This is a genomic window from Kitasatospora acidiphila, from assembly GCF_006636205.1.
Lineage (GTDB): Bacteria > Actinomycetota > Actinomycetes > Streptomycetales > Streptomycetaceae > Kitasatospora > Kitasatospora acidiphila.
On sequence record NZ_VIGB01000003.1, the window covers coordinates 7,988,106 to 8,043,184 of the forward strand.

Sequence of the window (55,079 nt, forward strand, 5' to 3'; positions counted from 1 at the left end):
CCCAGGTGCGGGTGCACGTCAGCGGCAAGGGCGGCGTGGACGACGCCCAGCCGGAGGGCGGCAGCCTGAAGGCGCCGCTGGTGCCGCCGGTCAACCCCGGTGCCACCGGCGCCCCGACGGCCGCCGCCACCCCGAGCGCGTCGGCCGCCCCGTCGCCGGGCGGTGCCACCGTCGCGGCGCCGGCCGCCGTCAAGTCCCACTGGTACACCGACCTGTTCTCCGGTTGGAACGACCGCTGGTTCTGGACCCTCGGCGGCGCCGCGCTGGCCTCGCTGGCCGGCGTCGGCGGCTACACCCTGACCCGCCACCCGCGCGGCCACCGGCGCACCGTGGAGCGGACGGTCACCCGGGTGTACGAGAGCGAACGGGCCTGACGGACCGTCAGGATTGGGCTCGGCACCGTACGGTGCCGGGCCCATCGTCGTTCCGCTGCTCAAAGGGCGTACTGGGCCAGGCCGTGCCCCAGCGACCAGTCGATGGACTGGTTCTCGGTGAGGGTGATGAAGACGTTGCGCGGCTCGGTGCCCGCGTGCTCCTGGGCGAGCTCGGCGATCCGGCGGTAGAGGGCCTGCTTCTGGGCGGGGGTGCGGCCGGCGCGCAGGGTGATGGCGATGTAGACGATGCCCTCGTCGCGGTGGACGCCCAGGTAGTCGCCGACCCGCAGGGTGCCGCTGCTGCCGTTGTGGCTGGTCAGCACCTGGAAGTGGTCGTCGGCCGGGATGCCGATGGCCTCGATCAGCGCTTGGTGCACCGCGCGGCCCAGCGCGTCGAGACGGGCGGCGTCGGCGTGCAGGGCATCGATTCGGACGAACGGCATGGCAAGGCCCCAGAGGTCAGTCGGCTTCCTCCTCAGCAGTGTACATACCAGTAGGTACAGGGGGCTGCGGGGTGGCCGGCGTCCGGTCGACCGACAGGCCGAGGCAGCTCCAGCTCAGCTGGCGGGGGCCGCCGGGCGGCGGGGCAGGGTGATAAGTCCCGTCGGAGACCGAGAGGTTGACGATCAGATAGGCCTGCCAGCCCGGCCCGACCCCGGTGCCGTCCTGGAAGACCGTGGTGCCGTTGACCGACCAGTCGACGGAGCCCGCGCCCAGCGTGACCTTCAGGTCGAGCTGGGCGCCCGGTGCGACGCCGGCCGAACTGCCGTCCCAGTAGAGGTAGGCGTCGCGGACGTGGTTGGAGAGCTCCAGGATGCCCGGGTGGTCGGGGTGGTACTCGAAGACGTCGACCTCGTTGCCGCCGTTCCGCCAGGTCCAGATCGCCGGCCAGGCCCCGAGGCCGGTGGGGAGGACGACGCGGGCGCTGAGCACGTCGCCGGTCTGCACCTGGAAGCCGTCCGGACTGCCCTCGGTGGTCAGCAGGTTGCAGCTCCACAGGCCGCCGAAGAAGCGGCGGGTCGCGGTGAACCGGCCGCCGGGGCAGTAGGAGCGGTTGAGCCGGTCGAGTTTGTGGTCGCCGAGGTTGGTGGGCCCCATGTTGGGATAGGCGCTGGTCTGACCCGCCGTCCACTGCTCCGGCGAGCCGAAGTCCGCCTCGAAGACCACTGCCATGGGTCGCGCCACCCTCTCCGGAATACCGTTGCACGGTGTGGTTTCCCGGGGGCGGTGCGTGAAAACCGTTCGCCGTCCCGACTGCCTGAGAAGTCGGCGAACGATCCGTCAGGCGCGGTCCTGGAGGGTGTGCGCCCGCAGCGCCGCCAGCAGCGGCAGGATGTCCTCCCCGGTGTCGCTCTGACTGACCGCCACGATCGCCGACATCACCGTGCGGCCGATGTGGCCGGCCGCCGCCGGGCTGCTGTCTGCCGTGTCGCCCCACACCTCCAGGGCGTCGCCGAGCACCTCGCTCAGCCGGTAGATCGCGTTGTCCCGCATCCGCTCGGTCAGCTCCGGCATCTCCTCGGGCGCGGCGGTGCCGCCGCTGAAGGCGATGGTCAGCAGCGCGCGCAGGGTGCGGTGGCCGTAGTCGGCGAGCAGGACGGGCAGCGGCTGCTCGTACTCCTCGGCGGCGCCGAGCGCCTCCAGGGCCTGGTCGTCATGGCGCCAGGAGGCCTCCAGGGCCGCCAGGGCGCGCAGGGTCTCGTCCCGGGTCAGATCCATTCCGTCGTCCGTCATGCCTCGCTCCCCATCTCACTGTCCGTCATGCTCCGCAACGGTACGCACTTGCCGGGTCGATGGGGGTGGAAAGTCGGCCGGGTCACCGTTGAGCGTGACGTCTACGGCCGGGTTGGGGGCAACGCTGTCGAATCGGGCCTATCCTTGGGCCGACTCGTGCTGATGGACGGTCGGCTCCGGTGGTCGGTCGGGTGTGCGAGTTGGGGTGTGTTTCACCGGACGTTCACTCAAGTTTACGAATACTTGGGTTCAACGCGGGTAGATCGCGCGCCAACATCATGTGTCATGACGATTTGGGGAACCAGCCGGCTCCGCCGGAACGGCACCGGGGTGCGCCCGCGGTCGGTCGCGGCGGGCCTGGCCGCCGCGCTGGCGGCGGCCGCAGTGGTCGGCAGCACCGCCGGCCCGGCAGCGGCGAACTCGCACGACTTCCACACACCGAAGATCAAGCACGTGTGGACCATCATGCTGGAGAACAAGTCCTACGAGGCTTCGTTCACCGGTCTCAACCAGAACAGCTACCTGTGGAAGACGCTGCCGCAGTACGGCGAGCTGCTCCGCCAGTACTACGGCACCGGCCACTACAGCCTGGACAACTACATCAGCGCGGTCAGCGGCCAGGCGCCCGCCCCCGCCACCCAGAACGACTGCCCGCAGTACACCAACGTGGCCCCGGGCACCCCCGCGGCCGACGGCCAGGTGCACGCCAACTCGGGCTGCGTCTACCCCGACTCGGTGGGCACGCTCTTCAACCAGCTGGATGCCAAGCACCTCAGCTGGAAGGCCTACATGCAGGACATGGGCAACACCGACGGCCGTGAGGACCCGTACCACTGCGGCATCCCGGGCGACCCGTCCGGCGCCGGCGTGGTGGACCCGGGCGGCGCCACCGCCCAGGACCAGTACGTGCCCAAGCACAACCCGACCGCGTGGTTCCACTCGATCATCGACCACCCCAACGACTGCGCCAACGTCGTCCCGCTGAACGGCCGCGCCGCGCAGCCGGGCCACGACGCGATCAGCAGCCTGGCCGACGACCTGAAGAGCGAGAAGACCACCCCGGCCTTCTCCTGGATCACGCCCGACAACTGCTCGGACGCGCACGACTCCACCTGCAAGGGCGACAACCTCTCCGGGGACCCGAACAACCACCAGGGCGGCCTGTACGCCTCGGACCTGTTCCTGCAGAAGGTGATCCCCGAGATCATGGCCTCGCCGGCCTTCCAGGACGGCGGCCTGATCGACATCACCTTCGACGAGGCCTTCCCGCCCTACAAGATGTACGGCAACTCCACCGCCGACTACCAGGGCAACTCCGACCCGAGCCTCAACACCCCGACCGACACCGCCCAGTCGGTCGTGGCCTGCTGCAACGAGCTGCCCGGCCCCAACGTCACCCAGCCCGGTGACCAGGCCTTCGGCCAGGACACCACCCCCGGTGGCGGCATCACCGGTTCGCTGCTGATCTCGCGCTACATCAAGCCGGGCACCATCAGCGACCAGCCGTACAACCACTACTCCTGGCTGCGCAGCATGGAGGACCTGTTCAAGATCGAGCACGGCGGCACCGACGGCCACGGCCACCTCGGCTACGCCGGCATGCCGGGCCTGCGCCCGTTCGGCCCGGACGTCTACAACAACCCGAGCGGCAAGGCCATGCAGCCCGCCGCGATGGGCAGCAACGGCGTCTACTCGGCCACCGCGACGGCGGCGAACAAGCAGTCGGCCGACGTCCAGCCCGACTTCACCGGGCCGAACGCGGCGACCGACAGCCTGAAGCCGGGAGCCGGCAAGTGAGTCCGAGCACCACCAGCCGGAGCCGCGCCCACCACGGGCGCGGCTTCGGCCGCGGCCGGGCGGCCGCGCTGCTGCTGGTCCTTGCCGGGCTGACGGCGTCCTGCGGCGGCCAGAACACGCCGCAGAACCTCGGCGCGGTGCCCATCCCGAGCGCCCCCGCCTCGGCGGCGCCGGTCACCGCCGCCCCCGGGCACGCCCAGCTGGTCGCCATCGGCGACCCCGTCCACCTCGACCTGGGCAGCCAGCAGGGCCAGATCACCGCCACCGGGCCCGACTTGGCGGTCACCGGCCCCGCGGCGGGCGGCAAGCCGCCGGAGCAGTCCAAGGGCACCGTCACCGTGGTGCTCAAGGTCGCCGACGGCAGCCGCTCGCTGGACCCGGCCGACCTGACCGCCACCGACGAACTCGGCAAGCCGATCGCGCTCACCGCCGACGCCGCCGCGGTCACCGCCACCTCCGGGCACGACGCCACCCTGCACCTGTCCGGCACCTTCGCCGCCGGGCACGCCACGCTCAGCTGGAACACCGCCGGCAAGCCGCTCGCCACCTGGGACTTCGAGGTCGAGCTGGACTGAGCGGGCCGCGGCAGCTGGCGGTGCGTCAGGTGTTCGTGTGCGGCCGGTAGGGTGGAGTCGCCACGATGGCGATGCGACCTTCCGGGAGGGGAATCATGGCGGTCCTGCTGATAGGGCTGGGCTTCTTCATGGCGGTGCTGCTGCTGGCGGCACTGCGCCCGGCCCTGCGGCCGGAACCGGGGCCGGCGGGGCTGGTGCAGGCCGTCGGCGGCGTGCTGCTGGTGGCCGCCGTGGGCGTCTGGGTCTACCTGCGGCTCGGCGACCTCGCCCCGCTCGGCGACGTCGGCCGGCCCACCGAGCTCTACCAGACCGGGCTCGGCTCGGGCCTGGGCCTCGCGGTGGTGGTAGCGGTCTGGTGGCGCCGCGAGCAGCAGGGCGAACCGGAGGAGTAGCAGGGCGGACCGGGGGAGTGGCAGGGCGGACCGGAGGAGAAGCAGCGGCACCCCGAGGGTCAGCCCAGTGCGTTCAGCCCGGCCAGCTCCGCCTCGGTGAGCCGCAGCGCGCCCGCGGCGACGTTCTCGGCCAGGTGCGCCAGGTCGCCGGTGCCCGGGATGGCCAGCACGTGCGGGCCCTGGTGGAGCGTCCAGGCGATCCGCACCTGGGCCGCCGTCACCCCGTGGGCCCGTGCCACCGCCAGCACCTCCGGCAGCTCGGTGCCGCGCGCGCCGGCATCCCGGCCGGGACCGGCGATCGAGTAGAACGGCACGTAGGCGATGCCCTGCTCGCCGCAGCCGCGCAGCAGCGCCTGCCGCTCACCGGTGGCGTCCCCGATGCCGTAGAGGTTCTGCACGCACACCACCGGTGCGACTGCCCGGGCCTCGGCGAGCTGGTCGGCCGTCACATTGGACAGGCCCAGCTGCCGGATCAGCCCGGCCTCGCGCAACTCGGCCAGCACGCCGAAGCGTTCGGCGACCGAGTCGGTGCCCAGCACCCGCAGGTTCACCACGTCCAGGTGGTCGCGGCCGAGTTGGCGCAGGTTCTCCTCCACCTGGCCGCGCAACTGCTCCGGGCGGGCGTGCGGCAGCCAGTCGCCCGCCGGGCCGCGGCCCGGGCCCACCTTGGTGGTGATCACCAGGTCGTCGGGGTAGGGGGCCAGCGCCCGGTTGATCAGCTCATTGGCGCTGCGCAGCGCGGAGAAGTAGAAGGCGGCGGTGTCCAGGTGGTTGACGCCGAGGTCAACGGCCCGGCGCAGCACCCGGATCGCCTGGTCGCGGTCGCGCGGCGGGCTGCCGGGTGCGAAGGCCGCGCCGTGCTGCGGGAGGCGCATGGTGCCGAAGCCGATCCGGCGCACCCGCAGGTCGCCGAGGGTCCAACTGCCGGAGGTGGTAGCCGCTTCCGGGGTCGCCGTTTCTGCGGTAGCGGTTGCTGGGGTAACCGCTTCTGCGGTAGCCGGTTCCGAAGTCATGCCGGAATGATCACCGCGCGCTAGGGTGCGACGGAACCGATTCGGACATCCGTGAATCCAAGGTGGTGGCGTGCCGGCTGAACTGGACTTCTCGGCGGACGACCTGGCCCTGCTGCGGTTCGCCGTCTCGCCGCTCTGGGAGGTGGTGGCCAGCTACCGGCTGCTGCGATCGGCCGCCGCGCATCGGGTGCACCGGCGCTGGGCCGAGCAGGTCGGGGCGCGGGTGACGGCCGCCGGGCTGGACGGCGGCTGGCTGGCCGAGCTGTTCGCGCACCCCGGGTACGCCCCCGACTTCCTCAATCCGGCGCCGAGCGGCCCGGCCCCCACACTGGCCGAGGAGTTGGCCGTGCTCACCGTGACCCCGGCCGACCGGGTGCGCCGCGATCTGGACCACCTGGCGCGCCATCAGGGCCCGTTGGGGCCGCGACTGCGCGCCCTGCACGCGGACCCGCCGGCTCGGCTCGACCGGCTGGCCGCCGAGATCGAGGCGTACTGGCAGCTGGCGCTGGCGCCCTACTGGGCCCGGATCCGCGCCGTGCTGGACGCCGACCTCTTCCACCGGGCCCGGCAGGTCGCCGAGCGCGGTGCCGGGCAGGTCCTCGACGACCTGCACGAGTCGCTGAGTTGGGACGGCGCCCGGCTGCGGCTGCGCGGCCGGAAGCAGTCCCTGGCCCGCCGGCGGACCGGCCCGGGCCTGGTCCTGGTTCCGGTGGCCTTCGGCGGGGACCGGGTGCGCAGCCGGGTGGCGCCGCCCGACCCGCCGCAACTCGCCTACCCCACCCGGGGATCCGGCACCCTGTGGGAGCCCCGGCCGACCGCGGACGGCGCCGCCCTGGCCGCCGTGCTCGGCCGCTCCCGCACCCGTCTGCTGATCGAGCTGGACACCCCCGCCAGCACCACCGAACTCGCCCACCGCACCGGCCTGTCCGCCGCCGCCGTCTCCCAGTACCTCACCGCCCTGCGCGCCGCCGGGTTGGTGAGCGCGCACCGCGCGGGGCGCTGGGTGCTGTACGCCCGCACGGCGGCGGGGGAGACACTGCTGGCGGCGTCGGGGTGAGGTGGCCGCGTTCGGTGGATCGTGGCAGGGGACGCGGGGCTCACAGTCGGCGCCGGGCCGCTTCGACGCTGTCTCCGCCACTGGTGTTGAACGCGATCGCGGCCTTGGGGGCGTGCTGTCGCACCAGGTTGACGACCTGCTCGAAGAGCGGGAGCAGCGGCTCGGGCTTGCGGATGCCGCCCCCGATGACGACGACGTCCCAGGCGCGGGCGGACAGGGCCGCGACCATGGCGGGCTCGGCCGACTCGTCCAGGGCGATCAGCGTCACGGCGGCGTCGATGCCGTGGTCGGCGAAGCGCGCGAGCTCCTGGTCCAGGGCCGCGCGGATGGTGTCCCCGTCCATACCGGGCACGGCATGGGGGTCGATTCCCAGAACGAGTGCGGACGTCATGCAGTGGTGACGAACGGTTGATCGTCTCGGTTCCCGTCCCGCGCAGGGTCCGTTTCAGCCCGCCGGTCAGGCTGCGGGGACGGGTTGCAGCCGGTAGGCATCCCCGTGCGCGGTCACGCGGCCGGCGGTGGGCGGCGCGAAGTGGGTGCCGAGGAGGAGGGTGTCGGTGCCGGCGAGGGAGTCGAGCAGTTCTCGACGTGTGTCCTCGGACTGTCGCGGGTCGATGTCGACGCAGGCGCCGATGGCGGGGTGGGCGAGCTGGACCGGGTGGTGGATGCAGTCGCCGGTGATCAGTGCCGTCTCACCCCGGCTGGTCAGTTCGACGGCGATGTGGCCGGGGGTGTGGCCGGGGGTGGAGAGCAGGCGCAGGCCTCGGGCGATCTCGATGCCCTCGGCCGGAACGTCGATCATGTCCAGCAGCCCCGCCTGCTCGACCGGGATCACGGAGTCGCGGAACATCTGCTTGCGTGCCTCCTCCATGTCGTACGTGGCCCAGAACTCCCGCTCGGTGCGGGAGGTGAGGTAGCGGGCGTCGGGGAAGGTGGGAACCCATTCGCCGTTGACGTCACGGGTGTTCCACCCGACGTGGTCGGCGTGCAGGTGGGTGAGGATCACCAGGTCGACGGAGTCCGGGGGGAACCCGGCGGCCGTGAGACGTTCCAGGAAGTCGGTCCGCAGGTTGTGCCAGGCCGGGTTGGCCCGCTCCTTGCCGTTGCCGATGCCGGTGTCGACGACGACGCGCAGCCCGTCCACGGCGAACGCGAAGCTGTGACTGGCGAGGTGCAGGATGCCTTCGTGGTCGGCGAAGTGGGGGTGCAACCAGTGCTGGCCGGTCACCACCTCGGGGGTGGCGTCGGGCAGCAGCCACGGTCCGGTCGCGGGCGGCAGGAGGATCTCGTCGACGCGGTGGACGGTGACGTCGCCCACGGTCCAGGAGGGGATGGGGGTGGCGGGGGAAGTCTGCATGGTCGGTCGTTTCCTTCGGAGCAGTGTGCGAGTGCGCCGGACAAGGGGAGGGCTCTTGACTCACAAATGCAACGCATTTGCTTTAAGTGATCGTAGAGCCTACAGTCGGACTAAAGCAAACCGTTAGCTTTTGGAGCCGATCCGCGTGCCCGCCGCGCTCAACGGGGTCGTCGGCCTCAAGCCGACCTACCACCAGGACAGCCTGCGCACGGTCCCCGAGCTGTACCAGGCGGACGTCCGCATCCTCCTGGAGGCCGGCGAGCTGATGCCCGCCGGGGACTACCTGCGCGCCCAGCGCTCCCGGACGATGATGCAGCAGGGGTGGGCCCGCATCCTGGAGGAGGTCGACGTGATCGCCGCCCCGACGGTCCCGATGACCGCGGTGAAGGCCGGCCAGGAGACGACCACTTGGCCCGGCGGCACGGTCGAGAGCGTCTCCGACGCCTACGTGCGCCTTTCCGCCCCCGCCAACATCACCGGGGTGCCCGCGCTGTCCGTCCCGGTCGGCCACGACACGGCGGGCCTGCCGATCGGCATGCAGCTGCTCGGCCGACCCCTCGGTGAACGCACCCTGCTGCGGATCGGTCACGCCTACGAGCAGACCCGGCCCGCCCGAGCGCTCGCGCCGGTGGCCTGAAAGTGGTGTGGCCTGAGAGTGGTGCGGCCTGAGAGTGGTGCGTGGGCCGGGCCGGAAGCAACCGGGCCGGCCCACGCGACCCTTAAACGCAAGGATTGTGCTTTAAGCTGGTGTCATGAGTCGCAAGCAGATGGTGCGCCCAGGCGGGCGCAGTGCCCGGGTCCAGGCATCGGTGCACGCCGCCGTGCGCGAACTCCTGTCGGAGGTGGGCCGTGACGCGCTGACGGTGCCGCTGGTCGCCGAACGCGCAGGAGTGACCCCCTCGACGATCTACCGTCGCTGGGGCGACCTGCAGGAGCTGCTGTCGGATGTCGCGGTGGAGCACCTGCGGCCCGACACGTCGCCAGAGGATCACGGTGATCTGCGGTCCGACCTGACGGCCTGGGCCGAGCAGTTCCTCGACGAGATGGCGTCTTCCTCGGGCCGCGCGTACATCCGCGACGCTCTGCTCGGTGACCCGGACGGCGGCAACGCCGGCCAGTGCTCGGCCTACGCGGCCGAACAGATCGACGTCATCCTCGCCCGCGCGGGCGACCGCGGGGAGCACGCTCCTGACGTCGAGACGACCATGGACCGCCTCGTCGCCCCCTTGATGTACCGCATCCTCTTCCGTCCGGCCGGGCTCGGCGCGGCGTACGCCCGTCGGCTCGTGACCGAGTTCCTCGGTGCGGGCGGGGGAGGCCGGCCGGTGACCGGGTGACGGTCGCGTGGGCGCCGCCCCGGTCCGCCCGCTACCGGTGGACGAGTCGCTACCGCACCCACCCCGGTTGAGTCGGCCGCTGTCCGCGCGCTGCCGTGACCAGCGCTTTCACAGCACTCCCTGGTCGGTGCCGAGTGCCTTGCCGTAGACCGCGGAGCTGCGACGGATCGTCATGCCCACCCGCTGGTACAGCGACAGCGCGCCGGTCTCCGAATGCGTCCACAAGGTGCAGGTCCGGTGGCCCTGGCGGTGGAAGGCGCGGAACGACTCCCGCAGCAGCAAGCGGGCGATCCCCTGGTTGCGGTGGTCCTTGCGGACCGCGACCCGCTCGACATAGCCCTCATCGCTGCCCGGGACGCTCAACGACAGCACCGCGCCGACCATCTGATCGCCCGCGAACGCGACCGGTGAGAGGGCCGGTGCGAAGGTGTCGCGCTCGACGGTGCGCCGGGCCCACTCCTGGTACGACTTGCGCCGCTTCTGCCACTCGTCGAAGGCGTCCTCGGTGAGCTGGTAGGCGGCCCGCTCGTCACCGGGGCGGAACCAGCGCACGGTGATTCCGGGCGGCGGCGCGGGCACCGTCGGCTCGGCGGCCAGCGCGATCTCCAGCAGCCACTGGGTGACGAACGGCTCGTACCCACGGGACCGCAGCAGCTCCACCGCCGCCCGATCCTCGTTCGAGATGGTCTGGCTGAGCCGCTCACTGCCCGCCCGCCGGGCCCGCGCCTCGGCCCAGCCGAGCAGTACGCCGCCCAGCCCCTTCCCCCGATGGTCGGGGTGGACGTCGACCGTGCTGCGTCGACCACCGTGCACCCAAACCCAACCAGCAAGCTGCTCAAGCGAGTTGAGTATCAACAAGGTGTCGTCGGCCAAGTCGATGCCGGGCAGGGTGAGATCGGCCACCGTCCGGTCGGGTTCGGTCTCGGGCGCGCCGAGCAGCTCGCGTTCGCAGGCGGCCACCAGGTCGTGGATCGCGCGGGCATCGGCCACGGTCGCCGCCCGACACCGGTAGGACGCCGGGAACGGCGATGAGAACGGATCAACCATGACGTGACTATCCGTCAATCGATCTCCCCTGTCGACCGGGTTGCCGGATCCACGACACCGTCAGGGCCCCGGGGTCACGGCTCCGGAACGGCGTCGCCCCCGAGGGCCGCGGCCCGCAGCGCGGCCGCGAGGCGGACGACGGGCTCGCTCGGCGGCTGCGGAAGCCGGGCCAGCAGCAGGCGCCGCAGCTCCAGCGGCCCGCCGCGCACCGGCAGGGCGCGCACGCCGGGTGGCGCGGCGGCAGCCATCGCCGGGGACGGACGCGGGCTGAACTGCTGCTGTCATCGGCGTGTGCAAGAGTCTGCCCATGCTCGAAATCGTGGTGCAGACGGAGAACTGGGAGCGGCACGTCCGCGTGTCCGCCGAGGAACTGGCCGGGCTGGTCCGGCGGATCGGTGATGCCGGGGACCGGTTCCTGGTGATCCAGCGGGTGCCCGACCTGCCCGACGTCTTCGCTCAGGTCTGGCACGAGGCGGGCGGTGACTACACGCTGGAGTACCGCGACGGCGCTGCCGACCGGCACTTCCAGGCGATGGCCCAGACCCCGGAGACCGTGATCGCGGCGCTCACCGGCTGGGCTCGCCAGGTGGCCGGCTGGGAGGCCGAACTGGCCTGGGCGCGGCTTGATTTGGGGCCGAGCAAGGAGATCCCGCCGCTCGATCTCGACGAGGCCGAGCGGCGAGAGTTGGAGCAGCGGGTCCGCGTGGTGCTCGTCGGCGGCTATGCCTCCCGCGCCGACCTGACCGAGCTCGCCGAGGAGTACCTGGTCACCGCGGACCGCCGACCCGTCTCGCGCGAGCAGGCGACGGCCCTGGTCGACCGGCTGTGGCTGGAACGCGTTGCGGAGCAGGCCGGTTGGCAGGGCGTCACCGACCCCGAGCGGCTCACCCGCGCCTTCACCGCGCTGGACGAGGCCGGCATCACCGCCCGCGAGAACTTCACCTGCTGCCGGAGCTGCGGCCAGTCCGAGATCGGCGCCGAGGGCGGGCCCGATGCCCGCGGCTTCGTCTACTTCCACACCCAGTGCACGGACTCCGCTGCGGCCGGCCACGGACTGACGCTCCTCTACGGCGGGTTCGACGGCGCTGCGGAGACCACCGCGGCCATCGGCCACGAGGTCGTCGCAGCCCTGGAGGCGGTCGGCCTCCCCACTGAGTGGAACCACGACCCGGGCCGCGCCATCACCGTCACACCGCTGGACTGGCACCGGCGCCTGGTCGGCTGAGGGGTGAGGCATTCCTCCGAGTTGATGCATGTCGGCGCGCAAGTGCCGTGAATGTGCGCATGTATCGCCGGGCGTCTCGCCAGGATCCGGCGCCTTCCCGGTGACCTGCGGGAATGCCATCATGGGCCTGCCCAACTCGTCGTGAACGCGCCTTCGTTGGACGAAAACCCCAACCATGCGGTGACGCGGCACAGCCATGTCGTCAACCGGCTCCCCCCGAAGCCGCTTGAAGGAAAGGGGAATCCCGTGCGCGGACTTGTTCGCCGGATCGCACCGGTGCTGGCGGCCGTCACCATGGCCGGCGGCGTCACCCTGGCCTCGGCGACCAACGCCTCGGCCAGCGGATGGGGTTGCTCGGGCAACGAGGTCAGCGGCTCGCCGTACGCGCTCCCGGCGACCGGCACGGCGTTCAGCTACGTGCACCTGTACTGGGATGCCTCGACCGGCGAGAACTGCGCGGTCAACGTGAAGGCCGGAAGCCTCTACGGCGTGTCGACCTACACCGGCATCACCCTCATCGAGTGCTCGCAGACCGTCGGCGGCGGCGCCTGCACCGCCATCGACGAGAACGACGACTGGAAGGACTACAGCTACTACGCCGGTCCGGTCCGCGTGTCGGCCGCCGGCCACTGCATCGGCGTCGTCGCGGAAACCGAGAACACCGCCAACATCTCCGCCCTCTGGCAGAGCCAGGCCTTCCACTGCGGCTGATCGACCGGGCTGTACGACCCCTGACGGCCTGCGAGGGCGGCTCCGGCTGCTCTCGCATGTCCCGTTGACGGCGCCCGCTCGCCCTGTCCTCACCCCGCCGGCTGTCACTCCCGGCCGCGCACCGCTCGGGCTGCCCGTTCTGCCAGTCGGCCCGCGAAGCCGAGGCGTTCCAGGCGGGTGCCGTTGGCGACGGCGGCGCGGTCGAGTTCCTCCATCAGCCGGCGGGAGCGGTGTTCCAGATCGAGTTCGTCCAGGATGCGGTCGGCCTCGGCGAGGAGGGCGCCGTGGAGCTGCCAGGCCAGGGGGTGTTCCTGGATGCGGCGGAGCATCTGCTGGGCGAGGTGGTCGCGGATGGTCCAGGCGGCCGCGAGGTCGGAGGTGAGGCGGTCCTCGGCCTCCTGGGCGCTGCGGCCCACCTGGTCGGTCACCATGACGGCGAAGCTGACCAGCGCGCCGCCCAGGTGGGCGAGCAGTTCCTCCATGCCGAGGGCCAGTTCCGGGGCCAGCAGTTGTTCGTCCTCGCCGCGCCGCTTGGCGAGGTCGGTGAGCGAGCGGGCCAGCACCCGGATCACCACGACGCAGATCTCCAGGGTGTCCAGGCCGGTGCGCAGCACGAGGCGGGAGAGCAGGCCCTCGCGGATCCGGGGGTTGAACCGCAGGCTGTCCTCGGCCTGGCGCAGGGCCGCGTCGACGTCGGCGATCGCCTGGTCGAGTTCGCGGGCCTCGTGCAGCCGGGCGGCGGCGCGCGCCACCGGGGTCGGGCGGCCGAGCTCCTCGGCGATCTCCAGCAGCAGGTGGCGGGCCCGGCGGGCCAGGTCCTCGATGGACTCGCCGGCGGTGTCCACCCAGACCGGCGGCGCGAGCACCAGGTTGAAGAGCAGCCCGACCACCGCGCCGATCAGGGTCTCCAGCACCCGGTCCCAGGCCTGGGTCCCCACTTGGGTGACGCCGAGGATCAGCATCGCGCTGATCGCCACCTCGCTGACGAACTCGTCGACCCGCACCAGGTGGCCGATCATCAGCGAGGCCACGATGATCAGCGCCAGGCTCCACCAGGACAGCCCGACCACCGCACTGAACAGGACCGCGATCAGCACCCCGACGACCACCGAGGCGATCCGGCGGATGCTGGTGGTCAGCGTGGAGTAGACGGTCACCTGCACCACCAGCAGCGCGGTGAGCGGTGCGGTCAGCGGGGCGCGCTGGCTGCTCAGGTGCACTGCCACGATGTAGGCGATGGTGGCCGCGGCGGTTGCCCGGATGGCCTGATCGACCACTGGCTGTCGCAGCCACTGCTTCACCGTTGCCGCCGTGAGCGGCTCACTGGGTGCGAGGGGCATGCTCCGGCTCCTTCCCGCGCGCCGGCTCGCTCAGTGCCGCTGCATGGAATTGGCACCCGGATGCCCGGGCTGAATGATCATCAGATAGCGGGCCGGACGTAGCCGACAATCGGATGGCGACTGATGATCGAGGTCAGGCACAATGCCAGCCATGACTGCTGACCCGACGCCGGGAGCGAAGCCCGCCGAGCGTGCGCTGCGGCATGTCGCCGGGCTCGCCGGCGGGCCCCCGCTGGACCGTCGGCTGCCGCTGACGCTCAACTTCCACCCCGACCGGCTGGTCGACGGCGAGCCGATCCTGGCCCGGATGGCGGCGGACGGCGTCTACCGCTCGCAGTTCAGCACCGGTACCAGCAACGGCGGGCTGAGCGCCTTTCCCGGCGGCGACCGCTGGCGCTGGGAGAGCCGGATCTTCGGCGAGGCCTACGACGCGACCGGGCCGCAGCACCGCCCCGTCTACGGCGCGCTGAACTTCCGCCGCCGGCCGTTCGGCGCCGCCCCGCGATTCGGCTCCGCGCACTTCCGGCTGACGGCCGAGGCCCTGGAGCGCACCACCTTCTGCTACCCGGACAGCTTCACCGAACCCACCGACTTCGGGGTCGCGGACCGGATGGGCTTGATCGAGCTGGCCGCGGCCGACCGGCGGGATGCGCTGGACGACTACATAGAGGCCCAGGTGCACGGCCCGGTCCGGTTCGACCGCGATGTCACCGCGCTGGTGCTGGACCCGAGTTACCGCGGCACCGAGGTCGAGGCGGCCGCCCGCCGGCTGCCCTGCCCGGTGCAGTGGCATTCCGGTTGGCGGATCGCCGCGGCGCAGCTGCGCCGGTACCCGGACTTCCGGGGACCGGAGTACGTGGCGCTGGCGGAGGAGATCGCCCAGGACGGCATGCTGGACCCGCGCATCATCGGTGACGCCGCCCGCACCGGGCGCCACGACCCGCAGGCGCTGAAGAAGGTGTGGCACTACCTGGCCCGGTTCGGCACCCCCGCATCCGCATCCGCATCCACCTGCACGGCAACAGGAGACGCATGACCGACGACGAGTTCCTTGCGCACCTCACCGAGCGGCTGGCCGCCCTGCCCACCGTCCAGGCGGTCGCCCTCGGCGGCTCCCGGGCCCAGGGCACCCACACCCCGGCCAGCGACTGGGACGTGGCCGTCTACTACCGCGGCCCGTTCGACCCCGCCGACCTGCGCGCCCTGGGCTGGCCCGGCGAGGTCTGTGAACTCGGCGGCTGGGGCGGCGGCGTCTTCAACGGCGGCGCCTGGCTCACCGTGGACGGTCGGCGGGTGGACGTGCACTACCGCGATCTCGACGTGGTGGAACGGATCCTGATGGACAGTCAGAGAGGCCGCTTCGAGATCGAGCCGCTGCTGTTCCACCTCGCGGGCATCCCCAGCTATCTGCTGCTCGCCGAACTGGCCGTCAACCAGGTGCTGCACGGCAGCCTGCCGCGCCCCGACTACCCGCAGGCGCTGCGTCGCGCCGCCGCCGAGGAGTGGCACGGCCGGGCCGCGCTGACCCTGGGGTACGCCAAGGCAGCCTATCCGAAGGGCGGCCAGGTCACCGAGCTGGCCGGCGCGTTGGCCGTGGCGGCGGCGCAGACCGCGCACGGGATCCTGGCCGCGCGGGGCGAGTGGACGACCAACGAGAAGCGGCTGCTGCAACGCGCCGGGCTGCGCGGGCTCGACGAGGTGCTGTGCTCGCTGACGCCCGCCCCGGAGGTGCTGGCGCAGGCCGTCGCGGCGGCCGAACGGCTCTTCCAAGAGGCCTCCGGTCGTCAGGACTTCAGCGCCGGGTGACCCGCAGCCGCAGCCCCCGCGGCGTCAGGGTGCTCTTGGCGACCGGCTTCACCGGGGGACCGGCCACCGGGGTGAACTGCCAGCGGGCGGCGAGCATGGCGAGCGCCAAGGTGGCCTGGGTCAGTGCGAACTGGTCGCCGATGCACTTGCGCGGGCCGCTGCCGAACGGGAGGAACGTGGTGCGGTCGGGCTTGCGCTCCGACCAGCGATCCGGGTCGAAGCGTTCGGGCTCGGGGTAGAAGTCCGGGCGGTGGTGGAGCAGGTACGGGCTCCAGGCGACCTGGGTGGCCGTCGGGAAGGCGTGTCCGCCGAGCTCCACCGGCTGGGTGGTCTCCCGGGTGAGCATCCAGGCCGGCGGGTAGAGCCGCAGCGTCTCGGTGATCACGTTCGCGGTGGTCCGCAGCGCCGGGAGATCGGCAGCGGTGGGCGGTGAACCGGCCGGCACGGCATCGGCCTCGGCCTGCAGTGCGGACTGCACCCGCGGGTGGCGGGAGAGCAGGTGGAGCGCCCAGCCCAGCGTCGCGGCAGTGGTCTCCGTCCCGGCGACGAAGAACGTCCGCAGCTGGTCGCTGATCTCATGGTCCGTCAGCACGGGCTGGCCGTCCGGGTCCTCGGGGTCCACGGCGCCCAGCAGGCTGGAGAGCAGATCGGCCGGACCGGTGCGATCGGTGCGGCGGTGGCCGATGATCTCCCGAAGTGTTCTGCCGAACCGCTCGGTTGCCAGCTGGTAGCGCTGATTGGCCCGCGTCGGCAGCTGGTTGAGCAGGGCGGGGCTCACGATCTGCCGGAACGAGCCGCCCAGCAGCGTGGTGAGATCGGTCAGCAGCAACTGCTCGACCTGGGTGGGTAGTTCGGCGGCGAACATGGCCGAGACCGAGCTGCGCATCGTCATCGTCATCAACTCGCGGCTGACGTCGATGAGCTGGCCGTCCTGCCAGGCGCCGATGCGCTGGTCGGCCGCGGCCGTGAAGTGCGGTGCGTACTCCGGGATCCGGTGCGGATGGAAGGACGGCTGGCAGAGCCGCCGTTGGCGCCGGTGGCGGCTGTGCGGGCAGCCGGCCAGCCCGTCGCCCACCACGTCCTGGGAGCGCTGGTAGATCGGGCCCACCTTGTCGAAGGACCGGTCGTCCAGCAGCAGTCGCCGGGTGAGCTCCGGATCGCACACCACGACCACGGGGTGCGTGCCCAGCCGCACCCGGACCAGTTCGCCGTGCTGCGGCAGACCGCGGACGAACCCCAGCGGGTCGCGCAGGAGTTGCAGGGCGTGCCCGAGCACGGGAAGGGCGCCGGGGGCCGTCGGAATCGCGGGCGCGTTCATGGGTGGGAAGGTGGACGTGGTGGCCATGGCTCCGTTCCGTCGGCTCCGGGGGCTGCTGCTCGACTCTCGCCCTACCCAGCTTGGCAGCCGCCGACGCGCCCACGGCTCAGGCAGGCCGTCCCGTCGGCCGGATCGTGGTTGCCGAGCGTGAGCGATCGCCGCTCAGCGTGAGGGAAATGTGATCGGCATATTGACGGCGAACCGTCAGCCATCTACGTCACCGACGCGGGCGCGAGCTGTGGCCAGAACTTCGTCAACGCCGGTACGGAGGGCAACCTGGACGGCGTCACCATCGTCGAGGGCCACGAGTACGCCGAGACCATCACCGACCAGAACCCGGCCGGTGGTTGGACCTCCAGCGACGGCCAGGAGACCGGCGACAAGTGCGCCTGGGTGAACACCGGCACCGGCGCCTCCGCCAACGTCAAGTTCGCCACGGGCAGCTTCGCGATGCAGTCCACCTGGGCCAATGACGCCAACAGCGGCTGCGAGATGAGCCACTCGATCGTCAAGTGCCCTGATCACTGGATGACTTCGACCTGATCGCCGTCCGGTCCGCAGGCCGGGCGGCGATCAGTGCTCCCGTGGGGACGCAAGGCGCCCGGATAGGCTGACGTGCCACGATCCGCCGCCCCCGGGAGTACCACATGACCGATGCACCCCTGCGCCTGGACGTCACCGCTGCCGGCGGCCCCGCCGAGGGGCTCGCGCTGGCCGTGGCCGCCGAGCGGCGCGGGCTGGACCGGATCAGCATGTCGGAGACCTCGTACAACCCGTTCCTCCAACTCGCCCGCGCCGCCGACCGCACCGAGTCGATCGAGCTCGCCACCGGCGTCGCCATCGCCTTCGCCCGCACCCCGATGACCCTCGCCTACGAGGCCTGGGGGCTGCACGAGGCATCCGGCGGGCGCGCGGTGATCGGACTGGGCTCGCAGGTCAAGACACACATCGAGCGACGTTTCGGGATGCCGTGGGACCGGCCGGCCGCGCGGATGCGGGAGTACATCGCCGCCGTCCGGGCGATCTGGCACAGCTGGCAGACCGGCGAGCGGTTGGCGTTCCGCGGCGAGTTCTACCGCCACACCGTGATGACCCCGGTCTTCGCCCCCGACCGGATCCCGCAGGGCACCCCGCCGATCCTGCTGGCCGGGGTGGGACCGCTGATGACCGAGGCGGCCGGTGCGATGGCCGACGGATTCCTCAGCCACCCGTTCACCACGACCGACTACCTGCGCGGCACGGTGCTGCCGCGGCTGCGGGCGGCCCGCGGCAAGGCAGAGGCCGAGCAGGCGCCGTGGACCGCCCGCCCGTTCGAGGTGGTCGGGCATGTGCTGACCGCGACCGGTCGCACCGAGCATGAGTACACCGAGAACCGCCGCCAGGTCCGCGAGCGGATCGCCTTCTACGCCTCCACCCCCGCCTACCGGGCCGTGCTGGAGACCCACGGCTGGGGCGAACTGCACGACCGGCTGCACCCCATGTCGGTGCGCGGCCGCTGGCAGGAGATGGGCGAGCTCATCGACGACGAGGTCTTCGCCGCCTTCGCAGTGGCCGGGGAGCCCGCCGAGGTCGCCCGGGAGATCCGGCGACGGTACGCCGGCCTGGTCGACCGGCTCTGCGTCAGCGGGCCCGACGGCGCCGACCAGGAGCCGCTGCTGGACGTGCTGGCCGAACTGCGTGCGCTCGACCAGGGCTGAGCACAGCCGGGCGGGGTGTGCATTCAGGGGTTTGCACACCCCGCCCGGTCAGTGATCAGCCCGCGACGACCGCCGCGGCGGTCAGGCCGTGACGACCGCTACGGCGGTCAGGCCGTGACCACGGCGAAGTTGAACGGCTTGCCGTCCAGCTTGCCGTACAGCTGGACCCAGAGCGGCAGGACCAGCTCGGTGCCGCCCGCAGTGGACAGCTCACCCAGGTCGATGATCTGGGCCGAGCTCCAGCCGAACTCCTGGAGCAGGTCGGTCACCACGGTCTTGGCGTCGGCGTCATCGCCGCTCACGAAGACGTTGTGGTGGCCGGGGACCAGGCTCGGCTCGACCATCACGATGTTGTTCATGGTGTTGAGGGTCTTCACCACCCGCACGCCCGGGAAGGCCCGCTGGATCTGCTCGGCCACGCTCAGGCCGTCCTTCTGGAGGACCTTGGGCGGGAAGCCCGCCGAGAAGTCCAGCGGGTTGGAGACGTCCACCACCACCTTGCCGTCCAGGTTCTCCGCGCCCGCCGCGGTGAGCACGTCGAGCGAGACGAGACCGGCGGTAGCGTTCACCACCAGCTCCGCGTCGGCCGCGGCCTGCGCGAAGGTGCCGTGCGAGCCGCCCTGCTCGGCAGCCCACTGCGCGGCGTTGGTGTTGTCCGCCGTGCGCGAGCCCAGGGTGACCTGGTGCCCGTTGGCCACGAAGGCGCTCGCCAGGCGACGGCCGACCTCACCGGTGCCAAGAACAGCGATCTTCATGATCATTACCTCCCAGCGTATAACGAAGTTGACTGTCTGTCAGATTAGACGGTCAAAATGAACGGTGAGGTTCAATGCTTCGGAGCCGCTGGAGTGGCGGCCCGCCGGGCGGCTGCCCAGGGGAGGAGGGCAGCCACCCGGAAGGGCCGTCGGTGGGCGCCGGACCGGTGAGCGAAATGCAACCCGGACGCCGCAGCGACGCTAGCCCGGGCCGGCCGTGCGAGGGACTGGTCCTGACGCGTCCTTGACCCTGGAAGAGCCAGTCCTGACGGCGCGTTGACGAAAACGAGGAGCGCTCGGGCGCTCGGATCGACAGGATGTCGGCATGGCGATCGACGAGGCGGGCGGGCGGAGCAGGATCTTCGGCGAGGTGGCGGATCTGTACGACGCCGCCCGGCCCGGATACCCGTCGGAGCTATTCGACACGGTACTGGACTTTGCGAAGTCGGCCGAGCACAGCGCCGCGTTGGAGATCGGTGCGGGGACGGGCAAGGCCACGGTGCCGCTCGCCGCACGGGGAGTCCCGCTGGTCTGCGTGGAGCCCGATCCCCGGATGGCCGAGGTGCTGCGCCGCAACACCGCTCGCCACCCCGGCGTCACCGTCGAGGTGGGCGGCTTCGAGGAGTGGCAGCCGGGCGAGCGCAGGTTCGGGCTGCTGTTCGCGGCCACCTGCTGGCACTGGATCGACCCGGCGCGGCGATGGGAGCTGGCCCACCGGGTGCTCGAACCCGGCGGCAGCGTGGCCCTGTGCTGGAACCCGCAGGGCGTCCTCGACCCCGAGTTGCACGCCCGACTCACCGAGCTCAACCGGCGCCACGGCGTGTCCGGCCCGATGTTCGACCTGGCCGCCGACTACCACGAGGCGCCGGGTACGGACGGTGCGGACCGCGCCTACGAGCACTGGCCCGAGGCCGAGTGCCGCCGCGACGGCCGGTTCACCGACCTGCGCTCGCTCCGCTTCCGCGAACCGGTGCGCTACGACAGCGAAAGCTACGTGCGCCTGCTGGCCTCGATCTCCGCCTACCGCGTCCTTCCCGCCGACGCCCGGGCCCGCGCCCTCGACGCCGTCGCCACCCTGCTCGACGCGCACGGCGGCGGCATCGACCTGATCCAGTTCAGCGATCTGTTCCTGGCCCGCCGCGGCTAGGACGGGTCACTTGCCGTACCGGCGCTCCCGGTTGGCGTAGGAGCGCAGGGCGCGCAGGAAGTCGACGCGGCGGAAGGCCGGCCAGAAGGCGTCCACGAAGTGCATCTCGGCGTAGGCGGACTGCCAGAGCAGGAAGCCGGACAGGCGCAGTTCGCCCGAGGTGCGGATCACCAGGTCGACCTTGTCGTGCCCGGTGCTGGAGTAGAGGTGGCGGCTGATGTGGTCGACCTCGAACTCCGCGACCAGGTCGGCCGGGTCGCCGCCGAGCGCCATGTGGGTCTCGAACGCCGCCCGCACCGCGTCCGCGATCTCGCGCCGGCCGCCGTAGCCGACGGCGACGTCGACCCGCATGCCACCGCGGCCCGAGGTCGCGGCGGCCGCCTCCTTGAGGGTGCGGGCGGTGTCGCCGGGCAGCAGGTCGAGGGCGCCGATCACCTGGACCTCCCAGGGGAGGCCCCCGGCCGAGATCTCCCGCACGGTCTGCTCGATGATCCCGATCAGCGGCACGAGTTGCTCGGCCGGCCGGTCCAGGTTGTCGTCGGAGAGCATGAAGAGCGTGACGTGTTCGATCCCGGCCGCCGTGCACCACTCCAGGAAGCCCGGCACCTTGGCGCCGCCGACCCGGTAGCCCTCCCGCACGTCCTCGTGGCCGGCCTGCCGCGCCCAGCGGCGGTTGCCGTCGAGCATGATCCCGACGTGCTTCGGTGCCGGCAGCCCGACCAGGGTGGCGGCGAGCCGCCGCTCGTACAGGGCCTCCATGGGGCGTCGGACCCAGAACGGCAACAGCTTCATCGGCACGCTCCCTGACGGTTGGTGACTGGAGGTCCCGACGGTAGCACTGCCTGGCGGGGCACGAGGGCGCCGTACTCCCGTGCGCCGCCGGGCCGTTCATCACACCGGCCCGGCGGCGCACCTTAGGTGACGGAGCGTCAGCCGGTGACCTGGACGACCGCGGTCTGGCCGGCCGGGACGGTCACCGTCGCGTAGCTGTAGGTGTTGCCGTCGACCGTGGTGGTCTGCACCGACTGGGCGACACCGTTGACGGTGATCCCGCTGTGGCCGCCGGTGAACTGCGCCGTCCAGGTGAGGGCACCGGTGCCGGAGGTGTTGGTCAGGGTCGACTTGGTGAGGCCGTCATGCCGCAGGGACACCGTGTGCGAGCCGACCGGGATCGAGGTGAGCTGCAGGTAGCCGATGTCGCCCGGGAGCTGGGCGTGGGTGGTGAGCGCGTTCGCGGCGGCGTTCGGCTGGACTCCCATCAGGCCCTGCACGGTCTGGCTCAGCAGGGTGAAGGAGACCTCGGGGTAGTCGCTGTTGAGGAAGCCGCCCGAGTGCTGGTTGTTGATGTTGTTGTAGATGTACTGCATCCACTTCCAGCCGGTGGCGCTCATGTTGTGGGCGAAGAAGACGTCCGGGAGGTAGGTGTCCGCCTCCAGGTTGCTCGGTGCGCCGGTGCCGGAGGCCTGGCCGTCGATGAAGTTGAGGTAGTTGGTCTCCCGGTAGCCGGAGTTCATGATGCCCTTGAGCGGCATGAACCAGGAGTTCTCCTTGCCCCAGTCGGTGTAGGCCGTGCCGCTGGTGTCATAGGCCCGCACCACGGTGTTCCAGTTGCGCGGGTTCCCGCTCCACGCGTTGTTGTAGTAGGTCTTCAACTGCGTGGCCAGGTTGGTGTACTTGGTGGCGTCCGCGGTGTTGCCCTTGGCGGTGGCCAGCGCGGCAGCGGCCAGGTAGGCCTGGTACTGCGAGCCGATCGAGTCGCCCGACTCGGCGAGGGTGGCGCCGTTCTCGTTGTAGCTCGCCACGCCCTGGAAGATGTCCCCGCTGCTCGCCTCGGCGATCGGCACGCCGTTGTTGTTCAGCGGCCCGGTGTGACCGGCGATGAACGGGCCGGTCGTGTTGGCCACGTACGAGGAGAGCGTGGGGTCGTTGAGGTAGTCGCTGTCGCCGGTCCACTGGTAGGCGTCGTTGACCTTCTGGGCCAGCTCGAACGGCGCCGGCAGCTCCCGGACGAAGTCGGTCGGGCTGTGGTAGTCGATCGAACCGGGCGTCTTCGCATCGAAGTTGACCGACCAGTACGGGTCGTAGTTCTGCCCGGCGGTGGCGGAGGCGGCGAACGACTTCAGCATGGTCTTGTTGTCCGCGTCCAGGCCCAACAGGTGGGCCCCGGCCAGCTGGTGGGCGAAGTCGCGCGAGTAGAAGTCGGAGCGGAACGGGTAGCCGGCCCAGTAGGTGTTGCTGTAGACGCCCTGCCCGGCGCCGCCGGAGTTGTTCTCGTCCGCGTTGATCGGACCGGTCGAACCCGGCTGGCTGGCGAAGGAGTTGGCCTTGGTCTTGGCCCAGTCGAAGAGCGCGGCCAAGGTGGCGTTGTCGGAGCTGAGCTGCGGGTTGTTCGGCGCCGACCGGGCGACCGAGATGTCGTCGACGTTCACCCAGCCGGTGGGCGCGGAGCCGATCGCCACGGTCACCGCGTCCCCGGCGTGCACCTGGACGCGCGGCAATGTGTACTTGGCGTAGGTGGACTGGCTGGGCAGCGTCAGGGTGGCCGCGGTGCTGCCGTTGACCTGGACGCTGAAGCTGCCGCCCGCTGCGCCGGTGGCGATCCAGGCGCTGACGTCGTAACTGCCGTCCTGCGGTGCGGTGATGCGCTGGCTGACCTGGTAGCCGGTGCCGGCGTCCAGGTAGGCCGCGGTGCTGCCCAGGTGCGGGTTGTTGCCGGCGGTGCCGGAGTGCGCGGTGAAGGTCCAGCCGCTGCTGCCCTGCTCGAAGCCGGGGTTGGCGAACTGCAGCGGGTCGGCCCGGGTCAGCAGCCACTCCTGGTTGCTGCCGCCATTGCAACTCCACTGCTGGATCTGGGTGTTGGGAGTTGCTGAGCCGTTCGGCAGGTCCAGGCAGAGCGCCGGGCTCTGCGGGTGGATCACGGTGCTGCCGTCGCCGGCCGTTTGAAGCGTGAACTGCTCGCCGGCGCTGCCGTCGCAGGCGTTTTCGACCAGTGCGGCGCCGGATGCCGTGCCCGGAACGCTTAGGCAGGCGTTCGAGGCAGCCCGGTCGGCGATGGTCCAGCCGCCCTGGCCGTTGGCGGTGAGCTGCCAGCGCTGGCTGAGCAGGTCCTGGCAGGGCTGCTGCACCACCGGGGTGCCGGCGGCGGTGGCGGCCCACTGGCCGCCCAGGCACTGGCCGGTGGCGGTGGAGGCCAGGAAGTAGGAGCTTCCGGAGACTACGGCGTCGCTGGTGGCGGCGCCGGCCTGGCCGGCCGGTATCAGACTGACTGCGCCGGCGGCCAGTGAGACCAGGCCCAGATGCGCGTGGATGCGGTGGCGGAAGCGGGAGCGGGTGCGGTGCGGCAAAGGATCCTCCGACAGCGTTGTTGGGGGAGTGCCCCGACGGCCTCAGGTGGGGGGCCGCCGGTCGAGGTGGGGGCCGGTCGTGCCGCGCACGACGACCTCGGGTTGGAACATCAGCTCACCGGGCGGGACTTGACGCCCGGACAGCAGGCCGACCAGGCCGCGCGCGACCTCGGCGGCCAGCCGGTCCACCGGTTGGCGCACGGTGGTCAGCGGTGGGTCGGTGAACTCCATCAGCGGGCCGTCGTCATAGCCGATCACCGAGACGTCCCCGGGGACCGACAGGCCCTGGCGGCGGACGGCGCGGATCGCGCCGAGCGCCATCTGATCGCTGCAGGCGACCACGGCGGTGCAGCCGTCGGCCAGCAGCCGTTCGGTAGCGAACTGGCCACCCTCGACCGAGTAGGTCTGGCGGACCACCAGTCCGGAGTGGTCGCCCAGGCCCAGCGCGGCCATGGCGGCCCGGTAGCCGGCCACCCGGCGATCGGCGGGCCGATTGCCCACCGGCCCTGCGGCCATGCCGATCCGGGTGTGGCCGAGCTGCCGCAGATGACGGACCGACAACTCGGCGGCATAGCCGTCATCGCTGGAGTAGGCGATCGAATGGCCGCCCTGGAAGCAGCCGTTGATGCAGACGTACGGCACCGCGCGGCTCTCCAGCAGGTGCAGCACCTCGGGGTCGAACTGGTCGAGGGTGTTGCTGGCGGAGCAGAAGACGATGCCGGTGGCGCCCAGGTTGAGCAGCGACTTGAGGAAGTCCCGCTCCTGGACCCCGCCAGGCAGCGCCGGGCAGACCACCGCGCGCAGCCCGTGCGGGGCCAGCGCCAGCCCGATCTGCTCGGCCAGCACGCTGAAGATCGGGCTGGACAGACCCGGCGTGATCACACCGATCACTCCGCCGCCGGCGATGCTGCGCTCATAGCCCAGTTCGTCCAGCGCCTGCTCGACCAGCTGCCGGGTCCGCGTCGAGACGCCGCTCTTGCGGTTCAGCACCCGGCTGACGGTCGCCAGACTCACCCCGGCACGCTCGGCGACCTCGGTGATCTTCACCTTCTCCTGCTCCATACCACCCTCGAATACGTTGCTGCCAGTGCTGCCCGAACGGCGGCAACTATGTCATTCCGCGTCCCGTGCGACCCGGCAGAGCCCACCGGGCGGGACCGCCACGGCGTGCAGGCCGGGGGTGAGCTTCAGGGTGAGCGGCGGCTGCGGACGGCCGGCGGCGTCGAAGACGTCGAACTGGACCGTCCGGGGTGCCCCGGTGACGTCCAGCAGCAGACGGCGGGCGGGAGTGGCGTTGATCAGGGTGAGCTCGCGCCAGCCCTCGGTGGGCAGTTCGGCGGGGCGGTCGACGTAGCTGGTGACCACCCACTGCTCGCCATGACGGGCCGTCACCTGCGGGTAGAGCTCGTCGGGGCGGCCCGGCTCGTAGTGGCCGCCGGTGAGCGCCGGTTGCAGCTCGCGCCACACGCCCAGCCAGAACGCCAGGGTCTCCCGGTGCGGTTCGGAGAGCTCGGAGAGCCGGGCCGACAGCTGCGGCACGGCGTGCAGTGCGCCCTGCAGCTGGCGGGCCATGGTCTGCGGGGTGGCCTGCGGGTCCCACATCAGCATGTCGGAGTGGACGGCGCCGCCGGGTGCCAGCAGGCCGATGTCCAGGGTGCGGATCCGGTTGGCGACCGCGTCGGCCGGGCAGTCGACCGCGCGCAGGGCGTTGCCGAAGGCGGTCATCGCGGGGCCTGCATACGGCTGGCGCAGCTCGATCACGAAGTCGTCGCCGCGCAGTGCCTGCAGCTCCTCGCGCAGCCGGGTGAGCAGCTGGGCCATCGCCTGGTCGACGTCGTGCAGATAGCCGGCGCCGAGCTCGTCGGGGATCGGCGCACCGGCGTAGACGGTGGCCTCGTCCAGGAAGTCGACCTTCAGCCCGTCCAGTCCGTGGGCCTCGACCACCTCGCGGCAGCTGCGCACGATGTGCTCGCGCACCTCCGCGTGGCGCGGATCCAGGATCCGGCAGTCCAGGCTGTGCACGTACTCCGGGGCGTAGCGGGCCCAGTCCAGATAGGCCTGGGACCGCTCGCCGAGCAGCAGTGGGGCGATCCAGGCCACATAGCGCAGGCCCAGGCCGCGCACGGTCTCGACATGGGCACGCAGATCGGGGAACTTCGCGGGATCGGGCCGCCAGTCGCCGCAGCCCGCGTAGCCGCGCCCGTTGGCGTGCAGCTGCCAGCCGTCGTCCAAGAAGAGCTGGCCGCAGCCGAGTTCGGCCGCCACCGCCGCCTCCCGCTCGACGGCGGCGGCACAGACGTCCTGGGTGAAGGCGTACCAGGTGGAGTAGACCGGGGTGCGGCCGAACTCCGGGACGGGCAGCGGCGCGCCGCCGGGCAGCGTGGCGAACCAGTCGCGCAGCTCGCGCAGCGCGCTCGCCACGCTCTGGCCGGGCGCGGCGAGCCGCACCCGCAGGGTGGCGCCCGCGGCGAGCCGGCAGCGGAGCCAGATGCCGAAGCGCTTCTGCTCCTCCGAGACGCCGAACCGGATCGCGGTCTGCTGGGCGGTGCGGTCGGCGCCGAAGGCCAGCATCGTGGCGCCGGTGCTGTCGTAGAGGCAGCCGACCGGCGCCGAGTCGGTCAGCGACACCGCCCGCCAGGGCGACCAGTCGGCGGGCACGGTGCGCACCCAGCCGGCGTTCGGGTGCCAGTAGCCGGCCGCGTCGCCCAGCGGTACGTCCAACCGCAGCGTCAGTTCCACGGGTTCGGCGGCGGTGACCAGCACCAGGTCCTGAGTGTGCGTCAACTCGACGGACCCGGCGGGTGCGTGGGCGCTGATCCGGGCGTCGTGCAGCTGCAGCTGCTGGGTGCCGGGGTGCCACTGGTCCGGGGTGAAGGTGGGCAGCGCGGTGAGGTCGATGGAGCCGGTCTCCACTGGGAGCCTTCCTGGAATGGGGGTCGGTGGTCGGTCGGTGCTGGCAGCCCGAGTCACTGCTTGACGGCTCCGGCGAGCATCCCGGAGACGAAGTGCTTCTGGAGGAAGAGGAACAGCACGGCCATCGGCACGGCCGCCACGGCGGTGCCGGTCAGCAGTTGGCCGTAGTCGACGTCGGAGCTGCCGGTCAGCGCGGCCAGCGCGACCGGGATGGTGTACGAGGACGGGTCGCGCAGCGCGACCAGTGGCCAGAGGAAGTCGTTCCACTGGAATAGGAAGAGGAACATCGCCAGGGCGGCCAGGGCCGGCTTCATGGTGGGCAGCGCGACCCGGAAGAACAACCTCAACTCGCCGCAGCCGTCGATCCGTCCGGCCTGCAGCAGCTCGTCCGGCAGCGCGCGCATGGACTGGCGCATCAGGAAGATGCCGAACGGCAGCGCCAGGTTGGGCAGCAGCACCGCCTGGTAGGAGTTCAGCCAGCCCAGGTTCACCATCAGCTTGAACAGCGGCACGATGGTCAGCTGGGTCGGCACCACCAGGGCGAGCAGCAGCACCGAGAAGAGGAAACCGCGGCCGCGGAACCGGTACTTGGCGAAGCCGTAGCCGGCCAGCGTGCAGACGATGCCGCCCAGCACCGTGTAACTGGTGGCCATCAGCACGGAGTTGAGCACCACCTGGCCGAAGTCGACCGAGGTCTGCAGGTGGGCCAGGTTGGCGCCGAGTTCACCGCCGGGCAGCAGGTGGGGCGGTCGGCCGAAGATGTCGTGCTGGTTGTGGGTGGCGGCGATCAGCAGCCAGTACAGCGGCGCGACCGTGAAGGCGAGCAGCACCAGCAGCAGGCCGGTCAGCAGCACCTGGCCGCGCTTGCCGGCGCGGAAGGCCGGTCCGGTGCGGGCCATCAGTCCTCCTCCTTGGCCAACTTGACCTGGATCAGGCCGAAGACCGAGATGATCAGCACCAGCGCGTAGCCGATCGCCGAGGCATAGCCGAAGTCGAAGTACCGGAACCCGGTCTGGTACAGGTAGACGCCGATCGTGGTGGTCGCGTTGTCCGGGCCGCCGCCGGTCATGATGAACGGCTCGTCGAACAACTGCAGGGTGCCGATGGTGGAGAGCACCACGGTGAGCAGCAGGGCCGGGCGCAGACCGGGCAGGGTGATGTGCCAGAACCGGCGCCAGGCGCCCGCGCCGTCCACCGCGGCGGCCTCGTAGTGCTCGTCCGGGATGCCCTGCAGCCGGGCCAGGTAGATCACCGCGTTGTAGCCGGTGTAGTGCCAGGTGAGCGCCAGCATCACCGAGACCTTGGCCCAGAACGGATCGGTCAGCCAGTGCACTTCGGGCAGTCCGACCAGGCTCAGCAGCCAGTTCACCGCCCCGGAGTCCTGGTTGAGCAGCGCGCCCATCATCAGGCCGTAGGTGACCAGGCCGGTCACCACCGGCAGGAAGAAGCCCAGGCGGAACAGCGGCTTCCAGCGCAGCAGCGCGGAGTTGAGCGCCACCGAGAGGCCGAGCGCCAGGCAGAGCATCACCGGCACCTGCACCACCAGGATCAGCCCGGTGTTGCCCAGGGCCTTCCAGAACAGCGGATCGTGGATCAGCCGTTGGTAGTTGCCCAGTCCGGTCCAGGTCTGTGTCATCCCCTCGGTGTGGTAAAGACTGAGGACGAAGGACCAGCCGATCGGGTAGAGCCGGAACGCGGCGAACAGGGCCAGTGCGGGCAGGATGAAGAGGTAGGGAGCCAGCCGGGCGGTGCCCCCGCCGGTGCGGCGTGCGGTGCCGGCCGGCCGGGCGGGTCTCTTGCCGCGCTCCTTGGCCCGCTCCCTGACGGCCAGGCTCATGCCTGCGACCTGCGGGTCTGCTGGGCCAGCTGGGAGGCGGCGGCCTTGAGGACGGCGGCCGGGGCGGCGCCCTGCAGCAGCACCTTGGTCTGCGCATCGTCCACGGCCTTGAGCGCCCGGGCGTAGTCGGAGGTGTAGTTGGTGGGCGTCGAGGGCTTGGAGAGCTCCTCGACGAAGACCTCGGCGTACTTCTGGCCGCCGAAGTACGGGTCGCTCTGGTGGAAGACCGGGTCGTCGTAGGCCTTGAGCAGGGCCGGGAAGATGCCCTTGGCCTTGAAGATCGACACCTGCGAGTCCGGCCGGGTGAGCGCGAACTCGGCGAAGGCGAAGGCGGCGCGCTGGTTCTTGCTGGTGCCGGAGACCGCCAGATGCGTCGAGTTGACGATGGCGGACCGGGACCCGCCCGGGGTGACGGCCGGCGGCAGGATCAGCTGCCAGTCGCCCTTGAGGTCGGGAGCCAGGGCCTCCAGGTAGCCGCCGTACCAGGCGGGGTCGGGGCAGACGGCCACCTTGCCGGACTTCACAGCGGTGTCGTAGCCGGTGGTTCCGGGGGAGCCCTGCACATCGGCCAGCAGCCCGGCGTCGTCCATCTCCTTGATCAGCGTCAACGCCCGCACGGCTTCCGGGGAGTTGAGGGTGATCTTGCCGTCCAGGTTGAAGTAGAAGGCACCCTGGAGCTGCATCAGCAGCTGGAACAGGTTGGCGGAGTCGGCCTGGGAGGCGGACTTGTCGACCGCGAACAGCGCGGTGCCGGTGGCGGCCTTGACCTTCTTGCCGGCGACGATGACATCGTCCCAGGTCAGCAGCGAACTCGGGTCCACGCCGGCCTTCTTGAACAGGTCGGCCCGGACGAAGAAGCCGGCGGCGTTCGCCTCCCAGGGCAGCGCGTAGACCTTGCTGCCCCGGGAGACGGTCTGCCACAGGCCCGGGGCGAAGGCGGAGGAGTACTGGTTCGCGCCCAGTTGGCTCAGATCGGCCAGGCCGCCCGGGAACTTCTCGATGTAGCTCGGCAGATAGTCCACGCCGATGTGCAGCAGATCGGCCAGCCCCTGGCCGCCGGCCTCCATGGCAATGGTGATCTTGTCCCAGATCGCCGGGTTGCCGATGTCCTGGACGTTGACCTGGACCTTGGGGTGAACGGCGTTGAACGCCGGTATCAGCGCCCTGAGTTCGGCGGCCGGGTTCTTCCAGCTCCAGACCGTGATCGACCCCGACGGCTCGCCCGAGCCGCCCGTCACCGCGCCGCCGCCGCTCGAGCCGCCGCACGCGGCCAGCGTCCCGGCGCCACCGGCGGCCAGTGCCGCGGCGCCCAGCCCCCTCAGAAATCCGCGCCGACTCGGTCCGCCCACGACTCTGCCACCCATGCCTGGGTCTTCCTCCCTCGAAGCGTGCCACCACACCGCACAGCGGTGGCGGCACGCGTGCCTCGGCCGTCTGTGTCGCTGACGGCCGAGCAGGAATGTAGTCAACCGAACGGATGTGAACAATAGTTTTCGCACTGTTTTCGTCGTGTGGTGCGAAAACGAGATGCAAGGATCCTGGCTGGTGGGTCCAGTGGGGCGGTGTTCTCACTGGCTGCAACGGGTGCTGACGGCATGTAGGGCTTGGCGGACGCGGGCGGATGCGACTGCTGCCGGACTGTTGACTTGTAGTGGATTCTGTTTGATCCTGTTTGGCGGGCGAGGGCCCATGCCCGCTGCGGCCACATCCGGCGAGGGGTGGCCGCAGCGGGTCCACCGGCGCAGGCTGGCCGGGCTGACGGCACGTCATGGCCACTGTGCCGCCCGATAACCGGTGGACAGCGCACGCGGGGTCGGCAGACTTGATTGATGATCGAATCAGCTGTGAAGGCCGACCTTCGGCTCTACCTCCAAGACGCCCGCGACGCACTGCTGCTGAAGCTGGAGGGCCTGTCGGAGTACGACATCCGGCGGCCGCTGACGCCCACCGGCACCAACCTGCTGGGCCTGGTCAAGCATGTGACCAGCGCCGAGGCGGTCTACCTCGGTGACAGCTTCGGGCGGCCGTTCGCCGCGCCGGGGCTGTGGGTGGCGGGCGCGGCCGAGGCCAACGCGGACTTCTGGGCGCGCCCCGACGAGTCCCGGGAGGAGCTCGTCGGCCGCTACCGCGCGGTGTGGGCCCACGCCGACGCCACCATCGCAGAGCTGCCACTGGACGCGCTCGGCACCGTGCCCTGGGGGGCCAGGCTGCAACTGCCGCTCCATCGCATCCTGATCCATGTGATCGTCGAGACCCAGCGCCATGCCGGCCAGGCCGACATCGTGCGCGAACTTGTCGACGGCGCCGTCGGCTTGCGCGCCGTCGACGACAACATGCCGGAACGGGACGGGACTTGGTGGCAGGAGTACCGGGGCCGCGTGGAGCGGGCGGCGCGCGAGGCGGCATTGCAGTGGTAATACCCGTACGATAGACGGGACTTGGAGGCGATGAGCGGCGCGCTCCAGGCCCGGTGCTCAGCGGTTTCGATGGTGGCCCCCGCGGCAGCAGCGGGGGTCCTTTCCTTGCGCCACCGCTCGCGGCCGACGTCATCAGAGCCCGGCTAAATCCCGTTGGCAGCTTGGAGTCCCACGGAGGCGCTTTCCGCCAATCACCGAACTCCCTGAGCCCAGAGCTGCGTTCACCGTCGACCAGGGCCTGAAGCCGCGGGCTCGCCTCCAGTAGTCGATGCCGTATAGTCGGATCCGACTATTAGGGGGCGGCGAACAGATGGCGAAGCGGAAGGTATCCAACCCACTCGCGTTGGCCGTGCTGGGGCTGCTGCAAGAACAGCCGATGCACCCGTATGAGATGGCGTCCACCCTGCGGGAGCGGCACAAGGACAGCAGCTTCAAGGTCAACTCCGGGTCGCTGTACGACACGGTCGAGGCATTGGTCCGGCACGGCTGGATCGAGCCGGTCGAGACCGCGCGCGATGGCCGGCGGCCGGAGCGAACGGTGTACGCGACAACCGAGCTGGGCCACAGCGAGTTCATCCAGTGGATCGATGAACTCCTCCGCGTGCCCGTCGCTGAGTACCCGAAGTTCATGGCCGCAGTGTCCTACCTCGGCGCACTCGGTCCGGCCCGGGCGGCGGAGGCACTGGCCGAACGGGCGGGACATCTGGCCCAGCGGATCGAGGAGACGAACACAGTCCTGGCCGACACGGTCGGCTCCGGCGCGGTTCCCCGGTTGTTCATGATCGAAGTCGAGTGCGCGTTGCACGCCTGGGAGGCCGAGCTGGCCTGGACGCGGCAGACCATCGCCGAGATCCGCGACGGCAGCCTTTCCTGGCCCCAGGTCGAGCGAACCGAGCAGGGATGGACCTGGTCCGCCCCCACAGACGGGAAGGGAAACACCTGATGACCGAGGCGCTGATCGTCGGAGCCGGCCCGGCCGGGCTGTTACTCGCCTGCGAGCTCCGAACTGCCGGCGTCGACACGGTCGTTGTCGAACGCCACGCGCAGCGGCCGGACTTCTGCCGGGGCTTCAACCTCAATGCCCGCGCCCTGGACCTGCTGGCGCGGCGCGGTCTCGCCGAGAGGCTCATCGGAGAGGGCTGGCAGGTGCCACACGCCGCGTTCTCCGGTCTACCGGTCACACTTACCCTCGCGGGCGCGCACACCGACCACCCGTACTCGCTGGGCATCCCGCAAACCAAGGTCGAGGACATACTCGAGGCGCACGCCGTCGACCTGGGAGCCGACATCCGGCGCGGACACGAACTACGCGCCCTGGAACAGGATTCCGAGTCTGTCACCGCCACTGTCACCACCGGCGCCGGTGAGTATCGCGTCCGGGCCGCGTACCTGATCGGTTGCGACGGCGGCCGCAGCACCGTCCGCAAGCAGGCCGGCATCGACTTCCCCGGCACCGAGGCGACCCGCTTCTCCCTGCTCGGTGACGTCGAGCTCGCCGACCCCGAGGCGTTGCCGTTCGGCGCGACCACCGGCCCCGGCGGGACCGTGTTCGTCATCCCGCGCCCCGGCTACGTGAGGCTCATCACCACCGATCGGAATCCCCCCGAGGACAAGGACACCCCGGTCACCCTGGGCCTTCTCCAGACCGCGGTGGACGACGCGCTCGGCCGCCATGTCGAGCTGCGCGCCGCGCGCTGGCTGACCCGGTTCGGCAACGCGGCCCGGCAGGCGTCCGAGTACGTCCGGGGCAGGGTCATCCTGGCCGGGGATGCCGCGCACATCCACCCGCCGGCCGGGGCGATCGGCGTCAACGTCGCCCTGGACGACGCGTTCAACCTCGGCTGGAAGCTCGCCGCCACCGTGCGCGGCACCGCGCCGGCACACCTGCTCGACAGCTACCACACCGAACGGCACACCGCCGGCGCGCACGTGCTGGCCAACACCCGGGCGCAGGTGCTGCTCGGCGAAGCCGACGATCGGCTCGGGCCGCTCACCGACCTGCTCACCCGCGTCGCCAGCCACCCTGCGGGCAACCGGGCACTCGTGGAGACCATCACCGGGCTGGACACCCGTTACGAGATGCCCCCCGATTCCGACCACCCCTGGCTGGGCCGGCTGGCGCCCGACCTCGCCCTGACCACGGGCGACGGGCGTACGAGCCTGGCCGGGTTGCTCGCCTCGGGACGCGCCGTGCTGCTCGACCTGACCGGAGGAACCACCGTCCGCGAGTCGGCCGCAGGATGGGCGGACCGAGTGGACATCGTCACCGCGACCTGCCCCGACCACCCCGAACTCCGCGCCATCCTCCTACGCCCGGACGGTCACACCGCCTGGCTGCGCACCGCCGGTCCCGACCATGCCGACGGTCTCCACCAGGCGCTGCAACACTGGCACGGCCCGGCAGCACCATCCGACGCCGCGTCTGTGGGAACGTCCCACTAGCGAGCCAGGTGCCGCTGGCGCCGTCGCATACGGTCGGCGGGTCAGGAGGGGTATGGCCGGAGCGCCCTGATTCGGCTCAACCACCAATGCGAGGACGCCCCGTCCGAACCCGGCCAGCGCGGCCGCCGCTGGCGCGTCCCGCGTACCGGTTGAGCCTTGCGTACAAGGCGGTCCGGGTTGGAATCAGAGGATGACTCCAACCCGGACCGCCTCGACTGCGGGGGCCTGTGGCTGGTTGTCCTCGCCGTCGGTGGTCTCGTAGGCACGGTGCGGCTCGCGCAGTTGCCGGTTGCGTGGCACCGGCGGCCGGTGAAGGCATAGCACCCAAGGAAGTTGAGGTGGTCACACTGGAGCGGGAGGCGGGTGAGCAGCCCGTCGGAATCCTGTTACGAGCTCAGGACGCCATCGGGAGCGCCCTCAGTCGGTCACGGAACTCCCTCACTGCTGGGACCGCGCTGTACTTGTCGAGCTGGCGCGAGAACTCGTTCAGCCGAGTCACGGCCCGGTCCGACGAAACCGGCCCCTCCAGTAGCGCAGCACCCGCGTTCGCCGCGTCGAGAGCACCGTCCAGGTCACCCCCAGCCAGCCGCGCCTCCGCGAGCCGGGGTGCGCGGGTGGCCTTGTCGCGCGGTACTGCCATGGCGATCGATGCTTCGAGGGCTGCGGTTGCCCGGTCCGTGCTCCCGGAGCGCAGCATGATCTTGCCTTCGGTGGATTCGAGCTGGGCTTGCCCGTACCACTGAAGCCATTCCGGTAGGGCTTCGCCAGTGCTTCGGTGCCGGTCCCACAGGGCCATGGAGGCGTTCAGTGCGGTTGCCGACTGCTGCGTCTGTCCATCCCGGGACATTGCCTCGGCATGGTGAAGCTGGAGGAAGGACTGAGTTGCAGCGGGCATGTCCTTCGGGGCGCTGTCGATCGCGGTCTCGATCAAGCGGACGCGGCTCTGGGTATCGCCGGCATCCCCTGCGTGAACGCCCATTTCGGCGAGAACGAAGGCGCCGAACGCTCCGTCACCAGCGGTCCTCGACGCGCGGAGGGCTCCCACGTAGTACTGCTGGCCAGCCGATCGGAGGCCGGAGTCGTAGGCGATCCAGCCTGTCAAGTAGCAGATCCGGGCCGCCAAGGCGTACATCCGCGCGCCGACCGCCTCCGTGTAGGTCCCGCTCTTCAGCAGGTCGGTGATCAGGGACAGGTCGCCCTGAGCGTGCTCCAGGAGTCGCCCTCCGCCCAGTTGCTCATCCATTGTGCGGAGTGCCGCGACGCGTTGTTCGAGGGTGCTCACCATGGTGTCGGTTACCCGGTCGCCCGTGAGAGCTGAGGCGAATGCTTCCGGGGCATCGGCCCACATGGCTGCCAGGCCGGTGAGAGTGCCCCCGTGATAGTGAGAAAGCCGCGACGATCCATGCGTCCACTCCTGAGCAGATCCGTCAGTGCCTTCACGGTACCGTCTGTGGTCCATGGCGGGGTAAGGGCGCTGACCTCCCAAACCGGCAGCCACAGAGGCCAGTCCTCGGGCCGAGCCTGATCCTGGGGCACTCCGAGCAGGTCAGCGAGGACATACTGAGCACCCACATCCGGCACTTGCCCCTTGTGCGTCCACTTCCACACCAACGTGCGATTGGTGGCGAGGTTGATCCCGAGCGTCTGGCCTCGTCCGACCATGCGGGACGCCAACTCGCTGGGCCCCCAGTCGCGCAGCTTGCATACGTAGGCGAGCGGATGTGTGGATGGCTCATTCATCACTATCCCCGATCCCCAGATGGCGGTACTGCGAGCCTACTTGTTCCCGCGACATCCTGTGACCTTCCGATCACTGAGAAACACCATAGAAACGTTCCCACGGTTCTTCCAGCCCAGTTGAATGTGTGTCAGTAAACCGGCGGCGGCCCACCTATGCGGGCTTGCGCCGTTGGCTGGCAGGCCGGCGCAGGCGCGCATCTGCCCGCACCTGCGGCCCGGCTTGGGCCGATCACTTATGAAGGCTCAATCAGTGGTCGTGCAGCCGAGTTTCGATCAAGCACGAGGAGTTCGCGTGTCTCATGACCCGCTTCCCGCCCCCGTCGAGTTCCACGTCACGGACCAGAACAGCGATGCCCTGCGGCAGGCTCGGGCCAAGGTTGCGCTCGTCGTAGCGCAGTGGAGGCTGCCCCTGTCGCAGCAGGCCCTCTCTGACCTCAAGCTCTGCACCAGCGAGGTGATTGCCAACGCCTTGGAGCACGCCAGTGGGGAGTGCTGGGTCAGGGTCTTCTGGACAGGGGAACACGTGGAAGTCCAGGTCCGAGACTGCTCCGCCCGTCTCCCCAATCCGTGCGATGTCGATGAGGACGCAGAATCGGGGCGCGGACTGTCCCTTGTAGCGGCGCTCGCGCGTTCCTGGGGGTGGGAGCCAAGGGGACGCGGCAAGGTCGTCTTCTTCAGCATCGGACCGGACGAAACGCCGGATCGCCGGCTTGGAGTGCTCCTTGGTCTGGCTGCCCTGCCGACGGAGACGTCTTCGGTGGTGATGCCGGGAGCTCAGGTCCCGACCGGCCTGAAGGGCGTACTGGCGTGAGCAAGATGAAGGAACCAGCGGGCTGCCGGACCTGCGACGGACTGCGCGAGCTCGCCCTGACAGACGGTCAGGAGAGTCCTTCGTTGGCCACGCTGATCGAGCGCTGTTGGGTGCTCCACACCCCTCGCTGCCCGAGCCGCCGACGTAAGGCCCGGCGGTAGCCGGACCCACACGAAGCCTGCGCCGGGCTGGGAGGAGTCGTTCGGCCGGCGCGGAGGCTTTCACCAACGGACCGCATCGGAAGGAGCCCAAGATGCAGATCAGCCAGCTGGATCCGCGTTATGAGGATCGAATCGCGCGCGTGCCCAGCAACCTGGTGGTGCAGCCGACGGGGTTCTGCAATCTCGCCTGCACGTACTGCTATCTTCCGGACAAGGATGACAGGACGCCGATGTCGTTGTCGGTCGCGCGGGCCGTAGCGAGGTCCGCTGAAGACCTGGTCCAGCCCGACCAACGCAAGCCGCTTGGAGTCATCTGGCATGCCGGTGAGCCCTTGGCTTTGGGGGTGGGGCGCTTTACCGAGCTATTGCAACCCTTCGAGGAACTACGCCGTGCCGGTGCCCTGGAGCACGCCGTCCAGACGAACGCCACCCTTGTCGATGCCGCCTGGTGCGACCTGTTCACCGAGTACGGGTTCAGGGTCGGCGTCAGCATCGACGGCCCGTCTGAGCTGGCGGCTCATCGGGTTGATCGCGCAGGTCACTCGGCACATCGACTGATCATGAAGGGGATCAAGAGTCTTCAGGACCACGGCGTTCCGTTCTCGGTGCTTGCCGTCGTCGGCCAGGAGACCATCGGTCACGCTGAAGCGCTCCTCGACTTTCTGGCATCTCTGCATGGGGTCAACATTGGTATCAACATCGAGGAGTACGAGGGCGCCAACACCGAGCGGACCCCGCCGACCAGGGATCAAGCAGTGGCCTTCTGGCGAAGCGCGATCAGCTGGACCAAGCACAACCCCGGTGCGCCGCCCATCCGCGAACTGGATCGGCTCGGCAGGTACCTCCGCATGTCCCGGCGGCAGCATGCCGACCGTAGAGGGCGGAGCCGAATCGACCCGCTTCCGACCGTTGCCGCGAACGGCGACGTCGTGCTGCTCTCCCCAGAGCTGTCCGGCATTACGGCGCCGATCTACGACGACTTCCGGGCGGGGAACGTGCTGAGCAAGTCCATTGCGTCCATGTTGGCGGAGGCTTCGCAGCTTCGCTACGTGCGCGAGTTCCTGACCGGCCTGGACAGGTGCGAGTCCACCTGCGAGTTCTTCGACTACTGCCGAGGCTCCCAGGCCGGGAATCGCTACTTCGAACAGGGCACCTTCGCCGAGTCCGAGACGAACTACTGCCGGGTGACCGACCAGGCACCCGTCATCGCTCTGGCTGGCATCACCCGAGAGGAGCAAATCCCGTGACCCTTCTGGAAGAACTCAGCTCCAGTCAGGCCCCCGCCGTGGCGGAGCTGATTGCGGCTGCTGACCTGATCGACGATCGTCCCACCAGCGAGTGGGACAACCAGCCGACCTGGGACAACAGCGGTGGCGGCCCCTGGAACAACCAGCCCAGCTGGGATAACTGGCCGAGCGCTCCGTGGGACAACTGGAACAACAACCCCTCGTGGTCGGACTGGCCCAACCGGTAGCCCCCGGACCGACTGCGAGAATCGGCTCGCCTGGCTGACCGGCTCCCTCGGGGGCCGGTCAGCCCACCGCAACCCTGGAGCACATCACGATGGCGACTCGCACCTTCGGCCGTACCAACGTCTCCCTCCCGGAGATCGATGACGACATGTACCTCGGAACAGCCTCGAATCTGAACCGGCCCGGTCACGCAGTCTCAGAGTTCCGATACGTGGACCAGGAGCTTCGAGACCTCGAAATCATCGAGACCGACCTTCGCAACGGCCGGGTCCGAAGGCTCAACGCTGACCGGGTCAGCTTCGAGGGTGTCCGCTTGAGCTCGGTCGAGTTCGCGGATTGCGACATGCGGACGTGGCAATGGGTTGGCAGCAAGGTCTCACGGGTCGTATTCCGGGATTGCAAGCTTATGGGGCTGTCGGTCTCGGATGTTGGCTTCGACCATGTGCTGTTCGAGAAGTGCCGACTGGACTTGGCGTCGTTCAGGCAGCTCAGGAGCACAGGCCCTCTGGTGTTCAGTCAATGCACACTCACTGAGGCGACCTTCGAGGCCTGCGACCTCACCGATACGGTCTTCGCCGACTGCCGCCTCCACAGCGTTGAGTTCCACCGGGGCAAGTACCAAGGATGCGATCTGAGTACCAGCGACCTCTCGACCGTTCGAGGCGTGGGCAACCTCCGAGGCGTGGTTGTCGAGCGTATGCAGGAGTCGCAACTGGCCACGGCTCTTCTCAAAGAACTCGAACTCACCTTCACCGAGGACCTGCCCGCGCCGCGATAGGCGGCCCACAAGACGGAAGCGTGATGATTTACTTCGGGAGCACTGCAGGCCTTCGTGGCCGTTGCGAGGTTGCAGACGTTGAGATCGCCAGTCGGCGCCCGTCTCACGAGGAACGAGCGATCGTGCCGCAGCGCAACTGGGCACCGATCGGCGACGACGAACCGGCGCTCCTTCGGCTGAGCCACAGCGTCAGGGCCGCTGAGACGGTGGAGATCGTGACCCTGCCTGAGAGTTTCCTACACGACGTACAAGGCGCCCGCGGGACGGGTGATATCGCCCGCCTTCCGTTCGCCGGTGACAGTTCGATCGAGTTCCGTGGCTTTGCCCTGAGCGGTGCCAACACTCTGACGACGACCCTCAATCCGGCCAGCGGCCGACACATCGGGATCCACCTCGACAACTGGGACCGCCTCCCGTACCGGAACCGTCTCCAGTCGCGACGGCGGCTTTGTATCAACGCCGGCCCTGGGGCCCGCTATCTGCTGCTCGGCAGTGTTGACGCACTGGCGATCTGCCGTGCGCTGCACCCCGACTACCAAGAGCACCATCCACACACCGAGGACATTCGCGCCTACGTCTCAGCTGGCCACTGCTTGAAGTGCTTGCGGATCTTTCTGAAGCCTGGCGAGGGCTACATCGCACCTACCGAGCTGCTGCCGCATGACGGTTCGACAGCGGGTACGACCGAGCCGTCAACGGCCGCTTTCTGGCTGGGGCATTGGGATGCTGGCGACTTCCGATCACTGCTGTGACCAACCAGATCCACTCCTCAGGAGACATGACGGATCCCGGGCGGCAGCGCCCGGGATCCGCACGAAACTGACTTTCAATCACTCCTGAAATTTGATCAGTTGACGGTCCAGTGCTGCAACGCCGAACCGCTGTCCGCCTGTTGCGTCACCAGCGAGCCGTCGCCGGTAGACGCGGTGGTGAGCAGCAGGCCGCTCTTGGCCGAGGCGATGGTGTAGTTGCCATCCGGCTGGCGGGTGAGGTTCCAGTGCTGGTTGCTGTTGCCGGTGCAGGTCCACTGGATCACCTTGGCGCCGGCTGCTGTGGAGCCGCCGCTGACGTCGGCGCAGAGGCCCGACTGGGCGTTGGTCAACTGGTAGCTGCCGTCCGCCTGTTGGGTGAACTGCCAGGTCTGGTTGGGGCCGCCGTTCGGGGTCCAGGTGATCAGCTGGGTGCCGGCGGTGGTGCTGTGGTTGGGGTCGTCCAGCGCCTTGCCGCCGGTGGTCAGGGTGTGGGTGCCGTTGAGGTTGCCGCCGCCGGAGACGGTGCCGACCGGCGTCATGGTGAGGGTCTGCTCGGCGGTGGTGCGCCCGGCGCCGATCGGGGAGCCGGTGGTGTCGGTCCAGTAGCGGGCCGGGGTGGTCTCGGCCAGGGTGCCGGTGGCGTTGAGGCCGAGCACCAGGCCGCTGTACCGGTTGACCAGGCGGTAGTCGGCCCCGGTCGGCACGATGAACCACTGCTGCCCGACGCCGCTGCCGCTGCCGACGGTCGGTGCGGCACCCCAGGCGCGCCCGGCGTTTCCGCCGGCGTCCACGCCGAGGTGCGCGCCGGTGGCGGCGTTGGTGATCAGGTAGGAGCCGTCACCGACCGAGGTGAACGACCAAGCCTCCAGGGCGGATCCGGCGGGTGCGGCCAGCGACGTGGTCGCCGAACCGCCGTTGGCCTGGGCCAGGACCCGGCCGTCGCCGCTGCTGATCCGGTAGGTCTTGGCGGGGTCGAACGGCGCGGTGGCCGGCGTGCTGGAGTCGATGGTGGTGTTCACGTACTCGCCGGACGAGCCGTTGGAGCAGCCGTAGGCGCAGTACGTACGGAAGTTCTTGCCGACGATGGTGGAGTTGGTGAGGTTGGCGCCGTCCAGGAGCCAGCGGTACCAGGAGGCGGTGTGGTAGCTGCCGGTGTCGCCGAGCAGAGTCCACTTCTGGGTGGAGAGGTCGGCGGTGGCGTAGATCTGCTGCGGGGCGTTGCCGCTCTGGTCGACGGCCTGCGGGGTGCCGAGGTACAGGCCCAGGTAGGCGTCGTAGCTGACGTTCATGACGAACAGCGGCGTGGTCGCGGCGAGCGTGCCCGCCGCGACCTGCTGGCTGATCGTGCCGGTGTTCGCGGGGTTGTACTCCTTGGCGGGCGGCAGGTACCCGGTCGGGTTGGCGGCATCGGCGGGCACCATGTCGCTTTCCAGGCCGCCCGCGCCCGGCTGCGACCAGGCGCCGTCGTACCACTTCTGCCAACTGCCAGGGGCCATCTTGGCGGAGATCGGGGCCCGGGCCACGTGCTCCTGGAAGGCGCCCCAGCCGCCGTTCTTGTCGATGATCCGGGAGCCGTAGAAGACGTAGAAGTAGCCGGAGGCGGTGTCGACCAACAGGCGCTGGTCGCCGTCGCCGTAGTAGTACGTCTGGGCCGGGAACGCCGTGGTGTCGCCGCGCGTGGTGCTGTACGGCGAGGTGATCGCATGGTCCTTGATGGCCCAGGTGTGCCCCTGGTCGGTGGAGACCGCGTAGTCGATCGCGTCGTAGTGGAGGCCGTCGCCGAACGGCTGCGGGGTGAACTCGTTGTGCACCAGGCCGTACCAGTCACCGGTGTCCGGGTCGACCCAGACGCCCGACAGGTCGCAGTAGTTGGGCTGTGCGTACCCCGAGCCCGCTGGTGCCGCCGTGGCCGTCAGGCCGGTGGGGGAGTTGTTGCAGCGCCAAGTGGTGTCGTTGTTGCGGTCGTTGGGGTTGCTCGGGTTGACCGCGTTGTCGAGCGCACTGTCGGCGGTCGCGGAATCGAAGTCGCTGCCGCTGTAGAAGGTCCACTGCCGGGAGTCGGTCGCGCCGTAGAGGGAGTGGGACTCCTGGAAGTGGAAGGAGCCGTCCTTGTCGGTGTAGACACTGGCCGGGGTGTCGTCGGGGTAGGCGTAGCCGCCGCTGGAGCCGATGGTCACGGTGTACGAGCCGGCGCGTGGGGGCGCCGTCCGCGCGGCGGCGGGGGTCGCGGCGGCGCCGGCGGCCGTGGCGGCCAGTGCCAGGGCGGCCACGGCGCCGCCGAACCGCTGTCGAGGAGTTGACACAGGTACTCCTTTCGAGGTGGGGGTGGCCCGAACGGTACGGCTCTCTTGACCGGTAAAACAAGAGGAAGGTTGCAAAAATCTGCCGAGCTGGGGCGCGATATGCCTCGTGGGGGTGACGCGAGCCAGGGATCTACCGGTGTCGGAATTCAAAGCCGCCTTGACGTGATGTCAGAGTGCGACTATTTTGCGAACGAGAAGTATTGACCGGTCAAATTCGAGGGAACAGCCATGGTGACGATGCAGGACGTGGCCGAGCGGGCCGGGGTCACGAAGCAGACCGTCTCCAATGTGCTCTCCGGGCGGGTCGCGGTCCGGCCGGCCACCGCCGCCCGCGTGCGGGCCGCGATCGACGAGCTCGGCTACACGCCCAACCTGGTCGCCCGCTCACTGGCCACCGGCAGCACCAAGACCATCGGGCTGTTCGTGCCGACCGTCGTCGGCTCCTTCTACGCGGAGCTGATCGAGGAGGTCGAGGACGTCCTGGAGGAGCACGGCTACCACCTGCTGCTCTGCACCACCCGGCTGGACGGCGAGCGGGCCCGGCGCCACCTCGCCGGCCTGACCAGCCGCTCGGTGGACGCCCTGCTGATCGCCGGCGACAACGACCTCATCGACCACCTGCCGCTGCTCGCCGACGCCCGCTTCCCGGTGGTGCTGTGCGCCTGGGAGACCGAGACCCCGGACCGGTTCCCCGTGGTCACCATCGACTACGAGCGGGCCGGGTACCTGGCCGGGCGCCACATTCGCGAGCTCGGCCACCGCAAGGTCGCGGTGCTGGCCAGCCCCAGCCACGCCGTGCGGATCGAGGGCTTCCGGCGGGCATTCACGGCGGACGGGCTGACCGTGCCGGAATCCGCCGTGCACTACGCGCCCGAGCCGACCCCCGCCGGCGGCTTCGAGGCCGCCGCCGCCGCGCTGGCCGCCAGCCCCGAGGTGACCGCGCTCTTCGCCACCCACGACGTGCTCGCCCTCGGCGCACTGGAGGCCGCCCGGGAGGCAGGGCGTTCCGTGCCGCAGGACCTCTCGGTGGTGGGGCACGACGACACCCTGGAGGTCCAGGTCGCCAGGCCGGCGCTCACCACGGTGTCGATACCCAAGCGGGAGATGGCCCGGCAGGCCATCGAGCAGCTGCTGCGCGCGATCACCAGGTCGGGCACCCAGACCAACTCGCTGCAGCTGCTCCGCCCCGAGTTGGTGGTCCGGGAGAGCACCGGGCCGGCCGCGGGCTGACGAGTCCTGTGACGGCAGGGGCCCGCTGACCGCAGGGCGGGCATGGCGCGAAGGCCCCGGTGACGGCGAGGCGCGGGTTACGTGAAGGCCGTTGCGACGCACGGCGGCGCGTGCCCCGAAGGGCTCCGCCGCGGCCCGGGCGTCCCTGAAACGAATTCGGCGGGAACCTCGAGGATTCTTCAGGGAGATACCGGTTCGGAGCTCCAGACTTCGATCACCATTTATGGCCGCATTCGGATGTGAGAACTCTCACTGTGACACGCGGCCGCCGACCGGGTGAATTTCGTCGAACCGGAGCCAGGCACCCGTGAGCATCGTCACCGAGCATTCGAACAGCCGTCGCCCACTCCTCTGACCTGCTACTTTCGCCTGTGTCACGGAAGATCCATGAGAATTTGCTTTGATTTCGGCAGGGTGCCATCGGCGGGTCGAAGCGGTTTGGCAAGGTGAATAGCGAAGCTGTCTGCCCGGGATGACCCCTACCCTCATCTCCCGTGCCGTGCAACGGCGCAGTCGGCGCCGTCGTCGACAGTCCGCGAGTTTGAGGAGTTGCCCGCATGGCTCCGAGCCACAATCCGGTGTCCACCCTGCCCGAACACCGGCCCGCTCGTGAGATCGCCGCCTGGCCCGTCGCCCACCCGGCACTGCCCCGCACCCTGATCGACATCCTGCTTGCGACTGCCGCCGCCTGCCCGCAGGCGCCCGCCCTGGACGCCGGCGGCGTGCTCCTGGACTACCAGGGGCTGGTCCACCACGTCGCGGCCTACGCCGAAGAGCTCGGTCGGCACGGCATCGGCGCCGGCGACCGGGTCGGCATCCGCGTCCCCTCCGGCACCGCCGACCTCTACGTCGCGATACTCGCCGTGCTCTGGGCCGGCGCCACCTACGTACCGGTGGACGCCGACGACCCCGACGAGCGCGCCGAGATGATCTGGCAGGACGCCCAGGTCTGCGCCGTGATCGGCGCCGAGCGCCGACTGGCCATGAGCTCCGTCGTCGGACCCGGCTGCCGAGCCGGCGGCCCCGGCCCCGGCGGCGACGCCTGGATCATCTTCACCTCCGGCACCACCGGGCGCCCCAAGGGCGTCGCCGTCACCCACCGCTCCGCCGCCGCCTTCGTGGACGCCGAGGCCCGGCTCTTCCTCCAGCGGCAACCGCTCGGCCCCGGCGACCGGGTGCTGGCCGGGCTGTCCGTGGCCTTCGACGCCTCCTGCGAGGAGATGTGGCTCGCCTGGCGGCACGGCGCCTGCCTGGTCCCGGCGCCCCGCTCCCTGGTCAAGGCCGGCACCGACCTAGGCCCGTGGCTGGTCGAGCGCCGAATCAGCGCCGTCTCCACCGTGCCCACCCTGCTCGCGCTCTGGCCCCAGGAGTGCCTGGACCAGGTGCGCCTGATCATCGTCGGCGGCGAGTCCTGCCCGCCCGAGCTGGTGGACCGACTCGCCGCCCCGCACCGCGAGTTCTGGAACACCTACGGCCCGACCGAGACCACCGTGGTCGCCACCGCCCACCGCATGCTGCCCGGCGAGCCGGTCAGGATCGGCCTCCCGCTGGACGGCTGGCAGATCGCCGTGGTCGACGAGGCCGGCTACCCGGTCGCGTGGGGCGAGACCGGCGAACTGCTGATCAGCGGCGTCGGCACCGCCCGCTACCTCGACCCGGCCAAGGACGCCGAGAAGTTCGTCGCCCACCCCGCCCTGCCCGGCGCCCGGGTCTACCGCAGCGGCGACCTGGTCCAGGCCGACCCGCGCGGCCTGCTGTTCGTCGGCCGGGCCGACGAACAGGTCAAGCTCGGCGGCCGCCGGATCGAACTCGGCGAGGTGGACGCCGCCCTCCAAGCCCTGCCCGGCGTCCGGGCCGCCGCCGCAGCCGTGCGCACCAACCCGGCCGGCACCCAGCTGCTGGTCGGCTACCTGGTCCCGCAGCCCGGCGCCATCCTCGACCTGGCCGCCGCCCGCACCCAGCTGACCGGGCGGCTGCCCGCCGCCCTCGTCCCGCTGCTCGCCACCGTCGACCAGCTGCCCACCCGCACCTCCGGCAAGGTCGACCGCAACGCCCTGCCCTGGCCGCTGCCCGGCCTGGCGGACCGGACCGGGTCGGCCGAGCGGCTCACCGGCACCGCCGGCTGGCTCGCCGAGCAGTGGGAGGCCGGCCTCGGCCTGCCCGTCTCCTCCGACAGCGACTTCTTCGCGCTCGGCGGCTCCAGCCTGGTCGCCGCCCGGCTGGTCTCCGTGCTGCGCACCCGCTACCCGTCGGTCGGCGTCGCCGACCTGTACGCCCACCCGGTGCTGGCCGACCTCGCCGCCGCGCTCGACGAGAAGCACGGCGGCGCCGACCGGACACCGGGCGGCGCGCCGGCCGCACCCCGTGAACAGCGCCGGGTGCGCCGCACCCCGCGCCGCGCCGCGATCGCCCAGAGCCTGGTGCTCGCCGTGCTCTACACCCTGGCCAGCGTGCGCTGGGTGCTGGTCATCGCCGCCATCAACAACCTGATGGGCGGCCACCTCGCCTGGGCGCCGCACACCCCCTGGTGGCTGATCATCGGCGGCCTGCTGCTGCTCGGCAGCACACCGGGACGCGTGCTGCTCGCCGGCACCGCCGCCCGGGCGCTCACCGCCCGGCTGCGCCCCGGCAGTTACCCGCGCGGCGGCCTGGCCCACCTGCGGCTCTGGGCCGCCGAACGGACCGCCGCCAGCTTCAACACCGGCGAACTGGCCGGCACCCCCTGGGCCCGCCACTACGCCAAGCTGCTCGGCTGCCGGGTCGGCAAGGGCGCCCATCTGCACGCCGTCCCACCGGTCACCGGACTGGCCGTCTTCGGTGCCGGCTGCTCGGTCGAACCCGGCGTCGACCTGGCCGGCTGGTGGCTGGACGGCGACCTGCTGCACCTCGGGTCCGTCGAGATCGGCGCCGACGCCCGGGTCGGCACCCGCGCCACCCTGATGCCGGGCGCCCGGGTCGGTACCGCCGCCGACGTCGCCCCCGGCAGCTGCGTACTCGGCACCGTGCCGCCGGGCAGCCACTACCACGGCTCACCCGCCCGCCCGAACAGCGAACCGCAGGCCGGCTGGCCCGCTCCGCGCCGCGGCCACGCCGCCTCACGCGCCTGGAACCTCGCCTACGGCCTCGGCATGCTCCTCTTCGGCCTGCTCCCGGTGATCTCCGCGGTGCCCGCCCTGTGCGTGCTCTACCCGATGCTCGACGCCGACCACACGCTGCAGGCCGCGCTGCTCCAACTGCTGCCACCACCGCGCTGCTGACCGCGCTCACGATGTCCTGCTACGCGCTGCTGCTGGTGCTGCTGGTCCGCTTGTTCAGCCGGGCGATCCAGCCCGGCTTCCACCCCGAGCACGGCAAGGTCGCCTGGTGCGTCTGGGCGGTCTCGCGGCTGATGGACACCGCCCGCCGCTCGCTCTTCCCGTTCTACGCAAGCCTGTTCACGCCGGTCTGGCTGCGGCTGCTCGGCGCCAGGATCGGCCGCCGGGTGGAGGCCTCGACGGTGCTCGCACTGCCCGGCCTGATGCGAGTCGACGACGGCGCGTTCCTCGCCGACGACACCCTCGTCGCCCCCTTCGAGGTGCGCGGCGGCTGGCTGCGGATCGGGCCCTCGGCGGTCGGTCAGCGCGCCTTCGTCGGCAACTCCGGCATCGTCGGCCCCGGCACCGAACTGCCCGACCGCGCCCTGGTCGGCGTGCTCTCCGACGCCCCCGTGAACGCCACACCCGGCTCCTCCTGGCTCGGCCGGCCCGGCATCGAACTGCCCCGGGTCGCCGACGCCGGCGACGAGGCCCGCACCTACGCGCCGCCGCGCCGACTGCTGCTGGCCCGCGCCACCGTCGAACTCTGCCGACTGCTGCCGGTGATCCTCACCGTGCTGCTCGGCGACCTGGTCTTCGGTGCGCTCGAAGCGATCATCGACCAGGACGGCCTGGCCGCCGCCCTCGCCGTCGGCGGCGTGGTGCTGGCCGGCGCCACCCTGGCAGCCTGCCTGGTCACCACGCTCGCCAAGTGGCTGCTGGTCGGCAAGTTCCGCTCCGGTGAGCACCCGCTGTGGTCCGCCTTCGTCTGGCGCAACGAGCTCTACGACACCTTCGTGGAGGAACTCGCGATGCCCTGGGGCGGGCAGACCCTGCTCGGCACCCCCTACATGAACATGTGGCTGCGCAGCCTGGGCGCCAAGATCGGCCGCGGCGCCTGGTGCGAGACCCACTGGCTGCCCGAGTCCGACCTGGTCAGCGTCGGCAGCGGCGCCAGCGTCAACCGGGGCACCGTGCTGCAGACGCACCTGTTCCACGACCGGGTGATGCGGCTCGGGCCGGTCGTCCTCGACGAGGGCGCCACGCTCGGCCCCAACTCGATCGTGCTGCCCGGCACCACGGTCGGCGCCGGCGCCTCGATCGGCGGTGCCTCACTGGCGATGCGCGGTGAGGAGATCCCGGACAGCACCCGCTGGATCGGCAACCCGATCGCGGCCTGGCCCGCCGAGCACGCGGCCACGGTGCCGGCGGCCGCGCGAGGACGGCACCGGCACCGGGCGCGGGCCCGGGCGCGGGGCTGACGCGGGACCTCCGCAGGGCAGGCCAGAGGGCGGGCCCGGTCTCAGGCCAGGCCGCCCGTGGCCCGCAGGTTCTGGCCGGTCATCCAGCGGCCGTCCGGGCCGACCAGGAACGCCACCACGTCCGCCACATCGGCCGGCTCACCGAGCCGGCCGAGCGGCGTCATGGCGGGGAGCGCCTTCAGGATGTCCGCCGTCACCGTGCCGAGCAGCAACTCGGTGTCGGTGGCACCCGGTGACACCGTGTTGACGGTGATCCCGCGCGCCCCGAGCTCCTGGGCCGCGACGCCCGTCAGCTGCTCCAGCGCCCCCTTGCTGGCCACGTACGCCGCGGTTCCGCGCCCGGCCCGCGCCGTCGCGGCGGAGGAGATGTTGACGATCCGGCCGCCGTCCCGCATGGTGCGCGCCGCATGGCGGACCGTCAGGAACACCGATCGGGCGTTCACCGCGAAGATCCGGTCGAAGTCGGCCAGTTCGATCTCGGCGACCGGCGTCGGGCTGAATTGCGCCGCGGCATTGTTCACCAGGATGTCCAGGCCGCCCAACTCCTCGTCGGCCAGCGCCATCAGCCGCTCCGCCTGCGCCGGATCGCTCAGGTCCGCCCGCACCGCCAGGGCCGACCCGCCGGCGTCGGCCACTGTGCGCAGCACCTCGTCCGCCGCGGCCTCGTTGCTCCCGTACCCGAACACCACCCGGGCCCCGTCGCGGCAGAGACGCTCCACGATCGCCCGACCGATGCCGCGCGAACCGCCGGTCACCACAGCGGTCTTCCCGTTGAGCACGATGTCCTCCGTACGCTGCCGAGGGATGGGGTCGAAGTCGACCATAGACACCGGAGGGTGGATGCGGAAAGCAGTCCTGCTGGTCGATCTGGACGACACCCTGATACCGGACGTCCCGGCCGCCCGCCAAGCCATCGCCGGCACCCTGCGCAGCCTCGGCCTCGCGCATGACGCGGGCGCGGTGGACGGCGTGATCTGCGACCCACCCATCTGCCCGGTCAGCGAGCCCGGCGTGCACCACGGCAGGGGGATCGGCGAAGTGGTGCGGTGGTGCGGTGGTGCGGTGGTGCGAGTGTCGGCTATTCGAGTTGGCGTGAACACAATCATCACCGCAATTCGTCATGCACACTCAAACTCGCAATCGGCTTCCATCGGCCGCCGCCACGGATGGCTTTCCGGAAACTGCTCCGCACTCGGTTGACCTGGGCCGCTGCACCAACGTGCACCGGTGGGTTGCACATCCGGTCGTCGGGTTTGCCCGAGCGTACCTGGCAGCCTCTGTAGCAGCTGTGTAGGTTTCAGAGAAATCACGGCGCCGGATATCCCGAAGTCGTGACCGATTGAAATGAACAGAGGAGATTCCACCATGTCGCACCTGCCGCTGGACGAGCTTCCGTACCACGTCAGCGCCCCCACGCCGGACCTCGACGGCCAGCCCGAGGGGATCGCTCCGATCTACCTGGTCAAGGCCGGGATCGTCGCCGTGGCCATCATCACGGCCATGTGATGACCGCTTTGCTTCATCGTATTTGATTCGCTGTTCGCCTGGCTCAGGGGGTCACTCCCCTGATATTTTCCGGCCCCCTGAACCAGGTTATCAACGACCCGCCGAGGAACCTTGCCGAGGATGAATCAGATGCCAGATGTTCTACCGGAAGTCGCGAGGCTCGCGGCACCGAAGGTCGCCCTTGATCCGCGAGCACCCCGTGCTCTGCACGAGCTGGCGTCGGAGGTCTTCCCGATTCTCCGGGAGTCCGGCCCGGAAGGAATGTGGGACTGCCGTCCGGCCTTCCTCCGGTTTCTGGCGTCCGACTTCTTCGTCGAATTCGCCAACTACGAACTGACGAAGGTCGCCGAGGACAGGTTCTACCAGTTCACCGACGGGGCCACCGCCGCTGCCATGAACATCGTGCGAGGCGAGAGCTGGCACCTGTCGCTCCGGTTCGCCGGCAAGCAGTCCGCAGACCGCGCAAAGGTGCTCTGGAGCAGCACTGAGCACATGCTCCTCGGCGTCGGGGCGGTGCCGGGGACCGGCCCGCTGAGCTATGGGCTGCTGCAGCAGCCGGCGCCGGAGCCGCACGATGTCTTCGACCCGGAACGCCGTCTGGTCCACCTGGGCGAGCGGGTACTCGAGCCCGGTGAGGCGGCCGAATTCCACGCGGGCCGTGATCTCATCGACATCAAGCCCGCCGAGTCCCCTCGGTCCTGCTCGTCCTGTCCTCGCGCACCGTCGTCCCGTACCGCTGGGAGTACGACCACGACACGCTCTCTCCCGTGCGGATGATGGCGGCCGAGGAGGCGCCCGGACGCCTGAACTCCGTCATCCGCTTCCTCGCGGCAGCGGGGGACCCGTCCTCCCTGCCGAGCCTGCGGACCCTGGCCGACCACAGCGACCACACCGTCCGGTGGAACGCCACCCGCGCCGCGTTGGTCCTCGACCGGCGCACCGGACTTGAGTTGCTCGAGCGCGCGACCGAGGATCCCCATCCGCATGTGAAGCAGACGGCTCGACGGTCTCTGCACGCCCTCCTCGGCGATGTCCAGTCCAGGACGGCCGACCGCCCCAGCCCGACGCACGACCCGGAGTGAGTGAAGAGCATGGCGTACACGCTGGAAACCGATGAGAACCACCGTCTTGACCTCAGGGACTACATCGACCACGTCAAGAGCGCCGTCGACGTCCGCAGCGAGGACTCGATCGTGGACTCCGCCGACGCGCTCCGAGCCCTGAGCAACAACGCGACGGTCCTGGTCGACCTGGTGAACGAAGGCCTGCGCGATGTCGCGGAGTTCCAGAGCGGAAACCCGTACGGCGCGCAGTCACTGACCCTCGCGCGCGGCGACCGATGGCTGATCCGCGCGAACATCTGGATGCCGCAGGCGCGCAACGCGCAGGCACGGGAGAACGAGGACGTCCTGCACTCGTATGAGCTCCCGCACGACCACGACTTCTCCTTCCTGACGGTCGGCCACATGGGCTCCGGCTACGAGACGTCCATCTGGGAGTACGAGCCGGAGCAGGTCAAGGGCTACCCGGGCGAGCCGGTGGACATGAGATTCCTCGAACACACGTCACTCGGTCCGGGAAAGGTGATGTTCTACCGCGCCTCGCGCGACATCCATGTGCAGCACTATCCGAGCGAGATCTCGGTCTCGCTGAACCTCATGGTCGTCAACCCGGAGACCCGGCAGCCGAACCAGTTCCTCTTCGACATGGAGAAGGGAACCATCAGGTCGTACCTGAACGGCAGTGAGGAGTACGGTCCGCTCCTCGTCTGCGCCCTCGCGGGTCATGTCGGCGACGACCGTACCGTGGACTTGCTGGGCAAGGTCGCCGAACGTGATGCCCGACCGCAGTTGCGCTTCCGGGCCGTGGAGGCCCTTGCCCAGCTGAGCGACGGCGATCCTCGGAGCGTCTTCGAGAAGGCCCTCGCCGATCCGCACCCCTATGTGCACAGTCGTGTCGTGGAGCGCCTCGCGGCACCGTGACCCGGCGGGGTCAAGCTAAGTATGTTCGGACGGTACTCGATCGCCGTCAGTGTGTTGTCGGCAAAGGCCCGCGCCCCGGCTGGCTCCACCCCGGCTGGCCTCCGCGCCCCGGATGTGCAGGTAAACCGCCGCCGTTGCCGTCAGCATCGCGATGGCCAGCAGCAGGAGTTGGTAGCCCACGACGGCTATCAGCGCGGCGCCGAGGGCGATGGCGAGGGTCTGGGGCACGGTGAGTGCCAGGGTCAGGGCAGCGTCGGTGCGGCCCATCAGGGTTGGCGGGGTGCGGCGTTGGAAGAGCGTCGTGAGGCCGACCATGAGCCAGGGCAGGCCCGCGCCGATCAGGGCGGCACCGGTCAGGGCGGCCGGGGTGGCGGGGGCGATCTGCAGCAGGAAGCCGCCGCTGGTCGCCGCCAAGCCCACTGCGGCGAGGCGCTGTTCGCCCAGGCGGCGGAGGGCTGCGGTGGCGGTGCAGCCGGCGGCGATGGCACCGGCGCCCTGGGCGGTGGTCAGTACTCCCAGAAAGCCGTTGGGGCGGTGCAGGCCCTGGCTGACCACGGCGAAGACGGTGGGTTCCGACAGGCCGAAGGCGCAGACGGCCAGCACGGTCGCGACGGTGAGGTGCCGCAGCTCCGGGGTGTGCCGGAGGTGCCGCAGTCCGTCGCCGGCCTCGTCAAGTAGCCGCCTACCGGACGGTGTTGGGGCCTTCTCGGTCACCCGGAGGGCGGCCAGGGTCAGCACGGCCACCACGAAGGTGACCGCGTCGCCGATGACCATCGGGGCCGGCCCGAAAGCCGTCAGGAGACCGGCGCCCAGCAGCGGGGTGATCAGCCGCATGCCCCACTGCGCGGTCTGCAGCGCGCTGTTGGCCGCGCCCAACTGCTCGGTGGGCACCAGGGTTTGCAGCAGTGCGGTCTGAGTCGGGGTGAGAACGGCAGCGGAAACGCCGTAGCCGACCAGCACCGCGTAGATCAGCCAGACCTGGCCCTGGCCACGCACCAGGAGCAGCAGCAGGACCAGCGCGGCGGTGGCGGCGTTGACGGCGATCAGCAGCGGGCGGCGGCGCATCCGATCGGCGAGCAGTCCGCCGAGTGGGCTGGCCAACGAGCCGACGGCGAGCATGAAGAAGGACAGGCCCGCGGCGGCGGCACTTCCGGTGAGCGTCTTGATCCAGATGCCGAGTGCCAGCCACAGCGCGGAGTCGCCGAGTGAGGAGAGCAGTTGTCCGGCCAGGTAGAGGCGAGCATCGCGATCGGCCGGCAGGCGGCGCATCCGGCCGATCACTGCGCCGACTTCACCGCATCGAGCGGGAAGGTGAACAGCACCAGCTCGACGGGCAGACTGCCGGACGGACGCCGGGCCGGGTCGGCCAAGCGGTCGCGGTAGCGGTCCAGCACGGCCAGCAGATCGGCGTTCAACTCCCTGGCCTCATCCGGCGTCACATAGGCCAGATGCTCCATGGCCTCCGTCACCCGCTGCCAGTCCCCGTCGAACTGGGCGCGACGGCTGTTCACCGTGCTGATGCGCTGGAGCCAGGTGTCCCAGAGCAGTTGCGACAGCGCACCGGCTGCTGCCGAACCTTCCGAGTCGGGCTGCACCTCGTCCAACGAGAAGCCGATGTGGCTCCGCCGCCACGGCCGCCGTCGCCCCGCCGCCGCTCCGGCCTCCTCGACGAAGCCGTACTTGGCCAGCGTGCGCAGGTGGAACGCGCAGTTGGTCGGCGATTCCCCGATCAGCTCCGCGGCCTCCGTGGCCGTGAGTGGCTCGCGTTGGGCCAGCGCCTCCAGCAGGGCCAGCCGGGTGGGGTGAGCGACGGCCCGCATGGCCTTGGGGTCGGTCAGTCGACGTATCGGGCGTGCGGCGTCGGCCTGTTGAGGCTGCGACGGCTTCTCGAAAGACATGTTTCGAAACGGTACGCTCGAAAGGGTAAAGAGGACAAGGGACCTGTCGATCGGTCAGGGAAGGTCCATGCCCACTGCTGAGGGCTATGATCGGGCCGCGCAAGATCACGTACTGGGGGGTGCGATGTTCGGGTCCGTGGAAGGAAGAGCTCGGAAGGGCTGGCTGAGTCGGCTGAAGTGGTGGGCCGACGGCGGACGTCGGGCGCCGCAGGTCGCTGCGGTCCGGCCGGGGGACACGGTGATGCTCAGCCAGTACCTCAACGGCGATTCGCCCTGGTTGGAGACCGGCAAGCCGGTCGATCTGGGGCATTTGGTGGCGGCCGCGGCGGCGATGTGCAGGCCGGCGCGAGAGATCGCCGACAGGTTGACGGCCCTGGGTTATGAGGTGCCGGAACCGCCGCCACAGGACGTCCAGGGCGGCGACGAGCTGATGGTGAGCCTCTCCCTGGACGGCTGGCCGCGCTGGCTGCCGAGTGCCGAGCTGGTCCCGGCCGACCACGTGTTGCGTGCGGCGGCAGCCACCGGCCGTACCCCGGGTGAGGTGATGGCCCGGTTCGCCGCGCTCGGCTACCGGATCACGGACGCCGTGCCCGACAGTGCCGCCGGCCCGGCCGACAACGCGCTGCTCAGCGAGTACCTCGATGGCGAGTGGCCGTGGCTGGAGACCGACGAGCCGGTCGAGTTCGGGCATCTGGTGGCCGCTGCAGCCAAGACGGATCGCTCGGCCGGTGAGGTCGCGGCGCGCCTGGCGGCCCTGGGGTTCCGCCTGCCCGAGGTGGCGCTGCCGGATGTTCTCCCCGGCGATGAACTGCTGGTCAGCCGTAGCCTGGAGGGTTGGCCGCACTGGTTGGCGCTGACAGATCCGGTGCCGGCCGACCACGTCCTGCGCGCGGCGGCGATCACCGGCCGCACCGCGAGCGAGGTCGTCGGGCGGCTGGTGGCGTTGGGCTACCAACTCCCTGACGCCCCAACCGACTCCGCCGTCGAAGCCGACGACATCGTGCTGCTCAGCCAGTTCCTCGACAGCGAGTCGCCCTGGCTGGAGACCGATGAGTCGGTCCCCGCCGACCACATCAGAAAAGCCGCCAAAGCCACCGGCCGGCGCCGCGGCGAGGTGGCTGCCCGCCTGGCGGTGCTGGGCTACCGCAGTAGCCAGGTGAGGTGCGGGTGACGGGCGTGGAGCCGGTGCAGCCGGGCCTCGACGAGATCGAAGCCCGGTTCGCCGCCGTGGTGGAGGGGCGGGTGAGTCGGGACGAGGTGGACCGCTGGGCGAGCCGGTGGGTGGTGGACGACGCGCTGGAGTGGGGAGAGCTGGAGTGGTGGGCGCTCAACCTGCTCGTCGGCGTCGACCTGCCCGCCGGACCGCCGCCGGCGGGGTTCCTGCACGGCGACGAGCAACTGCGTGGCTGGCTGGACGAACTCCGGCGCAGCCGGATGAGCTGAGAAACCCCCTGGTCAGATGGGGTGGCCAGGCGCTACCTTGTGCCGCGTGATCAACGAGACCGGCGTGTTGCCGCCGACCGTGTACCCGTCCGACAAGCGGCGGGTCGTCCTGATGCTGCTCGGCGCGCTGGCCTTCGTCGCGCTGGGCGTGGGGCTGTTGATCTGGCACGGCTCGGTGAAGGCGGTGATCGGCGGTGTGCTGGCGGTTCCGTTCTTCGGGGCCTGCGCGGTGCTGTACGGGATCCGACTGGTGAAGGGCCGACCGGAGCTGATCATCGACCAGGCCGGAGTGGAGCACGCTCAACTCGGGCGGATCGCCTGGCAGGAGATCGCCGGGCTGCGGATCCGGGAGATGACCGTGCGAAGCGCCAAGCAGCGCTTCATCGAGCTGCTGCTGCACGACCCCGCCGGCTACCTGGCGCGCGCACCGCGGCTGGTGAAGATGACCGCTTCCGGCAACCGTGGTCTGGGCTTCGGCCCGGCGAACATCTCCGCCAACACGCTGCCGGTCGGCTCGGAGGAGGTGATCGCAGCGATGCTGCGCCACCAGCCGCAGCTGGCCGTCTACCGCTGACGCCGCTCAACAAGGCAGGGAACACATGCCCCCGATCGACCCCGTCGTCCCACCCGGCCGCCTCGCGACGCCGCCGCACCCAGAGCTCAGCCTCCCCACCGGCCATCTCCTGCGCCCCTGGCGCGAGGGCGGAGACGGTGATGCCCTGGCCCTGCTGACGGCCGCGCAGGACCCGGCGATCCAGCAGTGGAACCTGTTCAGCGTGGACTCAGTGGCGGACGCCCGTCGCCGGATCCAGC

Annotated in this window: 52 protein-coding genes and 4 pseudogenes (2 of these 56 cut by a window edge); 33 read left to right on the forward strand and 23 right to left on the reverse strand. The window is 70.5% G+C overall.

Annotation, left to right across the window (positions count from 1 at the left end; all coding sequences use genetic code 11):
- A protein-coding gene (locus tag E6W39_RS37690; RefSeq protein ID WP_141637288.1) for a peptidase crosses the window boundary here: on the forward strand, positions 1-374 show its final stretch. The gene continues 544 nt to the left of window position 1, outside the view; only the last 374 of its 918 coding nucleotides appear in the window; its start codon lies beyond the left edge, outside the window; it ends in the stop codon at positions 372-374.
- Positions 375-433: 59 nt separating this feature from the next.
- Here E6W39_RS37690 and E6W39_RS37695 read toward each other — a convergent pair whose 3' ends face one another.
- From E6W39_RS37695 to E6W39_RS37705, 3 genes are all read right to left on the reverse strand, one after another.
- Entirely contained in the window at positions 434-817 is a 384-nt protein-coding gene (locus E6W39_RS37695) for a tautomerase family protein (protein ID WP_141637289.1), read from the reverse strand.
- Positions 818-833: 16 nt separating this feature from the next.
- Entirely contained in the window at positions 834-1,547 is a 714-nt protein-coding gene (locus E6W39_RS37700) for a LamG domain-containing protein (protein ID WP_181799637.1), read from the reverse strand.
- 108 nt (positions 1,548-1,655) lie between these two features.
- Positions 1,656-2,108 carry a hypothetical protein gene (locus tag E6W39_RS37705; protein WP_141637290.1) on the reverse strand — a complete coding sequence of 151 codons (453 nt, stop codon included), beginning with the start codon at positions 2,106-2,108 and terminating at the stop codon, positions 1,656-1,658.
- A 285-nt stretch (positions 2,109-2,393) separates the two neighbouring features.
- Between E6W39_RS37705 and E6W39_RS37710 the strand changes: the two genes are divergently transcribed.
- From E6W39_RS37710 to E6W39_RS37720, 3 genes are all read left to right on the forward strand, one after another.
- Positions 2,394-3,905: an alkaline phosphatase family protein gene (locus tag E6W39_RS37710; protein WP_181799638.1), complete on the forward strand. Its 1,512-nt coding sequence runs from the start codon at positions 2,394-2,396 to the stop codon at positions 3,903-3,905.
- Positions 3,902-4,480 (forward strand): hypothetical protein, encoded by a 579-nt coding sequence (locus E6W39_RS37715; protein ID WP_141637292.1) that lies wholly within the window; start codon positions 3,902-3,904, stop codon positions 4,478-4,480. Before E6W39_RS37710 ends, E6W39_RS37715 begins: the two co-directional genes overlap by 4 nt.
- A 95-nt stretch (positions 4,481-4,575) precedes the next feature.
- Positions 4,576-4,872 carry a hypothetical protein gene (locus E6W39_RS37720; RefSeq protein ID WP_141637293.1) on the forward strand — a complete coding sequence of 99 codons (297 nt, stop codon included), beginning with the start codon at positions 4,576-4,578 and terminating at the stop codon, positions 4,870-4,872.
- A gap of 59 nt (positions 4,873-4,931) precedes the next feature.
- Here the strand turns inward: E6W39_RS37720 and E6W39_RS37725 are convergent, their stop codons facing one another.
- The gene (locus tag E6W39_RS37725) at positions 4,932-5,885 is read right to left on the reverse strand and encodes an aldo/keto reductase (protein WP_141637294.1); all 954 of its coding nucleotides are present in this window, start codon (positions 5,883-5,885) and stop codon (positions 4,932-4,934) included.
- 70 nt (positions 5,886-5,955) lie between these two features.
- Between E6W39_RS37725 and E6W39_RS37730 the strand changes: the two genes are divergently transcribed.
- Positions 5,956-6,942 carry an ArsR/SmtB family transcription factor gene (locus tag E6W39_RS37730; RefSeq protein WP_181799639.1) on the forward strand — a complete coding sequence of 329 codons (987 nt, stop codon included), beginning with the start codon at positions 5,956-5,958 and terminating at the stop codon, positions 6,940-6,942.
- Between the two features lie 40 nt (positions 6,943-6,982).
- Here E6W39_RS37730 and E6W39_RS37735 read toward each other — a convergent pair whose 3' ends face one another.
- Both E6W39_RS37735 and E6W39_RS37740 read right to left on the reverse strand, forming a co-directional pair.
- Entirely contained in the window at positions 6,983-7,333 is a 351-nt protein-coding gene (locus tag E6W39_RS37735; RefSeq protein ID WP_141637295.1) for a hypothetical protein, read from the reverse strand.
- A 66-nt stretch (positions 7,334-7,399) separates the two neighbouring features.
- On the reverse strand, positions 7,400-8,299 hold the full coding sequence (locus tag E6W39_RS37740; RefSeq protein ID WP_141637296.1) for an MBL fold metallo-hydrolase: 900 nt from the start codon (positions 8,297-8,299) through the stop codon (positions 7,400-7,402).
- A 187-nt stretch (positions 8,300-8,486) separates the two neighbouring features.
- Here E6W39_RS37740 and E6W39_RS37745 point away from each other — a divergent pair.
- Together E6W39_RS37745 and E6W39_RS37750 are read left to right on the forward strand one after the other, a co-directional pair.
- Positions 8,487-8,936, forward strand: a pseudogene (locus tag E6W39_RS37745) (amidase family protein); the annotation flags it as partial.
- Positions 8,937-9,051: 115 nt separating this feature from the next.
- The gene (locus tag E6W39_RS37750; RefSeq protein ID WP_141637298.1) at positions 9,052-9,636 is read left to right on the forward strand and encodes a TetR/AcrR family transcriptional regulator; all 585 of its coding nucleotides are present in this window, start codon (positions 9,052-9,054) and stop codon (positions 9,634-9,636) included.
- A gap of 108 nt (positions 9,637-9,744) precedes the next feature.
- Here the strand turns inward: E6W39_RS37750 and E6W39_RS37755 are convergent, their stop codons facing one another.
- Both E6W39_RS37755 and E6W39_RS37760 read right to left on the reverse strand, forming a co-directional pair.
- Entirely contained in the window at positions 9,745-10,683 is a 939-nt protein-coding gene (locus tag E6W39_RS37755; RefSeq protein ID WP_141637299.1) for a GNAT family N-acetyltransferase, read from the reverse strand.
- 74 nt (positions 10,684-10,757) lie between these two features.
- Positions 10,758-10,934: pseudogene (locus E6W39_RS37760) on the reverse strand (LysR family transcriptional regulator); the annotation flags it as partial.
- A gap of 56 nt (positions 10,935-10,990) precedes the next feature.
- On the opposite strand from E6W39_RS37760, the gene E6W39_RS37765 reads away from it, so the two are divergent.
- Together E6W39_RS37765 and E6W39_RS37770 are read left to right on the forward strand one after the other, a co-directional pair.
- On the forward strand, positions 10,991-11,908 hold the full coding sequence (locus E6W39_RS37765; RefSeq protein ID WP_141637300.1) for a DUF6891 domain-containing protein: 918 nt from the start codon (positions 10,991-10,993) through the stop codon (positions 11,906-11,908).
- A gap of 246 nt (positions 11,909-12,154) precedes the next feature.
- Positions 12,155-12,619, forward strand: a complete 465-nt coding sequence (locus E6W39_RS37770; RefSeq protein WP_141637301.1) for a hypothetical protein — start codon at positions 12,155-12,157, stop codon at positions 12,617-12,619.
- Between the two features lie 104 nt (positions 12,620-12,723).
- Here the strand turns inward: E6W39_RS37770 and E6W39_RS37775 are convergent, their stop codons facing one another.
- Positions 12,724-13,959 carry an aromatic acid exporter family protein gene (locus E6W39_RS37775; RefSeq protein ID WP_141637302.1) on the reverse strand — a complete coding sequence of 412 codons (1,236 nt, stop codon included), beginning with the start codon at positions 13,957-13,959 and terminating at the stop codon, positions 12,724-12,726.
- Between the two features lie 151 nt (positions 13,960-14,110).
- Between E6W39_RS37775 and E6W39_RS37780 the strand changes: the two genes are divergently transcribed.
- Both E6W39_RS37780 and E6W39_RS37785 read left to right on the forward strand, forming a co-directional pair.
- Positions 14,111-14,995, forward strand: coding sequence for a DUF3626 domain-containing protein (locus tag E6W39_RS37780; protein WP_141637303.1), 885 nt, complete (start codon positions 14,111-14,113; stop codon positions 14,993-14,995).
- Entirely contained in the window at positions 14,992-15,765 is a 774-nt protein-coding gene (locus E6W39_RS37785; RefSeq protein ID WP_141637304.1) for a nucleotidyltransferase domain-containing protein, read from the forward strand. Before E6W39_RS37780 ends, E6W39_RS37785 begins: the two co-directional genes overlap by 4 nt.
- Here E6W39_RS37785 and E6W39_RS37790 read toward each other — a convergent pair.
- Positions 15,752-17,110: a cytochrome P450 gene (locus tag E6W39_RS37790; protein ID WP_141637305.1), complete on the reverse strand. Its 1,359-nt coding sequence runs from the start codon at positions 17,108-17,110 to the stop codon at positions 15,752-15,754. The two genes, E6W39_RS37785 and E6W39_RS37790, sit on opposite strands and share 14 nt — an antisense overlap.
- A 366-nt stretch (positions 17,111-17,476) precedes the next feature.
- On the opposite strand from E6W39_RS37790, the gene E6W39_RS40085 reads away from it, so the two are divergent.
- A complete protein-coding gene (locus E6W39_RS40085; RefSeq protein ID WP_181799640.1) occupies positions 17,477-17,626 on the forward strand; it encodes a hypothetical protein in 150 nt (49 codons plus the stop codon).
- A gap of 104 nt (positions 17,627-17,730) precedes the next feature.
- Positions 17,731-18,780, forward strand: coding sequence for a TIGR03617 family F420-dependent LLM class oxidoreductase (locus E6W39_RS37795; RefSeq protein WP_181799641.1), 1,050 nt, complete (start codon positions 17,731-17,733; stop codon positions 18,778-18,780).
- Positions 18,781-18,887: 107 nt separating this feature from the next.
- Here the strand turns inward: E6W39_RS37795 and E6W39_RS37800 are convergent, their stop codons facing one another.
- Positions 18,888-19,535 carry an NADPH-dependent F420 reductase gene (locus E6W39_RS37800; RefSeq protein ID WP_141637306.1) on the reverse strand — a complete coding sequence of 216 codons (648 nt, stop codon included), beginning with the start codon at positions 19,533-19,535 and terminating at the stop codon, positions 18,888-18,890.
- Positions 19,536-19,860: 325 nt separating this feature from the next.
- Between E6W39_RS37800 and E6W39_RS37805 the strand changes: the two genes are divergently transcribed.
- Complete coding sequence (locus E6W39_RS37805) at positions 19,861-20,682, forward strand: class I SAM-dependent methyltransferase (RefSeq protein WP_141637307.1); 822 nt, start codon at positions 19,861-19,863, stop codon at positions 20,680-20,682.
- Between the two features lie 6 nt (positions 20,683-20,688).
- Here the strand turns inward: E6W39_RS37805 and E6W39_RS37810 are convergent, their stop codons facing one another.
- From E6W39_RS37810 to E6W39_RS37840, 7 genes are all read right to left on the reverse strand, one after another.
- Positions 20,689-21,474 carry an isoprenyl transferase gene (locus E6W39_RS37810; protein WP_141637308.1) on the reverse strand — a complete coding sequence of 262 codons (786 nt, stop codon included), beginning with the start codon at positions 21,472-21,474 and terminating at the stop codon, positions 20,689-20,691.
- Positions 21,475-21,611: 137 nt separating this feature from the next.
- On the reverse strand, positions 21,612-24,026 hold the full coding sequence (locus E6W39_RS37815) for an RICIN domain-containing protein (protein ID WP_141637309.1): 2,415 nt from the start codon (positions 24,024-24,026) through the stop codon (positions 21,612-21,614).
- Positions 24,027-24,068: 42 nt separating this feature from the next.
- Positions 24,069-25,088, reverse strand: coding sequence for a LacI family DNA-binding transcriptional regulator (locus E6W39_RS37820; protein ID WP_101378686.1), 1,020 nt, complete (start codon positions 25,086-25,088; stop codon positions 24,069-24,071).
- A gap of 51 nt (positions 25,089-25,139) precedes the next feature.
- A complete protein-coding gene (locus E6W39_RS37825; RefSeq protein ID WP_141637310.1) occupies positions 25,140-26,939 on the reverse strand; it encodes a glycoside hydrolase family 36 protein in 1,800 nt (599 codons plus the stop codon).
- A gap of 53 nt (positions 26,940-26,992) precedes the next feature.
- Positions 26,993-27,838 carry a carbohydrate ABC transporter permease gene (locus E6W39_RS37830; protein WP_141637311.1) on the reverse strand — a complete coding sequence of 282 codons (846 nt, stop codon included), beginning with the start codon at positions 27,836-27,838 and terminating at the stop codon, positions 26,993-26,995.
- Positions 27,838-28,776, reverse strand: coding sequence for a carbohydrate ABC transporter permease (locus E6W39_RS37835; RefSeq protein ID WP_141637312.1), 939 nt, complete (start codon positions 28,774-28,776; stop codon positions 27,838-27,840). The genes E6W39_RS37830 and E6W39_RS37835 overlap by 1 nt, the downstream gene beginning before the upstream one ends.
- Positions 28,773-30,140 carry an ABC transporter substrate-binding protein gene (locus tag E6W39_RS37840; protein ID WP_141637313.1) on the reverse strand — a complete coding sequence of 456 codons (1,368 nt, stop codon included), beginning with the start codon at positions 30,138-30,140 and terminating at the stop codon, positions 28,773-28,775. The genes E6W39_RS37835 and E6W39_RS37840 overlap by 4 nt, the downstream gene beginning before the upstream one ends.
- Before the next feature lie 465 nt (positions 30,141-30,605).
- Between E6W39_RS37840 and E6W39_RS37845 the strand changes: the two genes are divergently transcribed.
- The 3 genes from E6W39_RS37845 to E6W39_RS37855 all read left to right on the forward strand — a co-directional run bounded on the left by E6W39_RS37845 (position 30,606) and on the right by E6W39_RS37855 (position 33,635).
- Positions 30,606-31,193, forward strand: a complete 588-nt coding sequence (locus tag E6W39_RS37845; RefSeq protein WP_141637314.1) for a DinB family protein — start codon at positions 30,606-30,608, stop codon at positions 31,191-31,193.
- A gap of 268 nt (positions 31,194-31,461) precedes the next feature.
- The gene (locus E6W39_RS37850; protein ID WP_220140325.1) at positions 31,462-32,136 is read left to right on the forward strand and encodes a PadR family transcriptional regulator; all 675 of its coding nucleotides are present in this window, start codon (positions 31,462-31,464) and stop codon (positions 32,134-32,136) included.
- Entirely contained in the window at positions 32,136-33,635 is a 1,500-nt protein-coding gene (locus E6W39_RS37855) for an FAD-dependent monooxygenase (protein ID WP_141637315.1), read from the forward strand. The genes E6W39_RS37850 and E6W39_RS37855 overlap by 1 nt, the downstream gene beginning before the upstream one ends.
- A 394-nt stretch (positions 33,636-34,029) precedes the next feature.
- Here E6W39_RS37855 and E6W39_RS37860 read toward each other — a convergent pair.
- A pseudogene (locus tag E6W39_RS37860) lies at positions 34,030-35,375 on the reverse strand (transcriptional regulator).
- Positions 35,376-35,667: 292 nt separating this feature from the next.
- Between E6W39_RS37860 and E6W39_RS37865 the strand changes: the two are divergent.
- The 5 genes from E6W39_RS37865 (at position 35,668) to E6W39_RS37885 (ending at position 39,349) form a co-directional block, all read left to right on the forward strand.
- Entirely contained in the window at positions 35,668-36,186 is a 519-nt protein-coding gene (locus tag E6W39_RS37865; protein WP_181799642.1) for an ATP-binding protein, read from the forward strand.
- A gap of 253 nt (positions 36,187-36,439) precedes the next feature.
- Positions 36,440-37,594, forward strand: a complete 1,155-nt coding sequence (amcB, locus tag E6W39_RS37870; protein WP_141637317.1) for a cyclophane-forming radical SAM peptide maturase AmcB — start codon at positions 36,440-36,442, stop codon at positions 37,592-37,594.
- Complete coding sequence (gene amcA / locus E6W39_RS37875; RefSeq protein ID WP_141637318.1) at positions 37,591-37,821, forward strand: multiple cyclophane-containing RiPP AmcA; 231 nt, start codon at positions 37,591-37,593, stop codon at positions 37,819-37,821. Before amcB ends, amcA begins: the two co-directional genes overlap by 4 nt.
- Positions 37,822-37,910: 89 nt before the next feature.
- Complete coding sequence (locus E6W39_RS37880) at positions 37,911-38,597, forward strand: pentapeptide repeat-containing protein (RefSeq protein WP_141637319.1); 687 nt, start codon at positions 37,911-37,913, stop codon at positions 38,595-38,597.
- A gap of 122 nt (positions 38,598-38,719) precedes the next feature.
- Positions 38,720-39,349 (forward strand): hypothetical protein, encoded by a 630-nt coding sequence (locus tag E6W39_RS37885; protein ID WP_141637320.1) that lies wholly within the window; start codon positions 38,720-38,722, stop codon positions 39,347-39,349.
- A 95-nt stretch (positions 39,350-39,444) separates the two neighbouring features.
- Here E6W39_RS37885 and E6W39_RS37890 read toward each other — a convergent pair whose 3' ends face one another.
- Positions 39,445-41,652, reverse strand: a complete 2,208-nt coding sequence (locus tag E6W39_RS37890) for an RICIN domain-containing protein (protein WP_141637321.1) — start codon at positions 41,650-41,652, stop codon at positions 39,445-39,447.
- A 228-nt stretch (positions 41,653-41,880) separates the two neighbouring features.
- On the opposite strand from E6W39_RS37890, the gene E6W39_RS37895 reads away from it, so the two are divergent.
- Both E6W39_RS37895 and E6W39_RS43815 read left to right on the forward strand, forming a co-directional pair.
- Complete coding sequence (locus E6W39_RS37895) at positions 41,881-42,882, forward strand: LacI family DNA-binding transcriptional regulator (RefSeq protein WP_141637322.1); 1,002 nt, start codon at positions 41,881-41,883, stop codon at positions 42,880-42,882.
- A 557-nt stretch (positions 42,883-43,439) separates the two neighbouring features.
- Positions 43,440-47,437: pseudogene (locus tag E6W39_RS43815) on the forward strand (Pls/PosA family non-ribosomal peptide synthetase).
- A 41-nt stretch (positions 47,438-47,478) separates the two neighbouring features.
- Here E6W39_RS43815 and E6W39_RS37905 read toward each other — a convergent pair.
- On the reverse strand, positions 47,479-48,261 hold the full coding sequence (locus tag E6W39_RS37905; protein WP_141638199.1) for a glucose 1-dehydrogenase: 783 nt from the start codon (positions 48,259-48,261) through the stop codon (positions 47,479-47,481).
- Between the two features lie 16 nt (positions 48,262-48,277).
- Here E6W39_RS37905 and E6W39_RS37910 point away from each other — a divergent pair, with 16 nt between their 5' ends.
- From E6W39_RS37910 to E6W39_RS37925, 5 genes are all read left to right on the forward strand, one after another.
- Positions 48,278-48,637, forward strand: a complete 360-nt coding sequence (locus E6W39_RS37910; RefSeq protein WP_141637323.1) for a hypothetical protein — start codon at positions 48,278-48,280, stop codon at positions 48,635-48,637.
- 165 nt (positions 48,638-48,802) lie between these two features.
- Positions 48,803-48,943 carry a hypothetical protein gene (locus tag E6W39_RS40090; RefSeq protein WP_180356283.1) on the forward strand — a complete coding sequence of 47 codons (141 nt, stop codon included), beginning with the start codon at positions 48,803-48,805 and terminating at the stop codon, positions 48,941-48,943.
- Between the two features lie 120 nt (positions 48,944-49,063).
- A complete protein-coding gene (locus E6W39_RS37915) occupies positions 49,064-49,720 on the forward strand; it encodes a hypothetical protein (RefSeq protein WP_141637324.1) in 657 nt (218 codons plus the stop codon).
- Complete coding sequence (locus E6W39_RS37920; protein WP_228718777.1) at positions 49,717-50,025, forward strand: HEAT repeat domain-containing protein; 309 nt, start codon at positions 49,717-49,719, stop codon at positions 50,023-50,025. Before E6W39_RS37915 ends, E6W39_RS37920 begins: the two co-directional genes overlap by 4 nt.
- Positions 50,026-50,034: 9 nt before the next feature.
- A complete protein-coding gene (locus tag E6W39_RS37925) occupies positions 50,035-50,925 on the forward strand; it encodes a HEAT repeat domain-containing protein (RefSeq protein WP_141637326.1) in 891 nt (296 codons plus the stop codon).
- A gap of 15 nt (positions 50,926-50,940) precedes the next feature.
- On the opposite strand, the gene E6W39_RS37930 is transcribed toward E6W39_RS37925, so the two are convergent.
- Together E6W39_RS37930 and E6W39_RS37935 are read right to left on the reverse strand one after the other, a co-directional pair.
- Positions 50,941-52,194, reverse strand: a complete 1,254-nt coding sequence (locus E6W39_RS37930; RefSeq protein ID WP_141637327.1) for an MFS transporter — start codon at positions 52,192-52,194, stop codon at positions 50,941-50,943.
- Between the two features lie 8 nt (positions 52,195-52,202).
- Entirely contained in the window at positions 52,203-52,823 is a 621-nt protein-coding gene (locus tag E6W39_RS37935) for a winged helix-turn-helix domain-containing protein (protein ID WP_141637328.1), read from the reverse strand.
- 124 nt (positions 52,824-52,947) lie between these two features.
- Between E6W39_RS37935 and E6W39_RS37940 the strand changes: the two genes are divergently transcribed.
- The 4 genes in view from E6W39_RS37940 to E6W39_RS37955 are tightly spaced (at most 46 nt apart) and all read left to right on the forward strand, a layout consistent with a single transcriptional unit that may run on beyond the window.
- A complete protein-coding gene (locus E6W39_RS37940) occupies positions 52,948-53,994 on the forward strand; it encodes a wHTH domain-containing protein (RefSeq protein ID WP_456152135.1) in 1,047 nt (348 codons plus the stop codon).
- Positions 53,991-54,266, forward strand: a complete 276-nt coding sequence (locus E6W39_RS37945; protein WP_141637330.1) for a hypothetical protein — start codon at positions 53,991-53,993, stop codon at positions 54,264-54,266. Before E6W39_RS37940 ends, E6W39_RS37945 begins: the two co-directional genes overlap by 4 nt.
- Before the next feature lie 46 nt (positions 54,267-54,312).
- On the forward strand, positions 54,313-54,840 hold the full coding sequence (locus tag E6W39_RS37950; RefSeq protein WP_228718578.1) for an STM3941 family protein: 528 nt from the start codon (positions 54,313-54,315) through the stop codon (positions 54,838-54,840).
- 25 nt (positions 54,841-54,865) lie between these two features.
- Positions 54,866-55,079, forward strand: the 5' portion of a protein-coding gene (locus E6W39_RS37955) for a GNAT family N-acetyltransferase (RefSeq protein ID WP_141637331.1). 380 nt of this gene lie beyond the right edge of the window; the window shows 214 of its 594 coding nt (coding positions 1-214); its start codon is at positions 54,866-54,868; its stop codon lies beyond the right edge, outside the window.

Coding starts and splice junctions, on each gene's coding strand:
- E6W39_RS40090 (WP_180356283.1), top strand. CDS start 48,803: ATGTCGCACCTGCCGCTGGACGAGCTTCCGTACCACGTCAGCGCCCCC.
- E6W39_RS37830 (WP_141637311.1), bottom strand. CDS start 27,838: ATGGCCCGCACCGGACCGGCCTTCCGCGCCGGCAAGCGCGGCCAGGTG.
- E6W39_RS37835 (WP_141637312.1), bottom strand. CDS start 28,776: ATGAGCCTGGCCGTCAGGGAGCGGGCCAAGGAGCGCGGCAAGAGACCC.
- E6W39_RS37765 (WP_141637300.1), top strand. CDS start 10,991: ATGCTCGAAATCGTGGTGCAGACGGAGAACTGGGAGCGGCACGTCCGC.
- E6W39_RS37930 (WP_141637327.1), bottom strand. CDS start 52,194: ATGCGCCGCCTGCCGGCCGATCGCGATGCTCGCCTCTACCTGGCCGGA.
- E6W39_RS37735 (WP_141637295.1), bottom strand. CDS start 7,333: ATGACGTCCGCACTCGTTCTGGGAATCGACCCCCATGCCGTGCCCGGT.
- E6W39_RS37700 (WP_181799637.1), bottom strand. CDS start 1,547: ATGGCAGTGGTCTTCGAGGCGGACTTCGGCTCGCCGGAGCAGTGGACG.
- E6W39_RS37910 (WP_141637323.1), top strand. CDS start 48,278: ATGCGGAAAGCAGTCCTGCTGGTCGATCTGGACGACACCCTGATACCG.
- E6W39_RS37880 (WP_141637319.1), top strand. CDS start 37,911: ATGGCGACTCGCACCTTCGGCCGTACCAACGTCTCCCTCCCGGAGATC.
- E6W39_RS37895 (WP_141637322.1), top strand. CDS start 41,881: ATGGTGACGATGCAGGACGTGGCCGAGCGGGCCGGGGTCACGAAGCAG.
- E6W39_RS37915 (WP_141637324.1), top strand. CDS start 49,064: ATGAATCAGATGCCAGATGTTCTACCGGAAGTCGCGAGGCTCGCGGCA.
- amcB (WP_141637317.1), top strand. CDS start 36,440: ATGCAGATCAGCCAGCTGGATCCGCGTTATGAGGATCGAATCGCGCGC.
- E6W39_RS37720 (WP_141637293.1), top strand. CDS start 4,576: ATGGCGGTCCTGCTGATAGGGCTGGGCTTCTTCATGGCGGTGCTGCTG.
- E6W39_RS37940 (WP_456152135.1), top strand. CDS start 52,948: ATGTTCGGGTCCGTGGAAGGAAGAGCTCGGAAGGGCTGGCTGAGTCGG.
- E6W39_RS37805 (WP_141637307.1), top strand. CDS start 19,861: ATGGCGATCGACGAGGCGGGCGGGCGGAGCAGGATCTTCGGCGAGGTG.
- E6W39_RS37845 (WP_141637314.1), top strand. CDS start 30,606: ATGATCGAATCAGCTGTGAAGGCCGACCTTCGGCTCTACCTCCAAGAC.
- E6W39_RS37800 (WP_141637306.1), bottom strand. CDS start 19,535: ATGAAGATCGCTGTTCTTGGCACCGGTGAGGTCGGCCGTCGCCTGGCG.
- E6W39_RS37705 (WP_141637290.1), bottom strand. CDS start 2,108: ATGACGGACGACGGAATGGATCTGACCCGGGACGAGACCCTGCGCGCC.
- E6W39_RS37725 (WP_141637294.1), bottom strand. CDS start 5,885: ATGACTTCGGAACCGGCTACCGCAGAAGCGGTTACCCCAGCAACCGCT.
- E6W39_RS37710 (WP_181799638.1), top strand. CDS start 2,394: ATGACGATTTGGGGAACCAGCCGGCTCCGCCGGAACGGCACCGGGGTG.
- E6W39_RS37795 (WP_181799641.1), top strand. CDS start 17,731: ATGACCGATGCACCCCTGCGCCTGGACGTCACCGCTGCCGGCGGCCCC.
- E6W39_RS37755 (WP_141637299.1), bottom strand. CDS start 10,683: ATGGTTGATCCGTTCTCATCGCCGTTCCCGGCGTCCTACCGGTGTCGG.
- E6W39_RS37740 (WP_141637296.1), bottom strand. CDS start 8,299: ATGCAGACTTCCCCCGCCACCCCCATCCCCTCCTGGACCGTGGGCGAC.
- E6W39_RS37935 (WP_141637328.1), bottom strand. CDS start 52,823: ATGTCTTTCGAGAAGCCGTCGCAGCCTCAACAGGCCGACGCCGCACGC.
- E6W39_RS37925 (WP_141637326.1), top strand. CDS start 50,035: ATGGCGTACACGCTGGAAACCGATGAGAACCACCGTCTTGACCTCAGG.
- E6W39_RS37780 (WP_141637303.1), top strand. CDS start 14,111: ATGACTGCTGACCCGACGCCGGGAGCGAAGCCCGCCGAGCGTGCGCTG.
- E6W39_RS37785 (WP_141637304.1), top strand. CDS start 14,992: ATGACCGACGACGAGTTCCTTGCGCACCTCACCGAGCGGCTGGCCGCC.
- E6W39_RS37920 (WP_228718777.1), top strand. CDS start 49,717: ATGATGGCGGCCGAGGAGGCGCCCGGACGCCTGAACTCCGTCATCCGC.
- E6W39_RS37810 (WP_141637308.1), bottom strand. CDS start 21,474: ATGAAGCTGTTGCCGTTCTGGGTCCGACGCCCCATGGAGGCCCTGTAC.
- E6W39_RS37820 (WP_101378686.1), bottom strand. CDS start 25,088: ATGGAGCAGGAGAAGGTGAAGATCACCGAGGTCGCCGAGCGTGCCGGG.
- E6W39_RS37855 (WP_141637315.1), top strand. CDS start 32,136: ATGACCGAGGCGCTGATCGTCGGAGCCGGCCCGGCCGGGCTGTTACTC.
- E6W39_RS37750 (WP_141637298.1), top strand. CDS start 9,052: ATGAGTCGCAAGCAGATGGTGCGCCCAGGCGGGCGCAGTGCCCGGGTC.
- E6W39_RS37695 (WP_141637289.1), bottom strand. CDS start 817: ATGCCGTTCGTCCGAATCGATGCCCTGCACGCCGACGCCGCCCGTCTC.
- E6W39_RS37840 (WP_141637313.1), bottom strand. CDS start 30,140: ATGGGTGGCAGAGTCGTGGGCGGACCGAGTCGGCGCGGATTTCTGAGG.
- E6W39_RS37850 (WP_220140325.1), top strand. CDS start 31,462: ATGCCGTATAGTCGGATCCGACTATTAGGGGGCGGCGAACAGATGGCG.
- E6W39_RS37775 (WP_141637302.1), bottom strand. CDS start 13,959: ATGCCCCTCGCACCCAGTGAGCCGCTCACGGCGGCAACGGTGAAGCAG.
- E6W39_RS37790 (WP_141637305.1), bottom strand. CDS start 17,110: ATGGCCACCACGTCCACCTTCCCACCCATGAACGCGCCCGCGATTCCG.
- E6W39_RS37905 (WP_141638199.1), bottom strand. CDS start 48,261: ATGGTCGACTTCGACCCCATCCCTCGGCAGCGTACGGAGGACATCGTG.